Below are 57,671 nucleotides of genomic sequence, written 5' to 3'. Positions count from 1 at the left end.
ATCCTGAATTATCATGGTCGATTGCGCCAAGCTTTACCTTAAAAAATACTGCGGAAAAATATCTCGATCCTCTTCGGACTATTGACCTACAGCAAGGTATCGGCCGATTGGATTTTGCCATTTCAAAACTTTTATCTCCATCCTTACTTAATGTTTCGGCTTCACTCGAACACAACTGGATTTTAAGTTCAGAAATGGAATTAAGCGATCGCAAAGCCAATTTAATTTTTAATATGCTCGATTATAACTTTACTTTTTTGTCCTCTCCATACACTAAAATAAATCTCGCTGCAAGATGGGATTACAAGTACCAACCTGATCTTAACTTTTTCGTTAAGACAAGTCTGGATTACTACAATTTTCCTCAAAAACAAAACAACACTTTTTTTCAAATGTCAATAGGTTTGACATTTTAATTTAAATTATAACATCACTATCCGCTTATAATGAAGTCCCTTTTATTAAAAACCTCTTTTTCTATTCTTTTCATAGGCCTAATTTATGTATTGTTAAGTTTCAGTGCTGCATTTAGTGAGAAACTTGCAAGTTCAAATTGGCGTGAAATCTATAGTAAACCAACCAGTCAATGGCCAAAACCTACTATTGACGACGGTGTACAATGGCAGGAATTCGAAGCTCTTGCGATCGATACGAGTTACTACGATACCATGGAAAATCCTAAAGTAATTTTAGGACAGCTGCTTTTTTTCGATCCCAAACTTTCGGGGTCTAATCAGGTATCCTGCAGCAGTTGCCACGATCCGGAACTGGCTTGGGGAGATGCGCGTGAAGTATCTTTAGGGAATGATCATTTGCAAGGAAAAAGAAATACACCTTCGTTATACAACATCGGAGCCCGAAAATCATTCTTTTGGGACGGACGGGCTGCCACTTTAGAAGAGCAAGCTCAAGGGCCCATTACGGCGCATCATGAAATGAATATGGAACCTAAAAATCTGGCTAATAAATTGAGAAAAATTGAAGGTTATCCTGTTTTATTCCAAAATGCTTATGGAGATTCTGAGATTACTTATGAAAAAATCCTGCAGTCACTGGCCGTATTCCAAAAAACAATTTTAAGCAAACGAAGCCGTTTTGATGCCTTTATAGATGGCGATTACACGCAATTATCAGATCAGGAAATCTATGGTCTGCACCTTTTTCGAACCAAAGCAAGATGTATGAATTGTCACTCCGGAAAATACCTGACCGATGAATCATTCCATAATATTGGGCTTACTTATTACAAAAGGGAATATGAAGATTTAGGACTTTATATGGTTACTAAAAAAGCAGAAGACGTTGGGAAATTCCGAACTCCTTCTCTTCGTGATGTAATGTATACGGGGCCCTGGATGCACAATGGCTTATTTGATAATATCACCGGAATTGTGAATATGTATAACAGCGGCATGCACATGATTGATCCTGATGAAACCGAAAAAATAGCAGATCCTCTATTTCCTAAAACGGATGTTTTAATGCAGCCGTTAAATCTTACTGATGACGAGATTGTGGCTTTGGTTTCCTTTATTAAAACGTTATCCGGAAGACAGTATAAGATGGAAAGACCACAAATACCAAGATAACTTTGGTCTTTAAATGAATAATACTTCAGAGAAAATTTCCTCTGAAGTATTATCTGTTATAATTGATTACGGGCTGGTTTAAGCCGTTTGCTTTGTCCTTATTATATTAAGGTTTACTTTGCGTCAAACCATAGTTTTGTAGTCAGCAAATCTTTTCCCTGAGCAGATACAGCTGTCTGATAGCTGGCTCCATTCAGTGACTGTTCTGTTCCCGGATAAAAGAAACGTGAAGGAATCTGTCCGTTTAAAACGGTAGCCGGGCCTGCTTTCAATACCGGATAGTCCAATCTTCTCCATTCTGCAAAAGCATCAAGACCCTGCCCGAAAAATGCGATCCATTTTTGTGTACCAATCGATTTAGCATAATTCGTTGCATCATACTTTACCGCTGCCTGATTAAGATAATTTGAAATTGTAGTGGCATCAGTAATTCCAAACTGATTGAACGATGCTGTAATGGCATTTTTATACAACTGCTCTGCATCTCCGGCAATGTAACCGCGAGCCACCGCTTCTGAAAGATTAAACAATACTTCGGAATAAGAAACAATTACCGCTGGTGATGACGAGGTTAAAAAATAAGCTCCCGGTTTTGATGTTTTAGCAAATCCCTGGCTGTTGGCATCACTGTTTGATAATCCGTTAGCACCTCCTACATATTTTCCAACGCTTGCATCTGTTGGCAACTGGGCATAAACTGGCAAACGCGGATCGGAGAATTCATTTAACTTATCCACCAATGTTTTCGAAATACGAAAGTCATCACGGGTTTCAAACCAGGCCGAAGCAGGATTTTGCTGAGGCGAACTCGTGAAAGTAAACTTAAAAGTTTCATTGTTATTGCTAATTACTCCGGCAGCATCAGTAGTTGCATCGATCGCCGCTTGTTTGGCTAAGGCAGGTTCTCTATCAGAAATTCTCAATGCGATTCGCAAACGAAGGGAGTTTACCAATTTTTTCCATTTTGAGATATCGCCTTTATAAGCCAAATCTCCAGTTACGCTTCCACTAGTTGGATTTAGTAAAGACTGTGCTTGTTTTAAATCTTCCAATAAACCTGTGTACACTTCTTTTTGCGTGTTGTATGCCGGAGTTACTTTTAGGCCTGCTTCTTTATACGGAATGCTCCCGTAAGCGTCTGTAAGCAATAAAAATGCCCATGAACGCAAGGTTAACGCAATTCCTTTGTAATTTGGATTTGCCTGCTGATCCGGAAATTTCAGAATCGTATTTAAATCTGTAATCAAAGTGGCATATCCCGTATTCCACAATGTAGTGAAAGAAGTGTTCGACACGTCATATCTGTCCGGTTCTGTATACTGAACTTTAGCCCAATGCTGTACAAATAGTAACGATGCATTAAAATTATTGTCGGCTCCCCAGTATAAATCGGCTCCCTGCTTTAACGTACCTGTCAATAGATAAGGCGCTAAAGGTGTTTCGGTTGCATTTGGATTTTTATTAATATCATCCAGAGTGTCACTACAAGAGGTAAGTGCTACCGCAAATAGTGTTATATAAGCTATTTTTTTTAGCATGATTTCGCGTTTTTAAAATTTAAGATTAACATTCAGACTGAAATTTCTGGTAGTTGGTAAAGACAAACTCTCCAATCCCTGAGCATTTCCGGTATTGAAAGCGGTTTCAGGATCAATGTTTGGCGCATCTTTGTAAATAAACAAAAGGTTTCGGCCTACAGCAGTAATACTTGCTCCTTCTAGTCCCAGTCTTCTGGCAAATTTCTTATTGAAATTATATCCCAGTTTTATTTCTCTCAGTTTTACAAAAGTCGAACTGTAAATATAGGCTTCACTAATATTGTAAGATGCTTTATGAAACTCCTGCGCACTAATCACCTGAGTATTTGGGGTTCCATCGGCGTAAACTCCGTTAAATAGAACTCCGTCATCATACACCGTTACTCCATTTGGTGCTCCACCACTCGTTACCAATGTTTTTGGATTGGCAGTACTGTTGCCCGGGTAGTAGTAATTTAAACCTCCGTTTGCTGCATCACGACCAGCAAGTGTCTCAGCCAGTACTCCGGTATATGTACCTGTTCTGTTGGTTCCCGAAAAAATATCTCCGCCTACGCTGGCATCAATAAGGAATGAAAATTCAAGATTTTTATAACTCAAAGTGTTGGTTAAACCTGCTAAAAAATCCGGAGTATAATGCCCTAATACTCGCTTTTGAGGATCGGCTTTAGGTAATCCGTTAGCTCCAACTACTATATTTCCGTTTGCATCACGTTGATACGCTGTACCATAAAGTGCTCCATAAGCCTGTCCTACCGACGCCAATACATCAACACCTCCTGATGTACCAATAGTATAGTTTTGAATTTGTTTGTCATAATCCAAAATCTTTACTTCACTGATGTTTTTTGAATAGTTAACTCCTACATTCCATTTAAAATTCTCCGTTTGAATCGGAGTTCCGTCTAACTGAACTTCAATACCACGATTGTTTATTTTACCCGCGTTGATTAATTGCGAATTATAACCACTTGAAGCCGTAGTTTTTATTTCTAAAATTTGGTCAAAACTGTTCGTATTATAGTAAGCAACATCTAAGTGCAGTCTGTTTTTCCAGAACGAAGATTCTATACCCAATTCCGTAGAACGAGTGGTTTCCGGTTTCAGGTTCTCATTCAGTTTTTTCTTCGCTGAAGTTTGAATTGGATTTCCGTCAAATGCAGTTTGAAAATCGTAAACCGTAGACAATTGATACGGATCTGCATCGTTTCCTACTTCAGACCAGCCTCCACGAAGTTTTAAGAAATCAAGTGTGTTGCTTTTCAGATTGAAAGCATCAGAAACTACAAAACTACCATTGAAGGAAGGATAAAAGTAAGAACGGTTACTGCTTGGTAAGGTTGACGACCAGTCATTACGGGCAGTTACGTTTAAATAAGCATAGTTTTTATATCCAAACTGCGCTGAAGCATAGGCACTGTACACTCTTAATCTTGATAGTGAATTCGATGAAGTCAACGGATCTCTTGAATTCGTTAAGGTATACAAATCCGGTACGGCCAAACGTGGTGCTTTTTGATAATTATTGGCATCACTGTGGTTACGAATATTGAATCCGGCAAGAGCATCCACACTAAAGTCTTCGGTTAGTTTTTTGGTATACGTAAAAATCCCTTCTGTATTTCTTTCGTTTACCGTGTAAGCATCTTCTGCATAAGATCCAAATGGGGTTCCGTTTGTACCATATTTAATGGTATACTTTCTACGATCGTTGTAATAATCAACTCCGGTACGGAATTTAAAATTAAGTCCGTCGATAATTTTGGCATCCAAATGAATATCTCCTATTATACGGTTGCGCTGTTGGCTAGTGGTGTTATAATACGCATTCCAATAGGGATTGCTGTAATAGCTGTTGTTCCAGTTTACCTCTCTGTTGTTCTGAAGCTGATCGATATCTACCTGGCGTCCGAACCAAAGGAACTGCAGCATCACACCAGCGGCACGGTTACCTTGCGGACCACCAGGAAGTGCGGGTGCATCAGTCACAATATAGTTAGCCGTTACCCCTACTTTTATGTTTTTAGAAATTTGGTAATTTGTATTAACCGTAAAGTTTGTTTTATTTGCTTCACTGTTAGGTACTGTACCCAATTGTTTTTGATTGTTTATTCCTAAACGAAAATCTGATTTTTCATCCGATTTAGCTATGGATACGCTATTATCGTAGGTAATACCAGTGTTGAAAAAGTCTTTCACATTATTCGGATGTGCTACGAAAGGTACCGCAACACCATTAGAATAGAACTGTGGAATAAGACGACCGTCTAATTTAGGCCCCCAGCTTTCATCAACTCCATCATTGATTCCGCCACCTTTACCGTCTACATAACTGAACTTTCCGTTTGATCCTTGTCCGTATGAATTTTGAAATTTAGGTAAAGTAGCCACCTGAGAAATTGTGATTCCCGAATTGACGCTTATCCCCAACCCTTTTTGACTTTTTCCGGATTTTGTTGTGATAAGCACTACTCCGTGTGCGGCACGTGATCCGTAAAGAGCGGCAGCATTAGGACCTTTTAATACACTTAAGGATTCAATATCCTGTGGATTTAAATCGGCAATAGCATTTTTAAAATCACGAGTGGTACCTCCGGTACTTCCTAGTTGTGAGTTGTCTACAGGAACTCCATCGACCACAAAAAGCGGCTGATTATTTCCGGAAATGGACGTTTCACCACGAATGATGATACGCGAAGATCCCATATCACCCTGCGAATTGGTAATACGAACACCGGCAAGTTTACCACTAAGGCTGTTTAGAAAATTGGTTTCTTTTGTGTCTGACAATTCCTTGCCCTTAACTGCCTGCGTGGTATATCCCAGAGATTTTTTTTCTTTTGTAATACCAAGTGCCGTAACCACTACTTCTGACAATGCATTCTGTTCCTGAGTAAGAGTAACCACAACTGAATTTTCATTGGCTGTAACTTCCGCTTTTTTATAGCCCAAATAACTTACAATTAGGGTATAAGGAAGTTTTTGCCCGGTTTGAAAGTAAAATTTACCGTCCATATCCGTTACAACCCCGTGAGTAGTTCCTTTAATGTTTATCGAAGCTCCAATAACGGGCTCCTTTGTAACAGCATCGATTACAGTTCCTTCGAGTTTCGACTGGATTAAGGGTTTAACTTCCTGTGCTTTAATACCTGCGGAAATTAACAAAATACATAATCCTATATATCTGTTTAATTTTTTTTTCATTACTTTGTTTTAGTTTAATACATAAGGTGCCCCGAAATCGGATTTTATCCGCTCGTGCTTTCCTTATAGAGATGTACAATTTCTTTAAGCTTCGCCATTTCTGTTCCCGCAGAAATGGTTCTTTTTTTTAACAGCTATGCATTCGTTTCTTCATTTTTTATTATTTTGGATTACTATTTTTTTAATGTATTTATGTAAGATTTCAATCTCAAAAAGGACTTCATCTCACTGAAATTATAGCGTTAGATTAAAAATCACTTTATTGTCTGACTACTTTTAAAGGAAACTTATCTCCTATTAATTCTTATTAGTTAAAAACAGTAGTTACTATTCTTCTCTTTAATCTTCGCTAATCTCATAATTTTATACTCTACCAATTTGATAGAACAAAAGTAAATTAAAATAACGAAAGCCAAAATTTTAACTCTTTTTTTTATATAAAAAATGTTAAATAAATCAGCCTTTTAACGATAAACAACTTAAAATAAAACAGTTAACAAACAACCGTTCTTCCACTTCTGTGTAGGATTTTTTCTAAAGTGATTCTGTAAAGTGCATTCTATTTTATACTTTCTTAAAAAATTACTTCTAACACTTTTATTTAATGTGCTTCAAAATAAGGATCAGTAAAGTAAAAGATGTCGTATATAAACGTTACATTTAATAAACCGGACAGGTTTCAAAAATCTGTCCGGTTTGATATAAAGAAATAAAAAAATGAGACCACCTTTTTGCTTAGGCGTCTCATTAGAAGTTATTAGCTGTTAGAAGTCAATTTATAGCTTTATTCGATTGGGTATAATCATCAAGAATTAATTATACCCAACAGATAAAGATTTTTTTTCTTGGCACGAGTAACAGAGCATCCATTGATGTCCGAACTTATCCGTAAGATTCCCGAACAAGGCTCCATAAAAAGTCCTTTCTAACGGATGGGTAGCCTGACCGTCTTTAGATAAGTCAGCATAAACCTTTCGTGTTTCTTCTTCACTGTCAAACGTGAGCATCATCGAGAATGCATTTCCTTTTGTCAGGTTTTCGGGAGCCATATCCGATCCCATAATGGTAAGAGTATCGCTTTTAAGGGTGGCGTGCAAAATACATTTTTTCATTTTCTCCGGCAGCTCTTCCCCTATTGGTGAATCGGCTATGGTTTGCAGTTCGAGTTCACCGCCAAGACAAGCTTTGTAGAACAACATCGCGTCTCTGCAATTACCGTTAAATGTTAAATAAGAATTAAGCTGTGCCATTTTAATAGGGTTATTGTTGTGGGATTTTCGCCAGATCCATATACAGAACTTCCCAAAGGTGTCCGTCTAAATCTTCAAAACTGCGTTGCTGCATAAAACCATAGTCTTTCGGCTCTGCAGTTTCTTTACCTCCTGCTTTTAAGGCATTATTGATCATTTCATTCACTTCGTCTACACTTTCTACTGACAAGGAATTAATTACCGAAGCTTTCTCGAAAGCATTACCGATTTCTTTATTGATAAACTCACTGAATTTACTATGAGTCAACAACATCACATAAATTTCTTCGGTTAGAACCATACAGGCTGCTGTAGCATCTGTAAATTGAGGATTATTTGTAAATCCGATTGCTGTGTAAAAAGACATTGCTTTTTGTAAATCTGCTACCGGCAGATTGATGAAAATTTTTGTCGCCATTTTGTGTGATTTTTTAATTGTTAATTGATAGTACAAAGATGGAGCAGAAATCACAGAATCCACCTACACAAAAACGACAACAAAAAGGGCATTTACGACAAACTATCTTTATCTTTGAAATTGCATTGAAATCAATTGTTGTATCGCTATGATCCCGGTAAAGTGTTGCATTCAACAGTCAACCAAGTAAAATTAAGGGCTCAGCAACAGTCAGTCAATTGTAAATCGTTTGCCTAATTTGATCTAACCTATAAAAAACCATGATAAAAAAAGTAAGCATTCTTGTTCCTGAAAGTTCGGTTCTGCAGGCAATTGCAGATCCGCAATACTTATTTTCGGCTGTAAATCAATTTATGACCGCCTCCGGTAAAAAATTATTGTTTGATGTACAATTAGTAGGTTTAGAGAAAGAAGTAAAACTTAATAACGGATTGTATTCCGTTAATACCTCTCAGCTCACAAAAGATATTACTGCCACTGATTTGATTGTGATTCCTGCCTTATTTGGAGACATGAAAGCTGCGATTGCTCAAAATCAAGGACTATTACCCTGGATCAGCGAACAATATCATAAGGGTGCCGAGATCGCATCATTATGTGTTGGAGCGTTTTTGTTAGCTTCCACTGGTTTGTTAAACGGCAAAAAATGCTCTACCCATTGGGGATTTCAAAATGAGTTTAGAGAAATGTTTCCCGAAGTAGAAGTCATAGACGGAAGCATTATTACGGAAGAACATCGTCTTTATTCCAGCGGTGGAGCACATTCGTACTGGAACTTATTGCTTCATCTGGTCGAAAAATATACCGACAGAGAGACGGCTATACTTGCCTCCAAATACTTTGCCATCGATATCGACCGAGACAGTCAGGCTTCTTTTGCTATGTTTCAGGGACAAAAGAATCATAACGACGATGCCATTAAACAGGTTCAGAATTTTATTGAAGATAATATTCAGGAAAAAATCACCATTGATGAATTGGCCGAAATGGTATTGCTGGGAAGAAGAAGTTTTGAGAGACGATTTAAAACCGCAACCAACAATTCAGTTTTAGAATACATCAATCGGGTGAAAATTGAGTACGCTAAAAAAAGTTTCGAGACCAGCCGTAAAAATATCAATGAGGTAATGTACGATGTAGGTTATACCGATACAAAAGCATTTCGAACCATTTTTAAAAAAGTAACAGGATTAAATCCGTTGGAATATCGTAATAAGTATAATAAAATGGCGGTTAGCTGATTACTTCTACTTGTTGCCAATCACTTAGTTTAACACCTGGAAACATCGTTTTTTGCTCTAAAAAAAGATGTTTCACTTACTTTGAGGTTCGCAATAGTTATTTGCGAAAAATAGCTATGAGGAAAATCTTAAAATAGCCTCTAAAAAAGTAACGGTCGTAAATTAAAAAATCACTATTTTTAACCAACCATCAACCTTTTTCTATGACCGATAAATCACAACTTCGAAGTTCTATTTTCAGACATCTTGACGGTCTGGCTGTTGCTCCGGTTGCAATTGCGCTACAAAATCATAAAGTTTTAGAGTATATCCTAAATCAAAAGCAAGTACAACTATCGCAGTTAGCTACTACTTTTAAAGCAAATGAAGGTTATCTGAATGTGGGTTTGAGAATTCTGGCCTCTCAGGGCTTTTTAGAGTATGAAGTAGATAATCGAACACAGGAAATAACCATCATCACAAACGAAAAAACAGAAATCGCTTTTTCGCTGTTTCATCTCTATCAGGATGTTGTTGATTTACTCCAATTCTCCGGGCAGTTTCATCCACGACTTTTTGACGACGTACCCTTTGAAAAACTCAATCTTATTTTTGAAAAATATAAAAAAGGATATGGAATATCACCTTCTGATGATCCATTAAAAAACAGTCTTCAGGAGCAGGTTTTAAAACACGTCGAAGGGCATTTGATTGGTCCCACCATTGTACGTCTGGCCATGAAAGGAATGTTTCACAAATACTTTATGGAGACTTCTTTTCAACCAGAAGAGTTTCATAAATCTCCGGAAAACTTTAAAAAAATACTGGACTTTTTTGTACATCTTGGATGGTTCTTAGAAAAAAATGGCAATTATCAGTTTACCGAAACCGGTTTGTTTTACGCTAAAAGAGCCAGTGCTTACGGTGTTACAGTTTCTTATTTACCCACCTTTGCCAAAATCGAAGAATTGATTTTTGGTGATCCTTCAGTTTTAAGAATGATAGCGGATGGTGAAAATGAAATTCACGTAGACCGCGAAATGAATGTATGGGGAAGCGGTGGTGCTCACGATACTTATTTTAAAGTGGTGGACGAAATTATTGTCAGCCTGTTTAATTTACCAATCGAACAGCAACCTAAAGGAATACTTGACATGGGTTGCGGTAATGGTGCTTTTTTACAGCATATTTTTGAAGTTATCGACAGGCAGACTTTACGTGGAAAAATGCTCGACGACTACCCTTTGTTTTTAGTTGGTGCCGACTATAATCAGGCAGCCTTAAAAGTAACCAGAGCCAATCTAATTAAAGCCGACATTTGGGCAAAAGTAATTTGGGGAGATATCGGAAACCCTCAACTGCTTTCGGAAGATCTGAAAGAAAACTACAATATAGATCTTAAAGACCTGCTTAACGTAAGAACTTTTTTAGATCACAATCGAATTTGGAAAGATCCCCAACACATCAACAAAGATAGAATCAGTACGTCTACCGGAGCATTTGCTTACAGAGGAAAAAGAATCAGTAATAACCTCGTAGAAGACAATCTGCTGGAACATTTACAAAAATGGTCTCCATATGTACATAAATTTGGCTTGCTGTTGATTGAATTGCATACCATCAATCCGAAACTTGCAGCCGCTAATATCGGAAAAACTCCCGCAACGGCTTATGATGCTACTCACGGTTTCTCGGACCAATATATTGTAGAAATTGACGTTTTTAATAAAGTCGCAGCAGAAGCCGGATTATTTCCGGACCAATCGATTTTTAAACGATTCCCGGATGCCGATATCGCTACAGTAAGTATCAATTTATTGAAGGGGAATTAAAAACTAAAACTCAAAATTATTATTGTTTTTAACTTTTTGAGTATAATTCATTTTAACACATAGGAACTTAGATTCAACATCTGTAAAAAAGCATTTCGCCTCATTTAAATACACCTAATATCAGGTGGAAGGAATGTATTTTCTTTTTTCTCTTTTAGATTAAAATCTATGTTTCTATGTGATAAATCATTTTTTATCGATTAAACGCAACGCGATATTTAAATATTTTTTTAGTCGTTTAGCATAATTACCCCCTCAGCCTTAGAATTCTTAGTTACACCAATAGTTGTAGTCTGGAAAATTACTGCTCTTTACCTCTATCCCTTATACATAAAAAGAGTCTCTTCAATAACAAAAATATCTGTCTAATTGAAGTCCTTCAGATTATTGAACTCTTTGTACTTTTTAAAAATTAGATAAACTACTACAAAACAGGTATTTATACGTAATTTAAATCTGCTTAGTTATTGTAATTTTATTCTTATTAATCAGATTCAACACTGCACTACAGTATCGTATACAAGCCTTTTGCAATTTATTTTGTTCGAACATTATATTGAAAAAGTACTACTGTCATTCTCTCTTCACACCTCAATTTTATACGATAATCCAATCCCTCTTTTTGAATTATTTCAAACTGACCTATCGATATGAATTACAAATCCATATACCAACAATTATCTATTTATTAACCCCTTAAACCACAAACAATGAACTTAAAAGAAAAACTTAACGAAATTGGCCAAAAGCCGGACATGATTTTAATTATTACTGATGAGCAGCGCGCTACTCAACATTTTCCACCGGGCTGGGAGGAAGAAAATCTTCCCACACTGACTTTTCTAAAAAAGAATGGTTTTAGTTTCGACCGTGCATTTTGCAATACCTGCATGTGCTCCCCTAGCCGTTCGACCTTATTTACAGGTTTATACCCTGCAAAACATGGTGTGAGTCAAACGTTAACTGTAGGCGGTCTGTTGTCGCCTCAGGAGCCTACTCTTAGCAATACATTACCCAATATTATGAATACGCTTTGGGCGGATGGCTATGATGTGCAATACCGAGGAAAATGGCACATGAGTAAAGGTGTTGCTCCTAATGGAACTAAAACCAATTATGATGATTTAACTCCTGCTGATATTTCTTTATTTGGGGCTATGGGCTGGATTTCTCCCGATGCCGGTGAAGATGTGAACCCGCTTAATTTTGGGGGTGGCTACGCCAATCACGACGCCAGATACACTGCCGAGGCTATCCAATATCTAAAAGAAGTGAGAGCACAAAGAGCTACTGGAAATCATAAACCATATTGTTTGATTCTTTCACTCGTAAATCCTCATGATGTATTGGCTTATCCCAATACAGCAGGTACATCAGGATACCATCCGGACAGCTGGCTGACCAGAGAAATAGGACTTCCTGCTACTGTAAACGAAAATTTACTGGAAAATAAAAAACCTATGGCTCAGGAACAAATTCTGATTAATATGGCTTTAAGTCTTGGAGCAATCAATAGTACCGAAGATAAACTGAATTATATTAATTTTTACGGTTATTTGTTAAGTCTTGCCGACAAACAGTTTGGCTATCTGATCGACGAATTATACCGAGAAGATGAACACGGCAAAAAACTCGCCGATTCAGCCTTAGTTACAATGACATCCGATCATGGAGAAATGGGACTCGCTCATGGCGGATTACGTCAGAAAACTTTTGTTGCTTACGAAGAAGCTTTAAGAGTTCCGCTTGTTATATCTAATCCGATATTATTTAAAGATCATCCAATCAAACAATCTATGGCCTTAGCAACCTTAGCAGATATTTTTCCAACTTTTATTGATATCGCCAACATATCCAATCCGCCAACAGGACTTGCTGGTACCAGTTTACTGCCAATAATGCAGGACAACACTCCTGTTCAGCACAGTATTTTGTTTACTTACGATGATATCAAAGCAGGTTCTAATAGTACCTGGACGATCGTAAGAGCTGCGAATCGCATTCGATGTATCAGAACCGAAAAATGGAAATTTGACTATTATTTTGATGCTGCTACGGCCTACTTCAAACAGTATGAGCTGTATGATTTAGTTAATGATCCGTTGGAAATCACCAATCTTGCCTACGATCCGGCTTATAGTGAAATCAGACACGAATTAGAAGAACAACTGCATCAGCTGGAGGTTGAAAAACTTTGGGTAAATGCACCAAAAGATGTTTATAGTACGACAACGTTTAACTAAAAACAGTTGCAGGACACAGTTCCAAAAAAGTATAAAACAATAACCCGTTGGGTGAAATTGAACAAAATTTAATTTTTCCCAACGGGTTAAAACAACAATCAAAAAAGAAAAATTATGTCAGAAAATATAAATCTGGAAGTCAATACAGCAAAGTATACGGATTTCAATTATCCTAATGCCGGAGAAACCAGCATACAAGGCGTAAGAGGCGTAACAGGATCGGAGAATGTGTACATTTCAGGCAGTTTAATAGGCCTTAATGATATCGTTCAGGGCTTAATCTATGAAGGGCCGCTTAATGGAAGCGGCAATCAGGGCAAATGGAACATTGTAAATTTTCCAAGTACACCAACAGCAACGGTTATCAATACCTCTTGTTACGGCCCTAATAACGGACATCAAGGCAAAGTACAAATAGTAGGCTCCTATAAAATATCTGCCTCTTCCGGTAAAGCTCCAAGCGGAAATCTTGGTTTTTATTATGAAGGTCCGGCGGATGGTTCAGGAACCTGGATTCAGGTGTCACCAAATGACGGTAATACCAATAATGTATTTGTTCATAGTATAATGGGCGGAATCGCCGTTGGAAATTATGATGTAGAGAATGATAAGAATGGATATGCATTCTTATATGATGTTGTTACTAAAGAATACATTGATTTTAAAGTTCCCGATTCCTTAACGACTACTTTGTACGGTATCTGGCACAATGGCGGTGATCATTATACTATGGCAGGCGGTTATTCGAGTGCTAAATTAGGGGAAATAAGCCAGGCTTTTCTGGTCGATTATAATTCCAAAACAAAGCAAACGAGTAATTTAAAATCGTTTAGTTATAAGAATGAAACGATTTTGTCTGTAGTTACACATTTTGAAGGTATCACTGCATCCAAAGACAATGGCTATCATATGCCGTCTGACTGGATTAGTGTTAACGGAAAAGATATGGGAGCTTCCTTTGTTGCTGTAAACCGAAATTCAGATGGCACATTTGGAGAAGCCAACTGGATAGATATTGATTTTCCGAATGCAGATAGTACAAGTGCTAATACAGCTTATCAAAATAGTATTTTAGGCGTTTATACGGTCAAAAATGATTCGGGTACCGTAACAGTGTCTTCGTATGTTGCAAAAGTTCATCCTTGAAAATAGAGCAATAATCATCTAAGTTGGAAATTTTAACGCAAAGCACGCTAAGAATTTTAGCTGCATACACTTAGAAAAATAAAGTTCGCAAAGCTATATCTGGACAAAGCTTTGCGAACTTTGTGCTTTTCACATAAAACCTTGTGCATAAAAAAACTTAGCGCACTTTGCGTTAAATATCAAAGTATATCACCCCATTTGAAGCTAAAAATTTTAACGCTAAGCACGCGAAGAATTTTAGTTGTATGCACTTAGAAAGGCAAAGTTCGCAAAGCTATACTTAGACAAAGCTTTGCGGACTTTATGTTTTTTTATATAAAACCTACGCATAAAAAAAACTTAGCGTACTTTGCGTTTAAAAGCCAAAATCTGCAAAGCTTTTCTTTTATAAAAAAAGAAATCGCCTCAAATTTTGCATTGAGACGACTTCTTTCAATTTCATACACTCATTAAAATAATAAGTGTTTCAAGCGAAAAATATTAGTTTTTAATTATTTTTCTGGTAACTACTTTTCCATTTTCAGAGATAAACTGAACGATGTAAATTCCCGGAAGTTGTTTGGAGATGTTTACACTAAATTCTTTTTGTTTATTTGTTTTCTCTTCAAAAACAACCGTATTGAAAATGCTTGTTATTTTTAATGTTCCCTGCTCCTCACTATTTACGGCTATTTTAAATATACCGTTTGTCGGATTCGGATAGATAGCAACAATACGAGATTCAGGAGCTTCAACAAGTGACGTGGCTCCGGCTTTAGTATTCGGTTTAGCTTTTACCAGTGCAAAACGCTCTCCTCCTTCAAGTTCTCCGCTTTTAGCATCTTCCTGAACAAGGTCTAAGGTAATTTGCTCTTCAACAGGAAAATCTTTTGCCACTTTGAAATCAAATGTGATTCCGAAAGTTTCATCGATATCAATAGGCAGGTTTGCTATAGATGCTTCTCTGGAAGTAATAAGGATTTTATTTTTATCTAAAATCTGTACTCCTTTTAAACTTCCATTGGCCTGTGCTCTTTCAAATAGTTTTGGATCCAGTGTAGCTTCAACTGTACCGCCCAAATCAAAGAAATTATTCTTCAACTGTTCGTTAAATCCTCTGTCTATAAATCTCACGTTGATATTTTTAGATCTGATTCCTCTGATGAATACTGCAGTTGGAGGAACAAAATCTGTCGTATTCAGGTTGTAAACACTTAAATTTTTCCAGGCAATATTATTGTTGTTTTTGGTATTTACACCTATACCCACATTAGTTTGTTCATTAAACATCGGATCTTCGGATGATTCTATTCTTGCCGCTAAACAAAAATGGTGTACATCGTAAGTGAAATCAGCAGGATTTGGCGGATACCAAGGAATAACTACTGTAGCATTTCCACCTGCAGCAATTGCCGGAATAGGTACTTCTCCTATATAATCACCATGCAATACAGTCCCTACATAAAAATTAACAAAGTTGGTAGGCCATGTTAATCCTGAAGAAGCTTTTGCAAAATACAATTTCACTTTTCCGGAAGCACTAGGAACTGTTCCTTTATTAGTTACTTTAACATACACTCCGTTTGGAGAGCTTAATTTAAACTCAGGATTTTCATGTGTAGTTCCTCCGTCAATGGTTTGTCTTACCCAGATATCATCACTGATCCACATAGGTCCTGAATCCGGATTAGGTTGTAATCCCACATCAAACGGTCTGTCTTTGATGTAAAGATCCGGTATGGTAATTCCGGTTACCACTGTTGAAAAATTCTGACTTCCGTTGACCAAACTTCCTTTATGGGTTACGGTTATGGTATACGTTCCCGCTGCACCAACAATTCTGATGCGCTCAAAAGGATCTCTGGTATTGTCACCCAATCCGTTTGTTGTCGCAGTAAGCAATCGATATGGGAAATTAGTTCCTGCTCCATTAGTCACGCGAATGTCTAAATCGTTTATCAATTTTGCTGTACCAATATTTGGTGTACTTCCTGAATAAGCAACACCGGCAGGATCTGTCCATGAAATAGAAGCAATCAACGGATTAACTCCGTCTGAAGTTACCGACAATGTATAAGTACCACCATTCACCAGTGTACTTTCCTGAACAATAGACGCTGTTCCGTTTTTTGTAATGGTTTCCGCAGCAAATTTTGCATTCAATAAACCCCATCCAAAAATTGCATCAGGACCAACAGCTCCCGCATCGTCTGCGGTATGCAATGCCAATCCTTTTAGAGTAGCAGCACGCATAAAGTTTCCGGTCAGATTTTTATAATGCTGCTGTAGCAAAAGTAGTGTTCCGGTTACATTTGGAGCTGCCATTGAAGTTCCACTGGCATTACCATAACTGCTATTGGTTAATGGTGTTACCGGATTTGTAAGTGTGGCTGTCGAATAAACAGAGGCTCCGTTTCCGGCAAGATCCGGTTTGATTCTCAAATCGTCTGTAGGTCCCTGACTACTGGATCCGCTAATGGTAACACTTGTTAAAGCTCCTGTTGAACTTATCACAGCGTCATTAGCATTAGCAATCACCAGATTGTTTTTAGAGGTCGAAAATCCTGTAAGTTTATCATAAGCAGTAAAACCTCCTAACGGACTTGTATTTGCAGTGTTATCTCCGCCATCATTTCCGGCTGATTTCACCTGCAGGTAGTAAGGAGCATTAAACATCAGATTGTCCCAGTCTCTGGCAGTAGTTTGATAAGCACCAAACTGCCACGGAGCGATCAGAACTGTTCCAGCAGAATTTCTTGTAGCCCATCCGTAAGAATGATTGGAGATCAACATTCCGTTTGCCGCTGCTGTAGTGGCTTCAGACAAATCGTTAGTCCATTCGTTCGTTCTGGCATTTCCCTGAAAGGCCATTCCTTTGGATGCCGCTACAGTACCTGCCGCAACAATAGTACCTGTTACGTGATTGGCGTGTTGACTGTTGTTACTTCCGGCAACAATAGCAGTAACCCCATCGTTAATTGACACTCTTCCACCAAACTCATTGTGAGTAGGAAGTGTAGCACCGCCATCCCAAACATAAGCCGTCATGTTTTGTCCGTTAAGATTCAGTCCTAAACCACCACCGGAATTCAAGTAATTTGCCCGTGTGGATTTTGCGGCATTTACATTTTCAGTAGCAAAATAGATAGGCGTTTTGCCGTCGGCACTTACATCTACTAATTCGCTTGTGGTTCCATTTTTATTACTAAATGAAGTGCGCCAGCCATTAGTTTTCGCAAGATTACTGATTCTTTGTTTCTTCTGGTCCGCCTCGGTTTGGTATCTCTGACTCAGAGACTGTAGTTCAGACACGTTACTTCCGGACCTAATTTTTGCAATATCATTCTGGGTTTGTGCGTAAGTGGCTCCACAGACACACAGCAACATAATTTTGTATAAATTTTTCATATAATTTGATTTAAGGGGTGAATCATTCTTTATATCTCAAAAATCTTTACAACTAAAAAGGGGGGCTTCTGGTTTCCATAATTTGAATGGTTTAAAGGTTAAATAATTGGTAGAATATTGTAAGATTTAACGTTGCAGTAAGCGTATTTACGAAAGTGCTATTTACCTACAAAATCACTATAGTTTGTAAGATTTTATTTCAAAGATAACAAAACTCGTTAAACTAAACCAAGCATAAAAGAGTATAAATACCTGATTTAAAGATAATTAATAACAAAGAGCTTTTACAGTACAAAATCTTTTGAACCAAAATTTAATTGTAAGAACTACAGTTCTAAAGGGTCGATTTCAGATCGTCTCTTTGCTCTTGCCCTTTCAGGGCAATATTCCTGCTTAACTTAGATCATAGTGCGTTGCACCATGCTTGTGCTTTTGGGCTTTCAGCCTTTATTACCCACAAAAAAACCTCCAGAATCAATTGATTCTGGAGGTTGAAAATTTATCTTACTATTCTAATTAAACAGAGCGAATAATTACAGGCTTTCCGGAATAGTATTTACTCTCTAAATAGCTATTAATATTATTCTTTGCCATTTGATCCCATAGTGAATTCCCATTTTGAAGCTTAGCATTCGAAGCATAATTTCTAAATCCCTGCACCGCCACTTGTTCCAGACTGTCTTTCTCCGTCATAAAATAATCGGTTCCGAACAATATTTGATTGCCATAGGATTTATCCACCTCTCTAAAAAATACTTTATAAAGCTCACTGTTTTCTTTTAAGAGACATTCTGCTACATCATACGATATATCTGTATAAACATTCGGATGCTGAGCCATCAGGTTTTGTATCTGGCTGAACCAGTTTTTTCTTAACACTCCATAAGGATTGATTTGATTGCTATCTTTATTGTTTCCTTCGGAAGCTTGTATCTGATTCACACCACCAAAGTGCGCAAAGCATATCTTAAGATCTTTAATGGTATTCAACATAGACTCATACGAATGTGGCTCAAGAAAATAAGAGCAGCTACTTCTACAGCTTTTTCGGTCATTTCCATTAAAGAGATTTCCGAACAAACCTCCTTTCTCCTCAATAAATTTCGGTACTGCATTCGGTGCTCCATGTATATTTCCAGTATACGGGTCAATGGGATTTAGATTACGTTTAATATAATCTTTATCATAATTATAAATTCCACCCAAATAATAAGTGTGTGTCATTATTGGAACACCATTGTCGGCAGCCCATTCCATGGTCTTCCTAAGTTTTGCGTCAAAAGCATAATGTCCGGTACTTGGATACATTTTTAATCCCTGAAACGGATATACATACGTTCCGCCCACTTCGATTTTAGTTTCGAAATAACGCTCTACCGTTTTCTGAATTTCGTCTCCGCTGCTTTTCCATCTTGGGTCAAGTCCGAAAAAAGGCAAAATATTCGTGGGGTATTTTCTTTTGATATCAATCACTTCCTCTATTTGTCCCTCGAAACCGCTAACGGATCTGCCAACACCTAAATACTCTAAGTTTTGACATAGCGTAACAAACTGAAATGTTTCGTTAGGATATCGGGACATTAAATCTTCAAAAATATCCGTCTGGTATTTACTTTTACCGATTTGAAGGAAGGTAGCATATCTTTTGGCCATTCCTTTATTACTGCTTGCCAACTGTCTGATCAGCCACGCTCCAAGGTTGGTGTTCGTAAAATTATCAACTCCTTTTGCCAAAAATGGAGGCATATACAATTCCAGGAAGTTTTTTGGCGCATTATTCATGGTGAATATATGCGTATGAGCATTTTTGTAATTATTTTCCATAATCTATACTTCTTTAATTACTGTTTGTGCTGTAGAAGTTGCTTTCTTCAAAATATCAAACCAAAACGGAGCTCCTAAACTTGCCGCAAAGGCCGAGATAATGATCCCCAATATTTTAAGCAGAATGCAGGAGAAGGTGAAACAATCTTTTTCTGAACTGCTTTTCACATCGACACATTGCGCTTTTTTCCACCCAATAGGTAAATCTAAGTTGGTTTTTAAACTATCTATTTGTTTGGATAAACCCTTAATATCTTTTTTGGTTGAATTCAGGGCTGCCGTATCAGTTGCCGCACCTTGTCCCGGTGTACCATATTTTGCGCTGAGTACTTCTAATTGCATCTTGTTCTTCGTATAATAATCAATCATGGCGGTTCTTGCCGTTGGATTAGTATCATAATACTTGAACAAAACGATACTGTCGATATTAATGATACAGCTCACCAGAAGCCCGATAATAAACAAACGCTTTCTGGAGAGTTTTTTATACCATACACTGGTTCGGTCACTAAACTGATCAAACCAAATGGTGACTTCTTTAATCAATTCTTCATAAAGGACCTTTTCTGCCACCTCATTTACCGAGCCGGAAGCTCTAATTTTGGCTTTGTTCATGGCGTTTTTCAGCATCAGAATCAAATCGCTTTGTCCTAAATAAGTAATCGCAAATTCAAAATTATTCAGCAGGTCATTGCTGTACTTCTTCTGATGATTTACCTCATCATCCTGAAGCAATATTTTAGCTACCTGAGCATTAGCAACCGTATCCACCAGTACTTCCGCGAGAGTTTTGGAAGTAATTTCGGTTGGCGGCGCTTTTTCCGATTTCGTCAATAATCTGATATTGCTGTTGTTGTACATTAACAATCCCCAATTGATCTGATTGGAAAAATCAAATAGCTTTTCAATAATTTTACTTCTGAAAAACCGACCTCTTTCACTTTTTATTTGTACCGTTAGTTCAAGAATCATACTGCACAATAAGGCAAACAACGCCCAGCTTATGATCAATGAAATAGCGACCTGAACAATAGTGGAGGAAAAAAAACTGATGTCCATTATCTCTGAATTTTAAGTTTTGCTTACTCTTTAAAGGATTTTTAGCATACTCCTTATTGGATGACCTTGGAAAGTAAAAATTCAGCTCTTAACTATGAAAATAGCTAAAAAACTTAGCCGCTTACAATCCATTTATTAGCCCGTAAACTCCCAACAAGTATAAGCAAAAAAGCACAATTATTAATAAGTAAATACACCTGTTTTAGTATGTCTGATGTCATAATTTAAAATCCGATATCTTTATTTTGTTCTTTAACGGAGCGTGACTATAAAATGTGAGATGCAAGATGCAAGATGTAAGATGCAAACCATAAACTAAAGATAAAAACACGTATTTTTACTTTTAGCAGACCGCACTAAATACCTTACTTTTGAAAGTATTGATTTATAAATGATAAAACCTACCGAAATGACAGACTCACTAGCTGTTCTTGAAAAGTTATGGAAACGCACTTTACAGCCGGACGGTTCAACCGTTCAGACTGATGACGAAACCTGGAATGCAGAAATTAAGGCTTTGTTCCAATTGGGTATTGGTATGGAAGACACTTTACAGTATTTGTATTTTGAAAAACCTGATTTTGATACTTTTAAAATATGGATCAGTAACAGAAAACGAAATATCAATTATGAATCTGAAGGTATTACCACTGATGTTCTCTCACAGGAAGATCTGGAATTCTGGAATGAAAACGGTTATGTGGTTCTAAAAAATGCTATTTCGGAGAAAGATTGTGAAGATACACAACGTGCCATCTGGGATTTTCTGCAAATGGATCCTTTTAAAGAAGAAACCTGGTACGAAAGACACGAAGATCAAAAAGGCTTAATGCTTAATTTTTCAGATCATGAGACTTTAAACCGAAACCGATTTTCGACCAAAATTAAAAGAGCTTACGAACAGCTTTACAAAACTGACCAGCTTTACAAAACTATCGATAAAGTAAGTTTCAACCCGCCGGAAACCAGAGATTTTACCTTCTTGGGGAGTCCGCTTCATTGGGACATGAGTTTAAGACAGCCCATTCAGTTTGAAATACAGGGACTACTCTACCTCACCGATTGCGGACCTGAAGATGGTGCTTTTCATTGTGTTCCCGGATTTCATAACCAAATAGACGATTGGTTAAACAACCTTGATCCGAATGTCAATCCCAGAGAAGAAGCAATAAAAACATTGAAGTCGGAGCCCGTGCTCGGAAAAGCCGGTGATTTTATCATCTGGAACAGTGCATTGCCTCATTGTGCCACACCTAATAAGGGTCAGAACCCACGCATGGTGCAGTATCTTACTTATTTACCAAACGATCACAATATTGCAGGAGAATGGATATAGACGTTTTCTCCTAATGGCAGCCTCCCTAATCTCATTTCATTTCGAAATGGGATTTTTTTTTTAAAACTCTATTGCCAACAAAACAGCTCAGTTGTCACACCATTCAAAATCCAAAACAGATAGTATTTAAAATTTTCAAAAGCTATTTTCTATTGTTTTAAGACGATTTTGTACTAACGGGCACTTAAATCACCCGAAGAAGTCACCGTATTTTATGCTTTTTCACCTCTTTTATTTTGTTAAAATTTTCTTAAATACAAAACTTAACTTACTTATCCTTTAAATATCTAAAATACTAATAAACAATAAGCTAAAACCTTTTAGCTGAAGTTTAAATTCACATTGATAATCTTTTACCTACTTAATTTCCGTCCATTCTGTAAAAAAAATACTATTACTACACTATTAATTATTATTTTTACACAGTCTAAATAAGAATAGTGATATGATAATACTCTTATTCCTTTAGACAATGGATAACACACAGAATGAAAAACAAAAATACCAACACTCCTGTCCAAAAAACAATACTTACTTGTTTGCTTGTTTTGTATATAAGTATTGTTCAGGCTCAAAACAGTTCCGATTTTACCGGTTTTGTCTATCATGCCGGAAATCCGCTTCCAAAGGTTCTCGTAACACTGGAGTCTTCAGGCAAGTCAGTAGTATCAGATCGTACAGGGTACTTTTCATTTAGCGGTGTATCCAATGGAACCTACAACATCAGAATCACCACCATGGGATTTAAAGATTACATCCGACAGATTGTTTTGAATGGCTCAGCTATGAAGCCACTGCACATTAATATGGAGCCTGGTATTGATCTGAATGAAGTAAGTGTAAAAGGTCGTTCCAAAAAGAGTAATCCCGAAAGCCTTGTCAATGCTCAGTATAGTGCGATGCCCGTAACCATAATTGATCGTAAAACCATAGAACTAATGGGCAGCCGAAGACTTGATGAGGTTTTAAAAGAGCAGACCGGAATCGCAATTGTCAACAATATTAGTGGTGGAGCACGATCTGTAGGCGTTCAAATGCAGGGCTTTGGCAGCGAATATATTATGGTACTTATTGACGGTCAGCCTATGGTTGGACGCAACAATGGTAATTTCGATCTTTCGAGAATCAGTGTGTCTAACATAGAACGTATTGAGATCATAAAAGGAGCATCTTCCAGTCTTTACGGCAGTGAAGCGTTGGGCGGTACCATTAATATTATTACCCGACACGGCGTAGTTGATCCGCAGCTACAGACTTCTGTAAGTTATGGTTCATTGAACATTCTTGATGCCACTGTAGAAGGTGAAACTCCATTCGCACAAAATAAAGGAACCGCCAATATAGCGGCAAATTATTATCGAACCGACGGTTTTAATACCAATTCAAAATACATTAAAGGCACCACTTCTCCACCCTACGATAATTATAGCTTACAGGGAAGATCACGCTATCAAACCGGTGATAACAGTTATTTAAATTTAAGCGGTCGTTACGGTCTGCGACGTTCTTTTATGCAAAAGGATTTTGGTCTTGGACACATTTCCGGAGATCATCAGGACGAGCAGGATCTTAACCTTTCACTTTCGTTCGATCACCGTTTCAATAGTAACTTAAGAAGCATTACGCGATACTACCTCACTCATTATACCGCCGATATGAGTGTGGCCTGGCAGCAAAGCAATAATGCTGTTAGTCAGGATGTTTTTAAACAGACGCTTCACCGCGTAGAACAGCAATTCTCCTACAGCAATAACAATTCGTACCAGCTTGTTGGTGGCATTGGCGGAAGTCAGGAGAATATGAACGATAAATCGCTGAATGGTGTCAATTCTCTACAGACTTTTTTCTCTTATGTTCAGGGCGAATGGTCTCCTGTTCAGAAAGTAAAAGCTGTGGGCGGACTCCGTTACGATCACACTAATAATTTTGGAGGAAGACTCAATCCCAGTTTTGGATTACAATACTTCATTACGCCTAAACTGACTTTTAAAACAGGTATTGGAACAGGATTTAAAGCTCCTGATTTTAAAACCAATTATTTGGTGTTCTTTAATCCTAACGGAAATTACCTGGTTATTGGTAATGCGGTTCTCGCTCCTACACTACAGCAGTTAAAAGAGGACGGTCAGATTAGTGAAATCAGGCAATATGTGCTCAATCAAACTGCCGGAAATCTTCAGGCCGAAAAAAGTACTTCGTATAATGCAGGATTAGTTTTGGAACCTTCAAAAAAGTTTAAAATAGAAGGAAATCTTTTTTATCATAAAATAACCAATCAAATCAATAGCATTCAGGTCGCTACAGGAACCAATAATCAAATTATTTATACGTATCAAAACCTCCCTAAAGCTGTTAACAAAGGATTTGAAATTGCTTTAAAACTCAGTCCGATAAAGAATCTGGAAATAAGCGCCGGTTATCAATATTTAATTGCTAAAGATCTTAGTGTCAAAGATAGTATCAGTGCAGGTAAATGGCCTTATAGCCAAAACATACATGATCCTGCAACCGGAAATTCGTATAAACCCCGTCCGTCTGATTACTGGGGTATCGAAAATCGTTCCCGCCACATGGCCAATACCTCTATTTTCTATCGCTACACTCCGTGGAAACTTAATGCAAATATCAGGGTTAATTTTAGAAGCAAGTATCCTTTCGGAGATCGAAACGGCAATCAATTCATTGACCAATACGACATTTTTGTGAAGGATTATTGGCTTACTAATGCCAGTATAGAAAAACAACTGTTAAAAGACCATCTCAGTATTCGATTTACAGCTGATAATATTTTCAACTATACCGATCCGTTAATGCCCGGACAGCCCGGAAGAATAGTACTTGCCGGCATAAGCTATCGTTTTTTTAAAGATTAATAAAACAATAATTTACATTAAATATTTCATCATGATAACAAATCATATATTCAAAAAATGGCCTTTAGTACTACTTATTGTAGGTATGAATTTTATTTCCTGCAGCAGTACTGACGAAAATCCAACAGCTAGTCTGGTAGATGGTAAAAGCACCGTAGTTTCAGATCTTGCCGGAGATACCGGAGCTGCTATGAGCACCGACACAAAAGGCAAGGAAAAAAGAAGTTTCCATACTTTTCTTTTTCGCTTTAGCGATCAGAAACAAATCTGGCTGCATACAAAAGCAGATTCTTTACAATTCATGAAAACAAACGACTGGGACATTGCTTTTACAGGGCCTTACAATAGTGAAGTTTTTGTAAACAATACAAAATACCAGTACAATCCCGGTTATGGCGGTCCGGCAAAAAACACAGCGGTAGTCTTATTGAAAGAGGCTTATAAAAATGTCCATCAGGCACCTTCAGATACTGATTTTAACAACAGTGAAGTTACTAAAATCGGATGGTCTTCCTCTGAAAGCTCTGCGGGTTGGTTTTATTACAGCCTGAGCAGTCATATCATGCAGGCTATTCCGGATCGTACTTATGTGCTGCGTCTGCCTAATGGAAAATATGCAAAGCTACAACTCATAAATGCTTACAAAGGCAATCCCCCAGCTGTAACTGATTTAAACTGGCCTGCTCCCTATTTTACTTTCAAATACTTTGTACAGCAGGACGGGAGTAAAAATTTAAGTACCAATTAATTGAATAACATGACAAAAATCAAAACCCTAACCCAAAAAATGCCCGGAATCCTACTGGTCGTTTTTCTTCTAACCGTTTTGTTTACGGCCTGCTCAGCAGACGAAAATAAGGCAACCGATCCGAAAACCGAAATTCCTTCAACAGGTTTATTCTATAAAGTAATACAGGTAAAAAACTATCAAGGGAGTACTTCTGATGCAAATCCTACTGCTCCTTCAGCAACACTTTACTACAGTCTTGAAGAAAACAAAGCTGTAGAGGGATCTTATAAAAAAACCCGAAAATGGGATCTGGCTTTTGGCGGACTTTACGCGAGCTTTTTATCCGGAAACAATGGCAGCAACTCACAAAACAACGGCTCTCTTGCGGGAGGTATAGGTGGAATCACGATTGTAGCCAAACCTTTTAATGAAGTTATCGATATTCCTGCAGACAGTCAGTTTAAAACCGGAATTGACCTTATTGGTACTGATGATGCGGGCTCATTTGGAAACGGAACAGGATGGTACTTGTATGATTTTGGAGGTGAAGTGGTATCGAATGGAAAGAATCCGCAGAAAGCGCACGTGGCCTATGCACTTGGGGAATCGCTTAAAATAGCAAACGGTACTGTAATTCCAGCCAGAACGATTATCCTGAAAACCGCTAACGGTAATTACGCAAAAATCAAAATGATATCTGTTTATAAAGATGTATACAGCCCTAAGGATTGGTTTAAAGACACTCCGCACATGTATTACACTTTTGAATATGTAATGGTACCGGCGGGAAGTACCAAATTTGAAATCCGATAACCAATTTAATTCACATGAATAGTAAAATTACCCCATTAAAAACAAACTTATTCGCTTCAGCTTTTACCCTACTTACTCTGTTAACGGGATGCAGCAGTGAGGAAGAAAGATGGACAGATGTAAAAGAAGCACCAATTACAGAAATAGTTACCGGTCTGGATGCTAAAAGAATTGTATCTTTTCGTGTAACCAATCCGGGCACCGCTCAGGCCATCCATAGTGCTGTAAATAATCTGAAGAAGACCATTACAGTTTACCTCCCTTCTTATTATGAGTATCAATATCTTGAAGCTGCCATAACATTACCGGCAAATACCACTATTTCTCCTGCCGCAAAAGAACTGATACCTGTTTTTAGCAAAACTCCGATAACCTATACCACAAAAGCGGCAGATGGAACAACCGCGGTTTACACGGTGAACGTTGTCATACAACAGCCTAAATTAGTCGTAAATGAAGTATCAAGTCCAACAGAAACTTTCTCGATTAGTAGCGATAGTCCGCTTACGGTAAAAGGGCAAAACTTCCTGCCGTCTTATGAGGTGACAAAGGTGTTTGTGGTAGATGCGCAAGGCAACAAGAAATGGCAGATGAAGCAATACAATGAAGGTCTTGATATTGGAAGTTTTTATGTCATGTATGTTTTTGCAGATGCAGCCAATACAACTATACCTCTTCAACCGGATACCGATTACTGGTTAATGATGGAAAGTTATAATCTGTCCACTACCATGAAATATCCGTTCAGGATCACCAATTAAATATAAGAAAATAAAAAATGCCTGTTTACACTGCGAGGGTAATGAAAGAAGCCAATTAATCTATCAAATATAAATCATTATGAAAAAAATAATTCTATCAATTTTAGCAGTGGCTGCTATTTCATTTACATCTTGTAGTACTGACGAACAAAATGCCGAAACACAAGCGGTAGCAAAAGAACAATCGCAAGGATCAAATTTAACTAAGAAATCTGCTTTAGCTCTTTGTACTGTTACTTCTACCTCTGTTACGGTAAACAGAACTGCTGCACCATCTTCTACCTATACGAACTGGACTCCTGTTGCGGCTGCAATTGGAGGTGTTAACGTTCAATGGGAAGGTATTTACGGAGGTTCAATCCGTCCGGTAGGTAATGCCGGTAAATGGTATGTGGGTACTGTTAACTTAAATCAGACTTGTGATGACTGGGATAGCTGGAACTCTGCTATTGTAGTTAAAAACGCATCTGGTAACGTAGGTACTTCACCGGCAGATCCGTACAATGTTTTAGGATACAACGGAACTATATCCGGAGCAAATTATGGCTTAGGATACTACTCTTACAACATCCTTACACATGTTATGACTCCTGCAAAAGCTATTGTAATCTGGAGAACTAATTCTGGTACAAATTCACAATCAGTTACTAGCCCTGCATCAGCATTAGAAGCTTACCTGGTTAAGGTAACCAGCATTACTCCGGGATCTTCAAACAGTACTGTAAACTATAACTGGACTCAGGTAAAATAATTAACAACAGCGTAAAAAAAGAACATGGGAGCACGAAATAGATAAAAGTAACTGCAGCAAAGCTGACCGGCGATCGACTGCAAAATACCCTATTCCCTAAATCATTCCCCCATGACCACAAACGGCTCTGTAAAATTACCGTAAGCATTGTAAAACAGGCATTTTAAAAAATAATAGCCCGCTTATTCAATAAGTAGCAAAACTAATAAATAAAATCAAGTAAAATTATATAGACAACACAATCATGACTAAAAGAATACATAATCCTGTCTTTTTATACCAAATGACCCTGCTTTTTATAGCGTTGGCATGTGTTTCGTGCGAAACGGAGTATATCGACAAGGTAAATACTATTCCGGCCGATGTTATAAAAGTTCCGGGTTACACCCATATTGAATCTTTTACCATTAAGGATACTGAAAACAACGCGATTAGTGCGGCTCTGACTGAGGAAAATATAGTAATTACCTGGAGCAACCACATAACACTTCCTGAAACAGTTAAACCGGAAATCATTCTGGGTACCGAAGCTACTATCTCTCCGGCATCTGGTGCAGAGGTCGCTTTTAAAGACGGTACCGTTTATACCGTTACATCAAAAGCAGGTACTACAAAAAAATATACCCTAAAAATAGATTTCAGACAAAAGGAACCGCGAACATGGACTTCAACTCAGGAAGAACCGTTAGCCAAAGGTTTTATGGCAAAAATGACCAATCGTGGTACGAGCGATCCGGCGATCATCAATGATTTATGGATGAGTCTTAAAGATACCAGAGTTTACTTTGTATCTGCTGCCGATCAAAAAACAGAATACACAGCAGAAATCGTGTACTTAGGCAACGGTGAAACTGCGGCGCCTTTTCTAGAATATGGAGTGTATTACTTTCTTCCGGAAAATATGCCGCTGGGATTATATGATCTTCGCATAAAAAATGGAGCTTACACCCTTCAAAATGCCAGTGTAGAAAACAGATTTAAAATTGAGGTAACGGAACCTGACTATTTCAAAACAGAGAGATTTGGTTTTCCAACTACTAAACGTTCAGGAGAAACTCTCGAAGTCCGAGGCGGTTTGTTAAATGAACTTACTGCAGTAGAAATTTACAATACCAGTAACACTGCTGTCACATATCCTTTAGAAATTGTAAGTCTTACTTCTTATAAAGCGGTACTGAAAATTCCGGCCGGAGTTCCTGTCGGAGCATACAACAGAATGAGATTTAAAAGAGGTACCGCAACCTCAAATCTAAGTTATGCCGTAACCGTGCAATAATTTTGAGCTTTAATAATTGAAAATGCAAAAGCCTTTAGCTGCCCCGAGCGCTAAAGGCTTTTCTGATATTACTGTGATTTAGTTTTTTAAGACTGTCTCTTTAGATACAATGCGGCCGATTCGCTCATCGTAATTAAGGAAGCTCCCAAAATCACAATGTCTTTCAGAGCCAGACGCCCTCTGCCTGACAAATAAGGAAAGCCATATTGCTCATCCGTTAAATGCGGCACCCAGCTTTCGGGGGTAGTTACTAAAAAAGATAATGTCCCTATAGTCAGTATAAAAACCAATATACTTCCGATCAGACTTGCCAAAGGTGCCCATTGATGTATCGCTACCAGAATCCCTATTCCGATTAACAAAATTCCAAGACCATTGGCAAACCCATACGTATTATTGGAGATCTGCCATTCGTGGTTTTCGGTAACAAGCTCCCCTTCTTTATTGACAAATTCCTTGTACTCGGTGGGCTGATTGTAAAAGAAAGACATAAAGGGGCTGTTGGCTACAAAAGGTACGATTCCATCTGCTTCGTAGGTAAAAAACTTAAGTCCGCCAATCCATAAAAAAACAATTACGATTCCGGCACGTACTGCTTTTTTCCCTAACTGATCTAAATTTGCAATTGTATTCAAAATGGTATTTTTCATTGCTGTAATTTTTAAATTATTTGTTTTTAAATAACACAGCAAAACTACCTTTCGAAGGTTTGGCAAAGAATGGACGAAAAAGGATATTAACTAGACAAATCTGCCACAATTGAAATTCCGGTTGTTTTTCTAAAGGTTTGCGGAGAAATGTTTGTCCTTTTTTTAAAGACCCTGCTAAAATAGTATTCGTCCTGAAATTTCAAAGCAAAAGCAATTTCTTTAATACTCATTCTGGTCAGGTGCAGGTGTTTCTTAGCTTCAAGAATTTGTCGTTCCTGAATCATTTGCGTTGGAGTTTTATGGAAGCGTTTTCTGCATTGCTTGGTAAAATTATTAGAAGTCATCGCTAATAAGGACGCATAATCACTTGGTTTGTGAAGGGTCAGAAAATGCTCCTCCAAAAGTAGCCTAAACTGATCCATTTTTTCATCTTTTTGAAGTTCCTGCTTCTCGATGCTGTTCATTTTGATACTGCTCGATTTGGCTAAGAACAACTGAATATAAGCTCTCAATACAATCTCGGAAGGAGTTTCCTGCTTTAGTTCATCCGTAATCTGATCCATTAATTGTGTATATAATTGATGCTGGTCAACAGTTAATGGTATAGAAGGCTCTAAATATATATTATTAAAGAGTAAGCCATTACAAGCGACTTCATTCCTATGATATTCAATACAATAGAAGTCACCATGAAATTGTAAAACACTATATTTAAGAGGTTTATTTTCTTTTATATAAATAGATTGTTGAGGTGTTGAGAACAAAAGAACCGGACCTCTAAAGTGAAAAGAGGCAAAATCAGCATGAAAAATTCCCTCGCCTTCACTAACCAATAAAACAGTATACTCGCTAAACTGAACAGGTTTATTCAAAACAAAATGTTCTGATCCATCTGTTCCTAATAAAAATGTGCCCTGTTGGGAGAATACTTTATTCATTTCAATAATTTTAGTGCTTCTTTCTCTTTTTACAAAATTAAGAATGAATTCTGTTTTTATAACATCAAGCCTCTATAAAACCATCCTAGAAATGAATGGTGTCTTTCCGGAATGTTATCCTATCCTCAATTTTTAATATTTTCTTAAAATTTTAAGAATCCTTTATTTTGCAAATGCCTATATTTGGCCCATATCAAATAGAAGTTGTCTTTACAGACGACAAGCTACAATTCTTTACTGCATACATGAAACCATTAAAGTTCATAGGTATTATTTTGCTGTTCTTACTCCCTTTTCTAAGTGGAGGAGAATCTGGTAAACATACTGCTGAACTTACGATTTGTCAGCTTCAGGAAAACTTCACTGCTTCAGAAGTACCTCAATTTTCGTCTTCCGCTTTGGTTAGTCCCGAAGATCTTGACATTCATTTCATTGTCAAAAAGAAGATCAAACACCGTGCTACAACTTCAGACAGCAGTACTTTAAAAACACCGTACTATACCAAATTAGTACCATTCAGAATTTTCAAAAATCGCTTAATTTATGGTATGGCTACGGTCTACCAGATTCAGCGACATACCCATCTGCACCTTTACCAGTTATTCTAGGTCATAATCCTTTTCATTTTTATATTTCTCTTAGCAATGCACTTTCTGTGTTTTATTGTAAAGGAGAGCTTGTGATATAAAAATATTTTATCCAAACGTTACTGCTGTCTAAAAGCAGTAGTCGTTACAATATCCCTTATTTAACATTTAAATTATTCATGTCTCCCTGCAAATCAATGTTGGGGAGCACCTTCATTTATATACCCCTATTTAAAAATTCATTATGAACACTACAAAAAATCAATTCTTGTTAATTGTTTTATCTGTTTTATTTCTGAGCTCTTGTGGAGATAAAACCAAAAAAGAGACTTCAAAAATCAAAACACTGCCCGTCTACAAAGTCACCTTGCAGGACACGATCGTTTCTAACCGGTTTGTGGCTGATGTGCACGCCAAAAACAATGTAGAAATACACGTTCGCATTCCCGGATTACTGGATAAGGTTTATGTGAGCGAAGGACAAAAGGTACATAAAGGACAACTACTCTTCAAAATCAGTGATGTCGAGCTGCAAATACAATTACTAAAAGCTCAGGCCGTCTACAAAAGTACCATGGCAGACCTTAGAATTGCCACAGTCGAGCTTGAGCAGGCACAAACCCTGTTTAACAAGAAAGTAATCGCCGATAAAGAACTGGAACTTTCTAAAGCCAAATATGAAGCCGCTTCTGCCAAAGTTGCCCATGCAGTTGCTGAACGCAAAGCAATCAATCAGCAGATTAGTTTCACCACTATCACAGCTCCATTTGACGGAACGATCGATCGTATCCCGTTCAAAGAAGGCAGTCTTGTAGAGAATGGCTCTCTACTGACAACGGTTTCTCAACTCGATGATATCTACGCTTACTTCTCGATCCCTGAAAACATCTATTTCCAAATGATGACCGACAAGAGTCTGAACAAACCAGGCGGCGACATTAAACTGGAATTACCAAATGGAGTCGTTTACAACCAAAAAGGAGAATTAAGAACTGCCGACGGTGAAATTGACCGACAAACAGGTTCTATTCAGTACAAAGCAAAATTTCATAATCCGCAAGGTTTTATCAAACACGGAACATCGGGAAAACTAATTATATCAGAACCTAAAAAGAATGTGATTCTAATTCCACAGAAAGCTGTTTTTTCGATTCAGGACAAACAGTTTGTATTTCTTGTGAACAAAGAAGGAATTGTAAAAATGACCAACATTAGTATTGGAAGTACGCTTGACGATGTGTTTATCCTCAACAAAGGATTAAAAAGCGATGACCTGATTGTACAAGAAGGAACTCAATCACTACGGGACGGTGACAAAATTAACATCCAAAACGCAAGCTTATAGTTCCTTATTAATTAGTCTCAAAAAAATATAAAATGATAGAGTTATTTATCAAACGAAAAATACTATCGTTAATCATTTCGGTTATGATAGTGCTCCTTGGTATACTGGCCTTGTTTCAGTTGCCTATTACACAATTTCCTGATATTGTTCCGCCATCTGTAACGGTAACGGCTAAATATACAGGAGCCAATGCCGAAGTTTCGGCCAATGCCGTCGCACTGCCTTTAGAGCGCGCTATTAATGGTGTTCCCGGTATGACCTATATGTCAACGGTCACTTCAAACGACGGTCTGACGCTGATACAAGTCTTTTTTGAAGTAGGAACCGATCCGGATCTGGCAGCTGTAAACGTTCAAAACCGTGTGACTACTATACTCGATGAGTTGCCGGAAGAGGTAATTCGCGCCGGAGTAACGACCGAGAAAGAGGTGAACAGTATGCTGATGTATCTGAACATTACGAGTACAGATAAAACTCAGGACGAGCAATTTATCTTTAACTTTACCGATATCAACATTCTACAGGAACTGAAACGTATTGATGGTGTCGGACGTGCTGAAATTATGGGCCAAAAAGAATACTCGATGCGGGTATGGCTTGATCCTCAAAAAATGCTCTCCTATGCTATATCAGCAAATGAGGTAATTGCTTCTCTTCAAAAACAAAACATCTCTGCTGCACCCGGAAAAGTAGGTGAAGGTTCCGGACAATTGGACAATCAGCTTCAATATGTGATCAAATACGGAGGGAAATTCTACGAACCAAAACAGTATGAAGAAATTCCGATTCGTGCCAATTCAGATGGAACTATTCTAAAATTAAAAGACATCTCTAAGATCGAATTTGGATCGATGAGTTACGGAATGGTTTCTAAAACCGATGGTAAACCTTCGGCTTCTATCATGCTAAAACAACGTCCGGGTTCAAATGCTTCTGAAGTAATTGCCAGCGTAAAAGAAAAGATGGCCGAACTTCAAAAGACTTCCTTCCCTCCCGGAATGGATTACAATATTGCTTACGATGTATCGCGCTTTCTGGACGCATCGATCGATGAGGTTTTAAAAACACTTATCGAAGCCTTTATTCTGGTAGCCTTTGTGGTTTTCATTTTCCTGCAAGACTGGCGCTCTACTTTAATACCGGTTTTAGCCGTACCAGTAGCGCTTATTGGTTCGTTTGCTTTCATGTCGATGATGGGCTTTTCGATCAACCTGCTAACCTTATTTGCTTTAGTACTATCGATCGGAATTGTGGTCGACAACGCCATTGTAGTAGTCGAAGCCGTCCATGTCAAAATTTCCGAAGAACATATGGCTCCACTTCCGGCAACGATAAGTGCCATGAAAGAAATTACGGGAGCTGTTATTGCCATAACCATAGTAATGAGTGCCGTGTTTATTCCTGTTGCCTTTCTTAGCGGTCCAGTTGGAGTTTTCTACAGACAGTTCTCTTTAACCATGGCGATTAGTATTGTAATCTCAGGAATCAACGCACTTACTTTAACTCCTGCACTCTGTGCTATTTTGCTTAAACCGCATAATCCGGACGAAAAGAAAACCTCTCTACTGAATCGTTTCTTCGACGGTTTTAATAAATGGTTTGATAATGTAACTGCAGGTTATATCAGAATACTGGCCAAATTTGCAGACCGAACTACTGTTACAGCCGGATTATTGGTTTTATTCTGTCTGCTTACCTGGGGAACCAGCAAATTTGTTCCGGGTGGTTTTATTCCTTCTGAAGATCAAGGGATGGTTTATGTAAGTGTGACTACACCTCAGGGAGCCACTGTAGAACGTACTGAAAAAGTACTGGATGAGGTTACCCGATTAGCCAAAGAAATTAAAGGTGTCGACAACGTGACCACTCTTGCCGGATACAGTATTGTAACCGAAATTGCAGGAGCTTCTTACGGAATGGGTATGATCAATTTGAAAGACTGGAACGATCGCGATATCTCAGTAAACGAATTCATCACCAAACTGGGAGAGAAAACAAAGAACATTTCTGATGCTCAGATTGAGATTTTTGCACCGCCAACGGTACCCGGTTTTGGAAATACAAGCGGGTTTGAACTTCGCTTACTCGACAAATCGGGCGGAACGATTACTAATACCGACGCCGTAACCAAAAATTTTATCAAGGAACTCAATGCTTCGCCAGAAATACAAAACTCTTTTACCAGTTTTGATGCTACTTTCCCACAGTATTTGATTCATATTGATTACGATCAGGCAGCTAAAAAAGGAGTTTCTGTAGACAATGCGATGTCGACTCTGCAAACGATGCTGGGTTCTTTTTATGCGACTAATTTTATTCGTTTCTCACAAATGTATAAAGTAATGGTTCAGGCCAGTCCTCAATTTAGGAAGAATCCCGAAAGTATTCTGGATATGTACCTTAAGAATGATGCCGGCGAAATGGTTCCGTTCTCTACTTTCATCAAACTGGAACGTGTGTACGGTCCCGAAGTTTTAACCCGATACAACATGTACATGTCGGCTATGATTAACGGAGAACCTGCTGACGGATACAGCTCCGGTGAGGCAATTGCCGCTGTAGAGAAAATCGCTGCCGAAAAACTTCCGGGCAGGTTTGAACTGGAATGGTCGGGTATGACACGTGAAGAAATCCTGTCGGGGAATCAGACGATTTACATTTTTGCTTTATGTATACTATTTGTCTATTTACTTCTTGCTGCCCAATACGAAAGTTTACTGCTTCCGTTTCCGGTACTTTTAAGTTTACCTGTAGGGGTGTTCGGATCGTACCTCGCGCTGTTAATGGTTGGACTCGACAATAACATTTATGCCCAGGTAGCACTCGTCATGCTGATCGGATTACTCGCCAAAAATGCCATTCTGATTGTAGAATTTGCGATGGCGCAGAACAAAATTGGACGGGATATTACCGAGGCTGCCATCGAAGGAGCCCGACTGCGTTTCCGACCTATCTTAATGACTTCTTTTGCTTTTATTTCAGGACTGATTCCTTTATGTATCGCCTCGGGTGCGGGAGCCGTTGGTAACCGATCGATTGGTACGGCAGCCGCCGGAGGAATGTTCATCGGAACGGTGTTTGGACTTGTTATCATACCGGGTCTTTATATACTGTTTGCCAAATTTGAAAAAGCACTGAAAAAATAAACACAATAATGAAAAAATCACTAAATCAATATAAAGCAGTTACTGATCAAAACTATAAGTTTAAGTCATTTTCACTCTTACTGGTGGCCGGAATTCTGTTATTGACAGCTTGTTCTGCTCCAAAAGTTAATGATAATCTGGCTGCTAAAACACTGCCCAAAAATTTCGATGTTACTTCAAAAAAAGCTGCTGACAGCGGAACAACTTTTGTTCCGCTGCAAACAGCCACTTATTTTAAGGATGAAAAACTAGAACAATTATTAGACAAAGCGATGGCTCAGAATCCGGATTATTTAATCATGGAACAGCGTATTCTAATAGCTAACTCGCATCTGAAAGCGGCTAAACTGGCTTTATTACCTTCATTGGATTTTCAGGCCGATGCTTCGGGAACTCGTTATGGAAAATACACCATGGAGGGTGTTGGAAACTTTGACACTAATTTGTCTCAAAACATATCCGACAGACAACGAATTGCAACGGGTACTACCCCAAACTTTTTTCTGGGAGGAAAAGTATCCTGGGAAGCTGATATATGGGGAAAGCTAAGCAATAGGAAGAAAGCCGCACGTGACCGCTATTTTGCCTCTCAACAAGGAATGCAATTGCTGAAGACTAAATTGTTAGGCGATATTGCAGAGCTGTACTACGAATTGGTAGCCTTAGACAAACAAGCACTAATTTACAAGCGAAACCTTGATACACAACAGCATGCATTGGATATCGTTTCGGCACAGCGATCTGTTGGAAAAGCCACAGAACTTGCCGTACAGCAATTCAATGCGCAAAACAACAATATATTGGCTGAAGCAGAACAATTAAATCTTAAAATCGATCAGGCAGAAAAGGCACTACTTACGCTGCTTGGAGAATACGGCGGGAAAATTGAAAGAAACACTGATTTTTCGTCGGGTTATCTTAAAGTCTTAAATCAAAAAATAAGTGTAGACTCTATCATACACAAAAGACCCGACGTATCGGAAGCTTACTTTGAATTGAGGGCTACAAATGCAGATGCTAAAGCGGCTCGCGCAGCCTTCTTTCCAACTCTAAATTTAGGTGGATACGTAGGAATGAACTCTTTTTCTTTGAGTACTTTTTTTGACAGCGGTTCGTTTGCCTGGCAATTATTAGGCGGAATCACTGCTCCGATATTCAATAAAGGACAAATCAAACAGGAGTTTTTTACTGCCAACCGAAGACAGGAAATTTCTTTTCTTCAGTATCAAAATACCATTACAACCGCTTATAACGAACTAAGTGCTTTACTGCACCGAACTGAAGCTTTTGAAAATGTGCTGAAATATAAATCTAAAGAGATTGAGCATCTTGAAATTGCCGTAAATGTGTCCAATGATTTGTATTTGAGTGGTTATGCCAATTACCTTGAAATTATCAATGCACAAAAAAACAAATTACAGGCCGAACTTGATTTTGTAGAGATTCAGTTGAAAAATGCAAATGCACAGATCTTACTTTACAAAGCTTTAGGAGGTGGGATGTGATAAACATTCTGTTTCAGGTTTCAACTTGAAACTTGAAACTTAGACTTTGGACAAGCTTTTCTAAGATAAAGAACCCCGTTTCTGTACCGAAACGGGGTTCTTGTTTTTTATGCATTATTTATCGTTTACTGTGAAAGTATCATTTGTAAAACGAGATTGTATCTGTTAGGTTTTCTCTGTGTATAAAAGCTGTAATAAACTCCTGAACTTCGTTGGTACTTTCAGATCGTGTTTCAAAAGAGTTAATATGAAATTCATCATCCTGATCCAGAATATGTATGATTTCTGTATACCCTTTAGAAATTAAACTTCCTTTAAGTTTTATAATGTTCAACTGTTGGCGACCATCTAATTCCTTGCGAACTTTTAGTTTTATAGCTTTTTCCATAATAGATGTTTTAAAATGACAAACCTTTAACCTCTACTCAAATTTAAATATTATTCCTTTGAATGCTTGTTAAAAAAATAAACATAAGCTATTATTTATCAACAAACTATAAACAATTGATTAACAAGTTGCCACAGTCCTGATTACCGGAGATAAAAAAAATCGTTCGTCGGAAACTATTTCTACTACACTTTTTTTTTTTGAAAGTTAAACACTTTAATTTCAGTAATAAAATCTATTTTTCTACATTTTAGAATTATTTAAAAACTCAAAAAAGGTCTATTACAGCCTATTTTAACGCTTTATACAAGATCTCAACCGGATGTTGTGCTTTTCTACCCGTACCATCAGTAATCTGATGCCTGCAGCTGGTACCTGAGGCAGAGATTAGAGTGGCTTCTTCTTCAGAACGAATGGTTGGAAACAAAACCAACTCGCCAATTTTCATCGACAACTCATAATGTTCTTTTTCATAGCCAAAAGACCCAGCCATACCACAGCAACCACTCGGAATGTTTAGAACCGTATAATTTTCGGGCAAAGCCAGTACTTTTTTAAGAGGCACCAATGACGATAAGGCTTTTTGAAAACAATGCCCGTGCATGCGTATACGTTCCTGCCTATCGGTAAAATTACTTGAAGAAATCCTGCCTTCCTCCAGCTCTTTTGCCAAAAATTCCTCGATCAGGAAAGCTTTTGCAGCATAGTTTTTTGCTTTCACTTTTAACTCTCCTCGACATAAATCGGGATATTCGTCCCGAAAAGTTAAGATCGCCGAGGGTTCAATTCCGATCAGAATACCATCCTGTGGAATCGCCTGCTCAAAATCCTTAATATTTTGTTCTGCAATTTCACGTGCTTCTTTTAACATTCCTTTCGAAAGATAAGTTCTGCCGCTAATCCCAATTTTTGGAATTTCGACCTGATACCCCAAACGATTCAGTAATTGTACCGCAGTCTGCCCTATTTCAACATCATAATAATTTAAAAATTCATCATTGTACAGGTATACTTTTCCGTTACTAAAATCACCCTTTTGACGATACGTTTTCATCCACTTGGCGAAAGTAATTTTGTGCATCAAAGGCAATTTTCGTTCTGTAGCAAATCCTGTTGTTTTCTTAACCACATTCCCAAAAGCCCCTTTTGTGGATAAATTATACATCCACGGAATCACTGCAAACCATTTGTTTATTTTAGGAGTATTTCCGATAAGTCTGGAACGAAATTTCACTCCATTTTTATCGTGATAGTGTTGTAACGTTTCGGCTTTTAATTTGGCCATATCCACATTCGAAGGACATTCTGATTTACAGCCTTTGCAGCTCAAACACAAATCTAAAACGGCAACAAGATTGTCATCACCAAACTTATTAGCCTGGGTAGAGTTGGTTATCGTCTCTCTCAACATGTTTGCTCTGGCGCGCGTGGTATGTTTTTCATCGCGTGTGGCCATATAACTCGGACACATGGTACCACCACTTTTCTCGGTTTTTCGACAATCTCCGGATCCGTTACACATCTCGGCAGCACGCAAAATTCCATTATGTTCCGAAAAATCAAAATAAGTTTCCGGCATCGGGGTATCCTGTCCGGCTGTATATCTCAGACTGGTATCCATTGGTGGTGTATTCACAATTTTACCGGGATTGAAAATACCCCAAGGATCCCAGATTTCCTTAATCTGAACAAACAATTGATAGATTTCCTCTCCTAACATCAGCGGAATAAATTCCCCTCTAAGCCTTCCATCTCCATGTTCACCGCTTAAAGAGCCTTTGTATTTTTTTACCAAATGCGCAATGTCTGTTGCAATAGTTCTGAAAAGCGCCGTCCCTTCTTCCGTTTTTAAATCAATAATCGGACGAAGATGTAATTCTCCTGTTGCCGCATGTGCATAGTGCACACAATTTAGATTTCGCTTTTTTAAGATCGCATTAAAATCTTCTATAAAATCCGGTAAATCATTTACATCTACTGCTGTATCTTCAATTACGGCAACCGCTTTGGCATCACCGGGAATATTAGACAGCAAACCCAGTCCTGCTTTACGTAAAGCCCAAACTTTATTGGTATCCTCACCATAAACAACTGGGAAATGATACCCTAAATTTTTAGAACGAAGCAAAGCTTCCATTTCTTTGGCAATGGTCTCAATTTCTTCAGGAGAATCTCTTAAAAATTCAACGGCTAAAATTGCCTGAGGATCTCCCTTTACAAAAAAACGATTCTTACTTTGTTCAATATTTTCTTTTGTACATTCCAGAATATAATGATCGATTAATTCCACACTATCCGGTTGAAATTTTAAAGCCTCAATATTGGCTTTAAGTGATTCATTAATACTTTCAAAATGAATGCATACCAATGCAGAATAAGGTTTTAACGCGTCGACCAAATTCAATTTTATAGCAGTAGAAAAGAACAAAGTTCCTTCTGATCCTGCTATCAGCTTGCAGAAGTTGAATTGCTCTTCTGAATCTTTAAAAGGCATTGTATCGGCCAGTAAATCTAAAGCATAACCGGTATTTCTTCTGGGAATTGATTTTTTAGGAAAATGGTCTTCAAACAAAATTTGGTTTGATGCTGACGATAGTATTTCTTTGACCTGAACATAAATGGCCTGTTCCAACGGACTTACGACGTTAATTCCGTTACATTTATCTTCAAATTCAGCATTGGTTAACGCGCCAAATGTCACTTCGTGACCATCGGCCAAAAAGCCTTTGATTTCAAGCACGTGTTCGCGGGTCGATCCATAAATAACGGATCTCGCACCGCAGGCATTGTTGCCCACCATTCCGCCAATCATACAGCGATTGCTCGTCGAAGTTTCAGGTCCGAAAAACAACTTATAGGGTTTCAAATGAAGGTTTAGTTCGTCACGTATAACTCCGGGCTCGACCCATGCCGTTTTAGAGGCCTCATCTACCGATATAATTCTGGTAAACTCTTGTGAAATATCTACTATGATTCCGTTCCCAACAACCTGTCCCGCCAACGATGTTCCGGCAGCACGCGGAATTACACTGCTTTTATGCTCTCTGGCAAAAGCAATGATCTTCTGAATATCTTCCTTTGTTTTTGGAATGGCAACTGCGAGCGGCATTTCTTTATAGGCACTCGCATCAGTTGCATAAAGCAAGCGCATGGTATGATCGTAGAATAATTTACCTTCTAATTGTTTTTCGAGACTTTCAAGAGGAACGGTAGCCTTAGAAAGAATAGTATGGTTATTCATTTTAATACTTTATATTAAGTAAAGTGTCATTTCGAGGAACGAGAAATCACAAGCGGAATCCCGTTCAGAATGGAAACTTCTTTGTCGGGTTTCTAGTGTGATTTCTCGTTCCTCAAAATGACAATATTGTGTGTAATCGTTATCTACAATTCGCTTAAAGCAATATCTAATAATCGCACCATTTCATCAGCGTTTTGTTTGTTGAATGTCATAGGAGGTTTTATTTTCAAAACATTGTGCAAAGGACCGTCTGTGCTTAATAAATAGCCGTGGGCTTTCATCTTTTCAACTACAATATCTATTTCGGGAACAGCAGGTTCCATGGTCGTTCTGTCTTTTACCATTTCGGCACCAATAAACAGACCATGTCCGCGAACATCACTAATAATTGGATACTTCGCCATTAACTTTCTAAGACCATCCATTAAATGATTTCCCGTTTCCAGAGCATGCTGTTGCATTTCTTCTTCCTGAATCACATTCAATACGGCCAAACCAGTAGTCATCGATACGGGATTACCGCCAAAGGTGTTAAAATACTCCATTCCGTTGTTGAAGGCATCGGCAATTTCTTCCGTTACAATCACCGCAGCCAGAGGATGTCCATTACCAATTGGTTTTCCTAATACCACGATATCCGGAACTACATTTTGTAATTCGAAGCCCCAAAAGTGATCTCCGATTCGTCCAAATCCAACCTGAACTTCATCAGCAATACAAACTCCTCCGGCAGCTCTGACATAATCATACGCTGTTTTTAAATAATTTTCCGGTAATGGGATCTGACCTCCTACTCCCAATAAGGTTTCACAGATGAATACCGCAGGAGCTTTGTCCTCTTTCTGCAAATCTTCTATAATTCTTTGCACATCGGCTGCGTATTTTTCTCCCGCATTGGTATCTCCATATTTATAAGGGCCGCGATACAAATCAGGATTAATCGCCTTGTGTATCCAAGGCATCTGACCAAATCCTCCTTTACTGTCAAATTTATACGGACTCATTTCCATTGCAACGGTAGAAGTTCCGTGATAAGCATGATCCAGTACAATAATATCTTTTTGTTTGGTAAAATGACGGCTCATTCGAATCGCCAGATCATTGGCCTCACTCCCCGAGTTCACAAAGTAACAAACACTCAGCTTTGAAGGTAAGGTTGCAGTAAGTTTTTCGGCATAAGCTGTTATAGCGTCATTTAAATATCGGGTATTGGTATTTAAAGTTGCAATCTGTTTCTGCATTTTTCGAACCACCACCGGATGACAATGTCCCACATGCGAAGGGTTATTGACACAATCTATAAAGGTTCTTCCCTTATCATCGTACAAATATTGCAAAGCACCTTTTACAATTTTCAATTTGTCCTGATAACCGATACTTAAATTACGTCCTATTTTCTTTTTTCGAACTTCCAATAAATCACTGTAATCGTCAGTAGTAATTACTCCTTCAAAACCACAGGCTTTTCTAAAAGTATCCTGCGCTTTGATTGGATTAATCTGAATCAGTTTAAACAATAAATTCCACGCCGGTTTTTCGGTTATAAAATGATGTTCGTTGTTGCTGTCTAATGAGGCATTGTAAGCGGATTGTGTTACACTGATACAAAGTCTTCCGGCAATCAGATAATACAATACATCCAATTCCTGCTCGGTTAAAGCATACGATTTATGGTATCCTTCAACGATCAATGCTGCAACGGCCAGCGGATCTTCTTCATCCAGCATGGCATACGTACAGGCTATCGCTAAATTGTTGATTAAAGCGGTATACACCATATCGCCAAAATCGATTAAACCGCTAACACGATTGTGCTGTACCAGTACATTATAATCATTGGCATCGTTATGTACATAAGCATGACGCAAGCGATGCAATTGAGGCAAGACTTCCGTATCAAACTGCAAGAGGAAATAGCCCGCAATACGCCTTTTTTCGTGATTTAGAATGTATTTTAAATTGTCCGCTGCTTCACTCGCACGACTAATGTCCCAAGTATAATTGCGATGCATGGCAGGATGTGAGAAATCCTGTAAAGCATGATCCATCTTTCCTAAAAAACTTCCCAGGTCATATTGCAATTCTTTTGTTTTAGCTTTTTCATCCACCCAAAAAACACCTTCTAAAAAGTTCAGTATTCTGATATAGTACGTTTGGGAATTACCAACAATTTTAGTCAGTTCTTCTCCATGTTTATTGATACTGAAATGCTGAAAACAATTTGAAACAGGGCTCTTTTTTAGATGCTGAATGATATTGATCTGCGCTTCTAAAAAAGGAAAAGGGTGACTTTCGTTTGATACTTTTAGAATGTACTTTTCATTCTTCTCATTTGATAAAAGAAAGTTCAGTTCGTCATATCCATTTAATGCTTTTACGGTAACGGTTAATCCGTAATGTTCTTTTACTAAATCCTGAATAGTTGCTTCTGAAAAAATCATTGATACTATATTAAATTGTTTTTATTTTATTTTTTAGCCACGACCCGAGCGATAGCGAACGGACGAAGTAATTCACGAACTACTGTACGCAAGCCACTTAAAAAATTCGTGAATTCGTGGCAGACTTTTACTTTATTTCCAAATAATCGCCTGAGCCGGTTGTAAAGGATTTTGTCCTACCAATATTTTACTCCCCTGAGGAATTGCTAACTGTATCGGCTCATTGGTATAATTTACTCCCGTATAAAACCCGTCTCTCCATTCTACAAAAACCCCTTTTGGCAAATCTTCGATAGCAACTTTGGAACGTTCGTAAACCGATCTCACCACTTGTCTTTCCAGATCACCATCTTTACTCTCTGCTCCTACATACGTAACCGTTCCTTTCCCCAGTTTTCTCGTAACTGCTGCTGCTTTTCCCTTATAAAACTGATCGGAATACGTTGCTAAAACTTCTGTTCCTGCTTTCGGACTTAAAACATCTGCCCAGGTATTCCATTTATAAGTATTGTTTCCGGAACTTATCGTTCCATTTACATCCGCCACAAGCATGTCAAAAAAGTCAACATCAGCACCAATTAACGGAACGATTGGCGCACTCCATTTAGCCTCAAAGAAATGCCCGTTTTTATCTTTCTGACCGGTACGGCAGGACAAAATCAGGTTACCACCATTTTCTACATATTTCGTCCATTTGTCTACCAATTTCTGATCGATCAGCTGGTAAGCCGGTGCTACTATAAACGGATAAGCCGAAAAATCATCTTCTTCTGTAATAAAATCCATTGGTGCTCCAGTCGATTTTACTGCCGAAGTATAGGTATTTCTGTGTCTCCATGTACTCCAGAACTCCGTTTGTTTTTGGTTTTCCAAGTCCCACAGATTCTCATGACTCCATAAAAATCCTGTTTTTCTTTTGGCAAGATCAGCAGGAAGTACCGCTTTCGGATTGTACTCTTTTCGAAGCAGTTTCATATCTTCGATTGACTGTACAAACTCTTTTCCTCCCGTAGTCAAGGTTACACCATCAGTACCTACGATTCCGTCATGGTACATCTCACTGCTTCCCAGTGGATGTCTGTATCGATAAGTGCAGGTGAAAGAACAGCCTCCTCCAAAGGCTTGTGAAATCCACATATGAACGGTTCCCGGAAGCAATTGCGGATTAATACTCGCCCAGTTCACTTGTCCTGGCTGCATTTCCATAACTCCGGTAACTCCATTAATCGATCTGTAATAATCATTGGCTTCGGATATTTTATTTGGATGTCCCATTCTAAAGTTCTGACCTCCTAACTGATTTCTCCCACTCACCGGATACATAGTGTAGGTGGCAAAATCCATCTTATCGGTTCTTCTTGGGTCTGCACCATAAACTACATTCGTATAATTGGTCGTAATCCATTGTTTTGGATCAACATATTTTCGAAGTGTTTCTGCCTGTAAATTCAAATATTCGGCTTGTGAATCTGCCGTGAATCTTTTGAAATCTAATATGGCATGCGGACTCAATTTGTCTTCAAAATAAATCTCAGCATTTGGAATGGCAATCTGTTCGAAGTTGTTATAGCGAATACTCCAAAAACTTCCCAGCCACTCGGCATTCAATTTTTCGATTGTACCGTATTTTGCCTTTAACCATTTTTGAAATCCTTTTTGTGCAGATGGACTAAAATCATCCGGAGCTCCCGGCTCGTTATCCACTTGCCAGCCCATAATGTTTTTATTCTTTCCGTATCTTTTTCCAAGTTCAGTCACTATCTTTTCGACAAATGCTCTGTACTTTTCATTTGAAACCGATTGATTGGCTCTGTTTCCATGCTCTCTACGGCGTCCGCTTGCATCTACCAGATAAATTTCAGGGTACTTTTCCCCCATCCATGCCGGCGGAGTTGGTGTTGGGGTGCAAAGAATCACTTTTAAACCTTCTTTTTCGGCGATTGCCAAAGCGTCATCCAGCCATTTAAAATTATACTTGCCTTCTTCCGGTTCCATATACGTCCACGCAAATTCAGCAAAATGTGTAAACTCAAATCCCAGTTTTTTGATGTTTTTTAAATCGCGTTCCCATTGCTCTCTAGGCCATTGTTCTGGATAATAATAAACACCTATCTGCATCAAATCAGGCTTTGAGAAAAAACGCTGTGGATCTTTTTTTTCTGTCGCTGTCGTTTTTTTCGTTTGAGCAAAAACAGGTACCGAATGGCAATTTGCAATAAGCAATCCTGTTGCTACTATTTTTGTGAATGATATTTTTTGGTTGAACATACTTTGTACTGTTGTTGTGTTAATCAAATTTAGATAGTTTTTCTTAACTCGCTTCACTATTTATCTTCTAAAAGCAGCATTAAATAATGGGAAGCCGACCAGCTAAAATTGTAGGCTTCTAGTCCTCTTCCGGTAATGGGCTGATAGTTTTCTCTGATAGAAGTTCCTTTGTCTAAAACTCCTTCGGCATTGTAAATTAATTTATGAGCCAGTTCGTTTGCTTCTTTCACATAGCCATACTTTTCCAGTCCGTTTATACCAAAATAACTTTGATCAAGCCAGACCGGTCCTCTCCAATACCCATTGTCCGGTTTGAATTTTGGATGATTAGCCGCCAGTGTCGGTAACGGAACAAAAGTGTTCAAACTGGCCGTATCAAGCATGTTTTGTTTGGCTAACTGAGCTTGCTCAGCGGTAGCTACTTCTGCCCAAATTGGCAAATACCCTTCACAGCCCATTGCTTTTATCAAGGTTTTACCATCGATTGTCGTGTCGTAAAACCAACCTGTAGCAGCATCCCAAAACTGATTTTGAATTTTAACTTTTAAAGCAGTACTTTCTTCCTTCCATTTTTTCGATTCTTCAGTTAATTTTAAAACTTCTGCCATCTTCTGCAAATAATTTTTCTCGGCATATAAAAAGGAATTTAAATCTACACTTTCCTGATCTAACGAAAAGGCTTTTTCTCCATTTTTCAGAATTTTACTGTCGTCAAAACGAACGGCATTGTCCATTCCGCTTTCCCATTTTGCTGCAATCACAGTTCCGTCTGTAGAACCAAATTCACACAAACCATCCTGATCGTGATCGCGTTCTTTGTACCACCAATTGTGATATAATTTTAGCTTCGGATAGAACTCTTTTATGAAATTAACGTCTTTTGATTTTTCATAAATTTTCCAGATGGCCCAGGCTGCAAGCGGTGCTTTAGTATTTCGGTAATTGTTTTCTTCCAGAAGATTGTTTCTGTAAATACAATCCGGAATAAACCCGTTTGGCTCCTGATAATCAAACAAAGCACGCATCTGATCTTTTGCTAGTTCTGAATTATAATTGGCAACCGCAACGGCGTGTTTCCAGCTGTCCCAGGCCCAAAAACCATGAAACCATTCGTAATTGTAACTCGGAAAAAGTCCACCGTGTTTCAAACCTTCGGCAGCAATTCGGGTATTGTTTTGTAAAGTCAATAGCAGTTTAGCAATCAAATTAGAGTAAACTGCCTCTTTGTAAATATTTTTCTTTCTGGCAATTAATTCTACCAGTTGATTTTCTTTCTCTTTTTGTGTGTTGTTTAGTAAGGTATTGAATGCCGTTTTAGCAATGTTTTCATTTTCCGTTTTCCAGGAATACTGAGAAAAAATAAAGGTTTGAGAAACCACTATTTCCTTAGTTTCATTTGGTTTTAGAACCAGTTTCTCTGTCTGAGCTTTATAGCCCTGATTCGTAATTTCAATTTCAGGACTGCTATTCAAAAACTGAATGTACCCCGTTGCTGTGCTTTTAGAAGAAACAATTTTTAAAGTTTTGCCTTCTTTTGAAAGTTTTAAATCATTTAAAAAAAGAGTTGAATGGTAGGACGGAAAAAGGGTTACTGTTTTTCCTGATGTGTTTGTAATACTTGTTTTTTGTAAAGCCGAATGACCGGACAAATAAACCAACTGCTGTTTTACCGTTAACTTTTCGTTTTTAAACTTCTGTTCCAAATGACTGTTGTAGCTTTTCTGGTTCACCAGCGTACTTTTCCATTGAATGGCTTCTTTTTTGTTTTCATCCGTAAGCTCTAAAGAAACAAACGAAGGACTTAACCAGACACCATTTTGCTCTGTCATTAAAAAAGGCCCGGAAAATCCGGCCTGCACTACTGATGGTTCTAAAAATCCAAATCCAAACCAAGCCCCTTTATCTGAAAACGCCAGTGATTTTCGATCTGTCGCATTTAGGGGGTTCCCTTTATAGTTTATGCTATTTTGGGCCGCTTCTAAATTTGGATATTTCTTCTGAGACCAGCCTGATTGAACTATAAAAAAGGACGCAAGAATAAAAAGTATTTCCTTTTTTCTCATGTTATTTTGTTTTTATGATGTGTTAGAATTGATAAAATGAAGTCAGCGCAAACAATCGCTGCCTTACTTATCAGATAAAAAGAATAGCCCGAAAATTAGGCTATTCTTTTTAAAGTTATATCAATTTCATTTCTATTTTAATCCAATATTTTCATATTATATCGGTATTAAAATCAATTCATCGAATTAATTTGTTTGTAATTCCGTTAATGGAATTGGGTAAAAATTGTTTTTTGCTGCATCAAAACCGCTACGTCCTACTGCATCAAGTGCTGCTTTCGTTTTTCCCCAACGACGTAAATCATAAAAACGGTAGTTTTCTAACGGGAACTCTATGATTCTTTCGTGTTCAATCTGAGCTTTAACAGCTGCTGCAGTTGTTCCTGTCATCGCTGGCATATCAGCTCTTTCACGAACTTTATTGATATACGGAATAGCTTCTCCGGTACGCCCTAACTCATTCAGTGCCTCAGCCTGCATCAACAGTACATTCGCATATCGCATCAAAGGAATGTTGATTGCCGTAAACTCCTGATTCATTTTTTCCTGAGTACTTGGAATGTATCTGCGGTATACCGGCTTGTCTTTCCCTTCAAACTTTTCATCATAAGTAGTGCCTAGTACCAAAGGATTACTGGCATCATTAAAATAAGCATCTTTAAAGAAAATAGTACTGTAAAAACGCGTATCATAATTTCCTGTCGTCGCAATTTTCCCCTCTTTTTTGAATTCGTTTACCAACATAGGGCTTGGCAAAATTTCGTCCCATCCGCCAAGTTCTCCCGCTGCCATCCAATAGTGAAGAGCATTACGGTAGAAAGCACCATTAGCGGTAGTTTCAGAAAATTGCAATTCAAAAATAGATTCTTTACTGTTTTTTACAGTACCGTCAAACATAGAAACATAATCCTTCACTAGCTCATACCCCTGAACTTTATTCAATGCCGTAAGCGCTTCGTTTAAAAAAGCTTGCTTTTGAGCTGTTTCTTCATAAGCTCTGGTTAAATAAGCAAATCCAAGGTAACTGTTGGCTGCTCCGCTTGTCGCACGTCCTGTTTTATCAGAAGTTTGCTTCGCAGGAAGTATGTCTGCCACCGCTTTAAATTCTTTTGTGATAAAATCCCAGGCCTCCGGTCTTGTCGATAACGGAACATTTAAATCGCTTTCTTTCGTTACGTATTTATCTCTAACATAAATTTTATCCCAGTTCAAAAGCAATTTCATGTGGTAATAAGCACGTAAGAAACGAGCTTCGGCCTCAATTTGTTTTCGGTCACCTTCTGTTATAGTGGAAGCCGGAACCTTTGGCAATTTATCAATAACCTGATTGGCATTACTGATTCCTCTGTAGTTAATTCTCCAATAACTGGTAAACTGACTGTTCCCGTTCGTATAAGTAAAAGTTGAAAGTTCTACCCAGTTTTGATAGTTCAAAGCATCGCTTCCCAATTCGTTTATGTCTTCACGATAGGCTTCTACCGGCCATTTTATTTCGGCAAAAGTCCATTCGTTAGTGGCGCATTCAAGCTGTCCGTAAGTCGCCGCCAAAGCAGATTCAGCATCGGCCTTATTTCTCCAGAAATTCTCTGAGGTCAGTTCGTCCGGAGATTGCTGCTCCAGATAATCACTACAACTTGTAACAGAGAACAAACCTATAGTGGATAATAATAAAAATATCTTTTTCATGATGATGTCTTTTATAAAATAGAATTAAAATATATACTGGATACCCGATACAAACGATCTTGTAAATGGATACACAAAACGATCAATACCGGTATTAAGTACCGAAGCACGTGAAAACTCAGGATCAATACCTGAATAATTAGTGATCGTAAATAAATTCTCTGCACTGATATAAATTCTAAGCTTGTCTATTTTGGCTTTGCCTAACATTTTGCTTGGAATAGTATATCCGAGCTGCAATTGACGCATTCTTATAAAATTTCCGCTTTCCAGAAAACGATCAGACTCACGGCTGTTTCCATTAGGATCCTGCAATACAGCTCTTGGAATATCACTACGGTTATCCGGTGTCCATGAGTTTAGTGTAGAAGCCAACATGTTAGTTCCTGAATTCATAGACTCATAAAAATAACGGTTTCCGTTGTACAATTTATTCCCCCAACCGCTTCCAATCAATGCTGAGAAATCAAATCCTTTGTAGCTGGCTCCCAATGTAAGGTTAACTTCTACTTTTGGCAATCCTGTTCCTGCATAAGCTTTGTCGTTATCATCTATAACACCGTCTCCGTTTATATCTTTAAAACGAATATCACCCGGTTGTGCATTTGGTTGTAATAAAACACCATTTTTATTATGAGCATTTACCTCCTCAACCGATTGAAAAATACCATCTGTTTTGTACAGGTAGAATCCACTAATTGGACTTCCTACACGTGCCTGAGTTGGAAAATGTTCGGCATTGAATTTTAATCCTTCTCCGTAAATGGTCTGACCTTCATTTGCTAATGATATTACTTTATTTTTAAGAGTTGTAAAATTCAAGCCTGCATTGTATTTGAATTCATTAACCTGATCGCGGTAATTTACTTCTAATTCAAAACCGCTGTTACTAATCTTACCTACGTTAAGAATCGGGTCATCAACTCCGGCAGATGGAGCCAGTTTTTTTGTAATTAATAAATTGTCCGTCACATTGTGATAATAGTTCATCGAACCGCTGATTTTTCCTTTCAAAAGAGTATAATCAATACCAATGTTTTTAGAATCTGTAGTTTCCCACTGTAAATTTCTGTTTTCTAATGCTATCGCAATACTTCCCGGCCAAGGATTACTTCCGATTCCCTGTACATAACCTGAACCTAGCTTGTTACCTGTATTAATTAAGGTATTTGCAGAATAATATCCCAAAGCAGCTTCGTTACCCAATTGTCCCCAGCTGGCGCGTAGTTTTAAAGTAGAGATAAAAATATCTTTTGGGAAAAAATCTTCCTGTTCGATTTTCCAACCTAAGGCTATAGACGGGAAAGTTCCCCAACGGCTGTCAGCTCCAAACTTAGAAGAACCGTCTCTTCTAATCGTCATTTGTAATAAATAACGATCGTTATAAGAATAGTTTAACCTTCCAAAGAAAGAAACACGATTGTATTGAAATTTAGAACCATTGGCTGTATAAGTTCCTCCTTTTCCGGCTCCGATCGTTTCAAAACCAGGATCTAGGAAACCTGAAGGACGGTCTATAGAAACTAACTGTCCATTTTCTACTGTATAATCTGTTGTTTTTCCTTCAGCACTTACCTCATTCCAGTTAGAGGCCTGACTGTTAAATGTATTACCCAGCATCAGACCGAAAACGTGTTTACCAAAAGTTTTGTCGACTGTAATTATGTTGTCTAATATCTGCTCGTTCCAGGTCTTTCTCAACTCCCATTGTAATGGATAAAGGTGTACTTCTTTCGGATTGGCAATAAATGGAGGAAAATGAGCCGTTTGTTGGTTGTTTTTCACACGGTAAGAATAGGCTAATTTGTATTTCAACCATGGTGCAATATTGGCTGTTGCAGCAATATTAGCTGTGATATCCTGCCCAATGTCATTACTTTTCCTAAAATGCTCTTCGGCGACCGGGTTCGTCCCAGCAGGTAAACCATTTTTATTGGTTAGACCATAACCGTATTGTTCATTCTCATCATAAACCGGAACTAACGGAGACATTGTATAAACTTCTTTCAACTGAAAGTTAGGCAATGCATTTTGGGTTCCGATATAAGCCATTTTTCCATCGATATCAAAAATCGATTTTTTGAAACTTACCCTTGCACTTCCTGTTTGAGAACCAAATTGATTGTCGATAATAATTCCTTTTTGCTTTACAAAGTTTCCGTATAAAGCAAATTTAAAATCACCTTGTCTTCCCTGAACTCCCAAACCGTAGTTTTGTGTAAATCCGGAACGGAAAACTTCATCCTGCCAGTCTGTATTAACATCAGATGGAGCCGTTATATAAGCCGGAAGCGCTTTTGGTGAAGTCGCATACTTATTGTACTCATCGTACATTCTTTTATGAACTGTACGATATCCGTCGGCATCCAATAAATCTAATGTTTTCGATGGATTGGTGATACTTAAAAAAGAGCTGAAATCTATTTTTACACCTTCTTTTTGTCCATTTTTAGTGGTTACGATAATCACACCATTTGCAGCAACAGATCCGTAAATAGCAGCCGCAGCACCATCTTTCAATACCTCCATCGATTCAATATTGGTTGGATTTATCGTATTAATATCTCCCTGAAATCCGTCAATAATATAAAGTGGTTCTGTAGCACCAAAGGTATTTACCCCACGGATTTTCACGCTCACAGAAGCTCCTGCCACACCACCGCTTTTTTGCACGTTTACCCCTGCTACTAGGCCCTGAAGTGCTTCAGAAGGACTTGTCGTCGCTCTGGTTTCTAAACTTTCTTTTTTAACAGTAGAAATGGCTCCCGTAACGTTGCTTTTCTTCTGAGAACCATAACCAATAACGACTACTTCATTCAGTTTATTGGTTTCTTCCTGCATGGTAATATTAAGTTCACCACGGTTGTTTACAGCCTCACTTTTCTCTATAAATCCCATATAGGAGAAAACGATAACCGGATTCACAAGGCTTGATGAATACACCAAAGTATAATTTCCGTCAATATCTGTTGCAGCATTGTATTTAGAGTCTTTAATCGAAATACTCACACCCGGCAGCGTATTGTTCTTATCATCAGTAACTTTTCCGGAAATGGTCTTTTGTGCTTGATTTGCTTGCGCAAAATTGATGTTTGGCAACCACAAGCATAACAATAAAGGAAGAAAATAGAACTTCCTACTGAGTAGTTTTTTCATTTTGGTAATGGTTTTGGTTAATTAAAATTTCGCTTTTTTTAGTTTTTTTTATTTGTAGGCAAGCACTTTATAAGACATTCGATTACAGAACTGCCCTATAAAGTGCGGTATTCTCTTTGATTTGACTTTTAGAAAAAAGGTAGGTATCCGTTTATTTTATAAGTCAAACTTTATTCCTTGTGCCAATGGCAGACTAGTAGTATAATTAATGGTATTGGTTTGTCTGCGCATGTACACCTTCCAGGCATCGGAGCCGGATTCTCTCCCACCGCCTGTTTCTTTTTCTCCACCAAAAGCACCGCCAATTTCAGCACCGGAAGTACCGATGTTGACATTCGCAATACCGCAGTCAGAGCCTGTGACCGATAAAAATAATTCGGCCTCTCTTAAATTATTAGTCATGATTGCTGAGGATAAGCCTTGTGCTACACCATTTTGAATGGCGATCGCATTTTCGACAGTCCCCGAGTATTTTAATAAATATAAAACCGGAGCAAAAGTTTCGTGCTGTACGATTTCAAATGAGTTATCAGCCTCTGCGATAGCAGGTTTTACATAACAGCCGCTTTCGTATCCTGAACCTGAAAGTACACCACCTTCAACCAGAATTTTTCCTCCTTCGGCTACTACTTTTCGTAGTGCCTGCTGGTACATTTCAACTGCCTGAGTATCGATCAACGGACCAACATGGTTTTTTTCGTCCAACGGATTTCCAATGCGCAATTGCTTGTAAGCAGCTACTATAGCATCTTTTACTTTGTCGAATATACTTTCGTGAATGATTAAACGACGTGTCGATGTACATCTTTGTCCCGCCGTTCCAACGGCACCAAAAACAGCACCGATAACCGTCATTTTAATATCAGCATCCGGAGTTACAATGATGGCATTGTTTCCTCCCAACTCCAATAATGATTTCCCTAAACGTCCTGCAACTACCTGCGCTACAATTTTTCCCATGCGGGTCGAACCGGTAGCCGAGATCAAAGGAATACGTGTGTCTTTTGTCAATAACTCTCCAATCGTATAGTCACCATTGATCAAACCTGAAATACCTTCCGGTAAATTATTCTCTTTGATAACCTCACTTATAATATTTTGACACGCTATGGCACAAATAGGCGTCTTCTCTGATGGTTTCCAAACGCAAACATCTCCACAAATCCAGGCCAGAGCTGTATTCCATGCCCAAACAGCCACCGGAAAGTTAAAAGCCGAAATAATTCCAACTACTCCCAAAGAATGATATTGTTCGTACATACGATGTCCCGGACGTTCTGAATGCATCGTTAATCCGTGAAGCTGACGGGAAAGTCCAACTGCAAAATCACAGATATCAATCATTTCCTGTACTTCACCATAACCTTCCTGCAAAGATTTCCCCATTTCGTAAGAAACCAATTTTCCTAATGCCTCTTTGTGCACACGCAACTTTTCCCCAAACTGACGTACAATTTCTCCACGCTGTGGTGCCGGCATCAGTCTGAACTGTTTGAAAGCAGCTGTTGCAGCCTCCATCACTTTTTCATAATCTGCAGCGGTTGATGTTTTAACTTTTGCGATCAATTGTCCGTCTACAGGAGAATAACTCTCCAGAATTTCTCCTCCCGAAAAATGATTCAATCCCGTTGAAGTTCCCTCATTAACTTCTTTTATTCCCAATTGGCTTAAAGCTTCCTTTATTCCGAATTGTACTTCTGTTACTGCCATTATGACTTTTTTAAAATAGGTTGTCCAGTTTTAAACTATAAAAAACTGATTATGATAACGATAACTATACTTATTTCCTGTAATTATTTAGCCTCCTGCAGCTTTACATCTGTACTTTCAAATATTTTATCGGCAGACGATGCTACAAATCCCTGATACAATTCGCCATTCGCCATTGGATAACGGAGGGCAAACTCATAATAACAAGATGGAATTTCTAAAGCCCCCTCTTCAAAATCCACTACATACAAATCAGCAAGCGTGCTCGATTGCTCTAATAATTGCTCCGGAGTTCCTTTGATTTTTCCACCGGAAGCATTCAGTTTCCATCCGCTGTTTTCCAAAAAAGTATTAAGCTCTTCTAAGGTGTTAAATCCTTTTAAAGCATTAGTACTAATCGTAAAGTGATTGGCTCTGAAACCGTAAACATACATCCAGGCCGCATACTCCGATTCTTCTAATAAAGATTTATAGATAGCCTGTGAATTCCCTTTCCATACCGATCCGCTTAAGACTAATTCAGGATCGTTAAACAAGTTCTGATCACAACTGTTCAGGATATTCTGTACTGTTTCCTGTAACTCAGAAGAACATTTTTCTAATTCCAGCTCCGAAATAAAAATTCTTGGTGCATCTTTATCGGTAGCGTGCTCATAATGTCTGGCAAAAAGTTTTTTACTCTCAAAATTATATTCTCCTTTTGCTTCATAACCAACATTCAGGAAAGGTTTTTCTAAAACCTCAATATTTACACGTTTATCATTAAAAGTACGAATCGCTATATGGTCATTTTTTATCTCTTCTCCTCTTTCTTCCAGTAATTCATGTATTCTTCTTGCAGATGGGGTAATATTGGCATATTGCTCCCATAATTTCATAAGTAATTGATTTTTATCCATTTCCGTTTTGTTAAAATAGTGTGATTATCACACAAATTTATATATAAAAGTGTTATTATAACACCTTACTTTTACGTTTATTTAAAATTCGACATTTCATAGCCTTTTTTTTGTAATTTTGACACTTATAAAATCATTTTTAACTTAAGAATTGTCAAAATAATAGAAATCTCTAAACTACGCCCAACCATGCCAAGTATCAAGAAGAATGAAAATACTGACTATTTAGACCGCGAAATCATACATAAACTAAGTGAAAATGGAAGAATCTCTTTTTCAGATCTTGCCAAGGAACTAAACATATCCAATTCATTGGTACATTTAAGAGTTAGAAAATTACAGGAATCGGGAATTATTACCGGTTTTTCGGTAAAATTAAATCCTAAAGAAATTGGTTTTGAAACCACTACTTATACAGGAATTGTGACTAAAGAAGCACGATTTTCCTATTCTATTGCCGAAAAATTAAAAGAAATTCCGGAAGTTGTAGAATGCCATTGGGTTTCGGGAAAGTATGCCTTATTTATTAAAATTGTGGCAGTTAATAATGAAGAGCTTCGCAAAATTTTATACGAGCAAATTCATCAAATTGAAGGTGTAGGAAGCACTGATTCCTTCTTTTCATTTGGATCAGCATTTGAGAAAAACCTGCCGGTATAACCATTTATACTAGCAGCAAAAGGTTTAAAGTTAGCCAGGTTTACATTAGAAAAGCTGTTTTCTAAAACTTAATTTGAGAAAACAGCATGTGTTCTAAAAATACTTATTTACATTTTTCAATCAAATCCTCGGAAGGATTTCTTCCAAAAACTTTAAAATATTTCTTTGAAAAATAATCTACTCTGGTGAAATTAAGATCATAGGCCAACCGAACAATAGAATCATAGGATCCGCTACACAATAATTGATGCGCCAAAATAATTTTTTCTTTCTTAAAGAAATCATTTGGTGTTACACCTTCAATTTCTTTAAAGAGTTTTTTGTATTTACTAGTCGACATATTGGCAACTTTTGACAACTCTGCAATTCCGGGGAATTTATTTTTTAAATTATGCAGTAAATATTTTTTAGAAATCTCCATGCCGGTCAGGTCTGTTTTTTTTATCCTGCACGAAGGTAAAACAGTATCTGAATACCGTTGAATAAAGTTTCCCAGTAATTTTAAAGCGACTCCTTTGAGATAGAAACTGGAAAATTGATTTAAAACATCCTTATTCTTTATCGAATCGATCAGTATTCTGCTATTGCTGTCAATAAGATCGTGAAAACAAAGTTCTTTGCTTTCAAATTTATCGTTTAGTTTATGAACATACATAGGACGAAGTAATTTCTGATCCACGATTAAACGCATTGTAAATATCCTCTTTCCGGCGGCATGTTCATAAATATTTTCAATGCTATTCTTCCAAACAAAGAGTCCTAAATTCGTTAAAGAACCAATTTTATAACTGATATCACGAATCTGAATCCAGTTGAACTCTTCGCTAAGATCGAAATTTATGATATACAAATCATCATGATTTGCATGCTGTTTAATTCTTAAAGGTGCTGTTAATTGGTAAGACTTGCTTTCTGAGTACAAATATAGAACGGTGTTACGAGATTCGAATGCCGGTTTCAATAAGTGCGTCACCTGTGGAATAATTGATAACTTTTACTGTAAATGTGGAATATAATCTACACTTACAAAACTAAATCACTGATTATCAAAACAATTAATTCTGTGTTGACTGAAATAAATAGAAGCAAACTCATTAATTATACAACAACAAATTTGATCGCAGAGTTACACGGTTTCGCAAATTTTACGGCAAAAAAAGAGGGGATTATCCCCTCTCTCAAAAAATGGTTAAATGTTAAAAAATTAAATTGGCTTAGTTCGTCTACTTGTTAAATCTTCTTTTTAAAATCTGTAATTTAGTCCCAGTGTAGCAATTCCTTTGTACCCGAAACCTAATTCTGCGAATGCTCCAAATGCTTTTCCTCTCTTAGATCTGTCAGATTAACCTGAAAGCAAATCAAAGGGTATTATCTTTATAAGAACCTTTAACTTTATCTTTTACAGACAATGCAATAAGCACTGCACCTCCGGAACCATAAAAATCTAATAAAAAAGTTTTAATATAACGATATTGTCCCGCTACTGTTCTCATATAATAATTGCTTTTCTTATTATTTAGAATTTTTAAATTAAATTTAAATACTTCCGTATCTATTAAACGAAGGCTATAAAAATAATTTTATTCTTACAAATATAAGTCAATAGTAATGCGAAACGCGATTTTTTTAAAGAATTTAGCTACACCTGTAATAAGTGGATATGTTTAGGTTATATGTGATACAAAAAAGAACATATTAAAGACTTATGAGTAAAATGCAAAACCCTAAAAACCCATTA

At 37.8% G+C, this 57,671-nt stretch carries 38 protein-coding genes (1 of these 38 cut by a window edge); 18 read left to right on the top strand and 20 right to left on the bottom strand.

Annotated elements, in window-relative coordinates:
- Both B0A80_RS16165 and B0A80_RS16160 read left to right on the top strand, forming a co-directional pair.
- Positions 1–416, top strand: partial view of a DUF6850 family outer membrane beta-barrel protein gene (locus B0A80_RS16165; RefSeq protein ID WP_124020581.1) — the final stretch only. It extends 1,093 nt beyond the left edge of the window; 416 of the gene's 1,509 nt are visible here — the last part of the coding sequence; the start codon falls outside the window, past its left edge; its stop codon occupies positions 414–416.
- A gap of 30 nt (positions 417–446) precedes the next feature.
- On the top strand, positions 447–1,589 hold the full coding sequence (locus tag B0A80_RS16160) for a cytochrome-c peroxidase (RefSeq protein WP_089077941.1): 1,143 nt from the start codon (positions 447–449) through the stop codon (positions 1,587–1,589).
- Between the two features lie 113 nt (positions 1,590–1,702).
- On the opposite strand, the gene B0A80_RS16155 is transcribed toward B0A80_RS16160, so the two are convergent.
- From B0A80_RS16155 to B0A80_RS16140, 4 genes are all read right to left on the bottom strand, one after another.
- Positions 1,703–3,127, bottom strand: a complete 1,425-nt coding sequence (locus tag B0A80_RS16155; RefSeq protein ID WP_089077940.1) for a SusD/RagB family nutrient-binding outer membrane lipoprotein — start codon at positions 3,125–3,127, stop codon at positions 1,703–1,705.
- Between the two features lie 12 nt (positions 3,128–3,139).
- Positions 3,140–6,331, bottom strand: coding sequence for a SusC/RagA family TonB-linked outer membrane protein (locus B0A80_RS16150; protein ID WP_089077939.1), 3,192 nt, complete (start codon positions 6,329–6,331; stop codon positions 3,140–3,142).
- An 812-nt stretch (positions 6,332–7,143) separates the two neighbouring features.
- On the bottom strand, positions 7,144–7,581 hold the full coding sequence (locus tag B0A80_RS16145) for a VOC family protein (RefSeq protein WP_070908145.1): 438 nt from the start codon (positions 7,579–7,581) through the stop codon (positions 7,144–7,146).
- A gap of 10 nt (positions 7,582–7,591) precedes the next feature.
- Positions 7,592–7,999 carry a VOC family protein gene (locus B0A80_RS16140; RefSeq protein ID WP_089077958.1) on the bottom strand — a complete coding sequence of 136 codons (408 nt, stop codon included), beginning with the start codon at positions 7,997–7,999 and terminating at the stop codon, positions 7,592–7,594.
- A gap of 260 nt (positions 8,000–8,259) precedes the next feature.
- On the opposite strand from B0A80_RS16140, the gene B0A80_RS16135 reads away from it, so the two are divergent.
- The 4 genes from B0A80_RS16135 (at position 8,260) to B0A80_RS16120 (ending at position 14,440) form a co-directional block, all read left to right on the top strand.
- On the top strand, positions 8,260–9,240 hold the full coding sequence (locus B0A80_RS16135) for a GlxA family transcriptional regulator (RefSeq protein ID WP_017497185.1): 981 nt from the start codon (positions 8,260–8,262) through the stop codon (positions 9,238–9,240).
- A 203-nt stretch (positions 9,241–9,443) separates the two neighbouring features.
- Entirely contained in the window at positions 9,444–11,051 is a 1,608-nt protein-coding gene (locus B0A80_RS16130; protein ID WP_089077938.1) for a class I SAM-dependent methyltransferase, read from the top strand.
- 710 nt (positions 11,052–11,761) lie between these two features.
- Positions 11,762–13,294 (top strand): sulfatase-like hydrolase/transferase, encoded by a 1,533-nt coding sequence (locus B0A80_RS16125; protein WP_089077937.1) that lies wholly within the window; start codon positions 11,762–11,764, stop codon positions 13,292–13,294.
- A gap of 114 nt (positions 13,295–13,408) precedes the next feature.
- Positions 13,409–14,440 (top strand): hypothetical protein, encoded by a 1,032-nt coding sequence (locus B0A80_RS16120; RefSeq protein ID WP_089077936.1) that lies wholly within the window; start codon positions 13,409–13,411, stop codon positions 14,438–14,440.
- Positions 14,441–14,920: 480 nt separating this feature from the next.
- Here B0A80_RS16120 and B0A80_RS16115 read toward each other — a convergent pair whose 3' ends face one another.
- From B0A80_RS16115 to B0A80_RS16105, 3 genes are all read right to left on the bottom strand, one after another.
- Complete coding sequence (locus tag B0A80_RS16115; protein ID WP_089077935.1) at positions 14,921–17,827, bottom strand: S8 family serine peptidase; 2,907 nt, start codon at positions 17,825–17,827, stop codon at positions 14,921–14,923.
- Between the two features lie 516 nt (positions 17,828–18,343).
- Entirely contained in the window at positions 18,344–19,651 is a 1,308-nt protein-coding gene (locus B0A80_RS16110) for an amidohydrolase family protein (protein ID WP_089077934.1), read from the bottom strand.
- Between the two features lie 3 nt (positions 19,652–19,654).
- Positions 19,655–20,710: a hypothetical protein gene (locus B0A80_RS16105; protein WP_089077933.1), complete on the bottom strand. Its 1,056-nt coding sequence runs from the start codon at positions 20,708–20,710 to the stop codon at positions 19,655–19,657.
- Positions 20,711–21,119: 409 nt separating this feature from the next.
- On the opposite strand from B0A80_RS16105, the gene B0A80_RS16100 reads away from it, so the two are divergent.
- The 7 genes from B0A80_RS16100 (at position 21,120) to B0A80_RS16070 (ending at position 29,250) form a co-directional block, all read left to right on the top strand.
- Complete coding sequence (locus B0A80_RS16100; protein ID WP_233430762.1) at positions 21,120–22,046, top strand: phytanoyl-CoA dioxygenase family protein; 927 nt, start codon at positions 21,120–21,122, stop codon at positions 22,044–22,046.
- A 488-nt stretch (positions 22,047–22,534) separates the two neighbouring features.
- A complete protein-coding gene (locus B0A80_RS16095) occupies positions 22,535–24,919 on the top strand; it encodes a TonB-dependent receptor (protein ID WP_089077931.1) in 2,385 nt (794 codons plus the stop codon).
- A 31-nt stretch (positions 24,920–24,950) separates the two neighbouring features.
- Complete coding sequence (locus B0A80_RS16090; RefSeq protein WP_089077930.1) at positions 24,951–25,667, top strand: HmuY family protein; 717 nt, start codon at positions 24,951–24,953, stop codon at positions 25,665–25,667.
- A 9-nt stretch (positions 25,668–25,676) separates the two neighbouring features.
- A complete protein-coding gene (locus tag B0A80_RS16085) occupies positions 25,677–26,462 on the top strand; it encodes an HmuY family protein (protein WP_089077929.1) in 786 nt (261 codons plus the stop codon).
- 14 nt (positions 26,463–26,476) lie between these two features.
- Positions 26,477–27,223 carry a DUF5018 domain-containing protein gene (locus B0A80_RS16080; protein ID WP_089077928.1) on the top strand — a complete coding sequence of 249 codons (747 nt, stop codon included), beginning with the start codon at positions 26,477–26,479 and terminating at the stop codon, positions 27,221–27,223.
- 79 nt (positions 27,224–27,302) lie between these two features.
- Positions 27,303–27,974 (top strand): hypothetical protein, encoded by a 672-nt coding sequence (locus tag B0A80_RS16075; protein ID WP_017497173.1) that lies wholly within the window; start codon positions 27,303–27,305, stop codon positions 27,972–27,974.
- 244 nt (positions 27,975–28,218) lie between these two features.
- Entirely contained in the window at positions 28,219–29,250 is a 1,032-nt protein-coding gene (locus B0A80_RS16070; RefSeq protein ID WP_124020580.1) for a hypothetical protein, read from the top strand.
- Between the two features lie 86 nt (positions 29,251–29,336).
- Here the strand turns inward: B0A80_RS16070 and B0A80_RS16065 are convergent, their stop codons facing one another.
- Positions 29,337–29,900, bottom strand: coding sequence for a DUF417 family protein (locus B0A80_RS16065; RefSeq protein ID WP_089077957.1), 564 nt, complete (start codon positions 29,898–29,900; stop codon positions 29,337–29,339).
- Positions 29,901–29,986: 86 nt separating this feature from the next.
- Positions 29,987–30,838 carry a helix-turn-helix domain-containing protein gene (locus tag B0A80_RS16060; protein ID WP_089077926.1) on the bottom strand — a complete coding sequence of 284 codons (852 nt, stop codon included), beginning with the start codon at positions 30,836–30,838 and terminating at the stop codon, positions 29,987–29,989.
- Between the two features lie 173 nt (positions 30,839–31,011).
- Between B0A80_RS16060 and B0A80_RS16055 the strand changes: the two genes are divergently transcribed.
- From B0A80_RS16055 to B0A80_RS16040, 4 genes are all read left to right on the top strand, one after another.
- Positions 31,012–31,446: a hypothetical protein gene (locus tag B0A80_RS16055; RefSeq protein ID WP_233430761.1), complete on the top strand. Its 435-nt coding sequence runs from the start codon at positions 31,012–31,014 to the stop codon at positions 31,444–31,446.
- 223 nt (positions 31,447–31,669) lie between these two features.
- Positions 31,670–32,770, top strand: a complete 1,101-nt coding sequence (locus B0A80_RS16050; RefSeq protein WP_089077925.1) for an efflux RND transporter periplasmic adaptor subunit — start codon at positions 31,670–31,672, stop codon at positions 32,768–32,770.
- Positions 32,771–32,802: 32 nt separating this feature from the next.
- On the top strand, positions 32,803–35,916 hold the full coding sequence (locus B0A80_RS16045; protein WP_070908161.1) for an efflux RND transporter permease subunit: 3,114 nt from the start codon (positions 32,803–32,805) through the stop codon (positions 35,914–35,916).
- Positions 35,917–35,924: 8 nt separating this feature from the next.
- Complete coding sequence (locus tag B0A80_RS16040) at positions 35,925–37,421, top strand: TolC family protein (RefSeq protein ID WP_089077924.1); 1,497 nt, start codon at positions 35,925–35,927, stop codon at positions 37,419–37,421.
- A 139-nt stretch (positions 37,422–37,560) separates the two neighbouring features.
- Here B0A80_RS16040 and B0A80_RS16035 read toward each other — a convergent pair whose 3' ends face one another.
- The 9 genes from B0A80_RS16035 to B0A80_RS15995 form a co-directional block, all read right to left on the bottom strand.
- On the bottom strand, positions 37,561–37,809 hold the full coding sequence (locus tag B0A80_RS16035; protein ID WP_017497164.1) for a hypothetical protein: 249 nt from the start codon (positions 37,807–37,809) through the stop codon (positions 37,561–37,563).
- 289 nt (positions 37,810–38,098) lie between these two features.
- Positions 38,099–41,050, bottom strand: coding sequence for an FAD-binding and (Fe-S)-binding domain-containing protein (locus tag B0A80_RS16030; protein WP_089077923.1), 2,952 nt, complete (start codon positions 41,048–41,050; stop codon positions 38,099–38,101).
- Between the two features lie 143 nt (positions 41,051–41,193).
- Entirely contained in the window at positions 41,194–43,491 is a 2,298-nt protein-coding gene (locus tag B0A80_RS16025; RefSeq protein WP_089077922.1) for an aminotransferase class III-fold pyridoxal phosphate-dependent enzyme, read from the bottom strand.
- Between the two features lie 132 nt (positions 43,492–43,623).
- The gene (locus B0A80_RS16020; protein WP_089077921.1) at positions 43,624–45,759 is read right to left on the bottom strand and encodes a beta-galactosidase; all 2,136 of its coding nucleotides are present in this window, start codon (positions 45,757–45,759) and stop codon (positions 43,624–43,626) included.
- Between the two features lie 56 nt (positions 45,760–45,815).
- Positions 45,816–47,822, bottom strand: coding sequence for an MGH1-like glycoside hydrolase domain-containing protein (locus B0A80_RS16015; RefSeq protein WP_089077920.1), 2,007 nt, complete (start codon positions 47,820–47,822; stop codon positions 45,816–45,818).
- A 186-nt stretch (positions 47,823–48,008) separates the two neighbouring features.
- On the bottom strand, positions 48,009–49,508 hold the full coding sequence (locus B0A80_RS16010) for a RagB/SusD family nutrient uptake outer membrane protein (RefSeq protein ID WP_089077919.1): 1,500 nt from the start codon (positions 49,506–49,508) through the stop codon (positions 48,009–48,011).
- 24 nt (positions 49,509–49,532) lie between these two features.
- Positions 49,533–52,664 carry a SusC/RagA family TonB-linked outer membrane protein gene (locus B0A80_RS16005; protein ID WP_233430760.1) on the bottom strand — a complete coding sequence of 1,044 codons (3,132 nt, stop codon included), beginning with the start codon at positions 52,662–52,664 and terminating at the stop codon, positions 49,533–49,535.
- 156 nt (positions 52,665–52,820) lie between these two features.
- A complete protein-coding gene (gene amaB / locus B0A80_RS16000; protein WP_089077917.1) occupies positions 52,821–54,374 on the bottom strand; it encodes an L-piperidine-6-carboxylate dehydrogenase in 1,554 nt (517 codons plus the stop codon).
- An 83-nt stretch (positions 54,375–54,457) separates the two neighbouring features.
- A complete protein-coding gene (locus B0A80_RS15995) occupies positions 54,458–55,252 on the bottom strand; it encodes a DUF1338 domain-containing protein (protein WP_233430759.1) in 795 nt (264 codons plus the stop codon).
- 210 nt (positions 55,253–55,462) lie between these two features.
- On the opposite strand from B0A80_RS15995, the gene B0A80_RS15990 reads away from it, so the two are divergent.
- Positions 55,463–55,933 (top strand): Lrp/AsnC family transcriptional regulator, encoded by a 471-nt coding sequence (locus B0A80_RS15990; protein ID WP_017497155.1) that lies wholly within the window; start codon positions 55,463–55,465, stop codon positions 55,931–55,933.
- 103 nt (positions 55,934–56,036) lie between these two features.
- On the opposite strand, the gene B0A80_RS15985 is transcribed toward B0A80_RS15990, so the two are convergent.
- Positions 56,037–56,906: a helix-turn-helix domain-containing protein gene (locus B0A80_RS15985; RefSeq protein ID WP_124020579.1), complete on the bottom strand. Its 870-nt coding sequence runs from the start codon at positions 56,904–56,906 to the stop codon at positions 56,037–56,039.
- A 385-nt stretch (positions 56,907–57,291) separates the two neighbouring features.
- The gene (locus tag B0A80_RS21095) at positions 57,292–57,426 is read right to left on the bottom strand and encodes a hypothetical protein (RefSeq protein ID WP_262487854.1); all 135 of its coding nucleotides are present in this window, start codon (positions 57,424–57,426) and stop codon (positions 57,292–57,294) included.
- Positions 57,427–57,671 lie beyond the last annotated feature (245 nt).

Source organism: Flavobacterium tructae, from assembly GCF_002217475.1.
GTDB classification, from domain to species: domain Bacteria; phylum Bacteroidota; class Bacteroidia; order Flavobacteriales; family Flavobacteriaceae; genus Flavobacterium; species Flavobacterium tructae.
The sequence above is the reverse complement of the archived record's forward strand: the minus strand, read 5'-3'. Positions and strand labels throughout refer to the sequence as shown.

Bases quoted from the DNA above. Each gene is read 5' to 3' on its own strand.
- B0A80_RS16160 (WP_089077941.1), top strand. From the start codon at position 447: ATGAAGTCCCTTTTATTAAAAACCTCTTTTTCTATTCTTTTCATAGGC.
- B0A80_RS16155 (WP_089077940.1), bottom strand. From the start codon at position 3,127: ATGCTAAAAAAAATAGCTTATATAACACTATTTGCGGTAGCACTTACC.
- B0A80_RS16150 (WP_089077939.1), bottom strand. From the start codon at position 6,331: ATGAAAAAAAAATTAAACAGATATATAGGATTATGTATTTTGTTAATT.
- B0A80_RS16145 (WP_070908145.1), bottom strand. From the start codon at position 7,581: ATGGCACAGCTTAATTCTTATTTAACATTTAACGGTAATTGCAGAGAC.
- B0A80_RS16140 (WP_089077958.1), bottom strand. From the start codon at position 7,999: ATGGCGACAAAAATTTTCATCAATCTGCCGGTAGCAGATTTACAAAAA.
- B0A80_RS16135 (WP_017497185.1), top strand. From the start codon at position 8,260: ATGATAAAAAAAGTAAGCATTCTTGTTCCTGAAAGTTCGGTTCTGCAG.
- B0A80_RS16130 (WP_089077938.1), top strand. From the start codon at position 9,444: ATGACCGATAAATCACAACTTCGAAGTTCTATTTTCAGACATCTTGAC.
- B0A80_RS16125 (WP_089077937.1), top strand. From the start codon at position 11,762: ATGAACTTAAAAGAAAAACTTAACGAAATTGGCCAAAAGCCGGACATG.
- B0A80_RS16120 (WP_089077936.1), top strand. From the start codon at position 13,409: ATGTCAGAAAATATAAATCTGGAAGTCAATACAGCAAAGTATACGGAT.
- B0A80_RS16115 (WP_089077935.1), bottom strand. From the start codon at position 17,827: ATGAAAAATTTATACAAAATTATGTTGCTGTGTGTCTGTGGAGCCACT.
- B0A80_RS16110 (WP_089077934.1), bottom strand. From the start codon at position 19,651: ATGGAAAATAATTACAAAAATGCTCATACGCATATATTCACCATGAAT.
- B0A80_RS16105 (WP_089077933.1), bottom strand. From the start codon at position 20,710: ATGGACATCAGTTTTTTTTCCTCCACTATTGTTCAGGTCGCTATTTCA.
- B0A80_RS16100 (WP_233430762.1), top strand. From the start codon at position 21,120: ATGACAGACTCACTAGCTGTTCTTGAAAAGTTATGGAAACGCACTTTA.
- B0A80_RS16095 (WP_089077931.1), top strand. From the start codon at position 22,535: ATGAAAAACAAAAATACCAACACTCCTGTCCAAAAAACAATACTTACT.
- B0A80_RS16090 (WP_089077930.1), top strand. From the start codon at position 24,951: ATGATAACAAATCATATATTCAAAAAATGGCCTTTAGTACTACTTATT.
- B0A80_RS16085 (WP_089077929.1), top strand. From the start codon at position 25,677: ATGACAAAAATCAAAACCCTAACCCAAAAAATGCCCGGAATCCTACTG.
- B0A80_RS16080 (WP_089077928.1), top strand. From the start codon at position 26,477: ATGAATAGTAAAATTACCCCATTAAAAACAAACTTATTCGCTTCAGCT.
- B0A80_RS16075 (WP_017497173.1), top strand. From the start codon at position 27,303: ATGAAAAAAATAATTCTATCAATTTTAGCAGTGGCTGCTATTTCATTT.
- B0A80_RS16070 (WP_124020580.1), top strand. From the start codon at position 28,219: ATGACTAAAAGAATACATAATCCTGTCTTTTTATACCAAATGACCCTG.
- B0A80_RS16065 (WP_089077957.1), bottom strand. From the start codon at position 29,900: ATGAAAAATACCATTTTGAATACAATTGCAAATTTAGATCAGTTAGGG.
- B0A80_RS16060 (WP_089077926.1), bottom strand. From the start codon at position 30,838: ATGAATAAAGTATTCTCCCAACAGGGCACATTTTTATTAGGAACAGAT.
- B0A80_RS16055 (WP_233430761.1), top strand. From the start codon at position 31,012: ATGCCTATATTTGGCCCATATCAAATAGAAGTTGTCTTTACAGACGAC.
- B0A80_RS16050 (WP_089077925.1), top strand. From the start codon at position 31,670: ATGAACACTACAAAAAATCAATTCTTGTTAATTGTTTTATCTGTTTTA.
- B0A80_RS16045 (WP_070908161.1), top strand. From the start codon at position 32,803: ATGATAGAGTTATTTATCAAACGAAAAATACTATCGTTAATCATTTCG.
- B0A80_RS16040 (WP_089077924.1), top strand. From the start codon at position 35,925: ATGAAAAAATCACTAAATCAATATAAAGCAGTTACTGATCAAAACTAT.
- B0A80_RS16035 (WP_017497164.1), bottom strand. From the start codon at position 37,809: ATGGAAAAAGCTATAAAACTAAAAGTTCGCAAGGAATTAGATGGTCGC.
- B0A80_RS16030 (WP_089077923.1), bottom strand. From the start codon at position 41,050: ATGAATAACCATACTATTCTTTCTAAGGCTACCGTTCCTCTTGAAAGT.
- B0A80_RS16025 (WP_089077922.1), bottom strand. From the start codon at position 43,491: ATGATTTTTTCAGAAGCAACTATTCAGGATTTAGTAAAAGAACATTAC.
- B0A80_RS16020 (WP_089077921.1), bottom strand. From the start codon at position 45,759: ATGTTCAACCAAAAAATATCATTCACAAAAATAGTAGCAACAGGATTG.
- B0A80_RS16015 (WP_089077920.1), bottom strand. From the start codon at position 47,822: ATGAGAAAAAAGGAAATACTTTTTATTCTTGCGTCCTTTTTTATAGTT.
- B0A80_RS16010 (WP_089077919.1), bottom strand. From the start codon at position 49,508: ATGAAAAAGATATTTTTATTATTATCCACTATAGGTTTGTTCTCTGTT.
- B0A80_RS16005 (WP_233430760.1), bottom strand. From the start codon at position 52,664: ATGAAAAAACTACTCAGTAGGAAGTTCTATTTTCTTCCTTTATTGTTA.
- amaB (WP_089077917.1), bottom strand. From the start codon at position 54,374: ATGGCAGTAACAGAAGTACAATTCGGAATAAAGGAAGCTTTAAGCCAA.
- B0A80_RS15995 (WP_233430759.1), bottom strand. From the start codon at position 55,252: ATGAAATTATGGGAGCAATATGCCAATATTACCCCATCTGCAAGAAGA.
- B0A80_RS15990 (WP_017497155.1), top strand. From the start codon at position 55,463: ATGCCAAGTATCAAGAAGAATGAAAATACTGACTATTTAGACCGCGAA.
- B0A80_RS21095 (WP_262487854.1), bottom strand. From the start codon at position 57,426: ATGAGAACAGTAGCGGGACAATATCGTTATATTAAAACTTTTTTATTA.